Source organism: Streptomyces luteosporeus, from assembly GCF_039532865.1.
Taxonomy (GTDB): Bacteria; Actinomycetota; Actinomycetes; order Streptomycetales; family Streptomycetaceae; genus Streptomyces; species Streptomyces luteosporeus.
Genome location: NZ_BAAASL010000022.1, coordinates 56,468 through 113,684, shown reverse-complemented (window position 1 = coordinate 113,684; position 57,217 = coordinate 56,468). Strand labels below are relative to the sequence as shown.

The 57,217-nt window shown below is 73.9% G+C and carries 49 protein-coding genes and 1 pseudogene (1 of these 50 only partly in view); 32 read left to right on the top strand and 18 right to left on the bottom strand.

The genetic code is table 11. The features are described 5' to 3' along the window. Positions 1–141: 141 nt before the first annotated feature. Positions 142–1,257, bottom strand: coding sequence for a magnesium/cobalt transporter CorA (gene corA / locus ABD361_RS25275; protein WP_344438295.1), 1,116 nt, complete (start codon positions 1,255–1,257; stop codon positions 142–144). A gap of 532 nt (positions 1,258–1,789) precedes the next feature. On the opposite strand from corA, the gene ABD361_RS25270 reads away from it, so the two are divergent. The 4 genes from ABD361_RS25270 to ABD361_RS25255 all read left to right on the top strand — a co-directional run bounded on the left by ABD361_RS25270 (position 1,790) and on the right by ABD361_RS25255 (position 4,896). Then, the gene (locus tag ABD361_RS25270) at positions 1,790–2,401 is read left to right on the top strand and encodes a suppressor of fused domain protein (protein ID WP_344438293.1); all 612 of its coding nucleotides are present in this window, start codon (positions 1,790–1,792) and stop codon (positions 2,399–2,401) included. A 103-nt stretch (positions 2,402–2,504) separates the two neighbouring features. Next, a complete protein-coding gene (locus ABD361_RS25265) occupies positions 2,505–3,146 on the top strand; it encodes a DUF6758 family protein (protein ID WP_344438290.1) in 642 nt (213 codons plus the stop codon). A 112-nt stretch (positions 3,147–3,258) separates the two neighbouring features. Then, entirely contained in the window at positions 3,259–4,122 is an 864-nt protein-coding gene (locus ABD361_RS25260; protein ID WP_344438288.1) for a PHP domain-containing protein, read from the top strand. Positions 4,123–4,290: 168 nt separating this feature from the next. Beyond that, positions 4,291–4,896 (top strand): MarC family protein, encoded by a 606-nt coding sequence (locus ABD361_RS25255; RefSeq protein ID WP_344438285.1) that lies wholly within the window; start codon positions 4,291–4,293, stop codon positions 4,894–4,896. Between the two features lie 85 nt (positions 4,897–4,981). Here ABD361_RS25255 and ABD361_RS25250 read toward each other — a convergent pair whose 3' ends face one another. Then, positions 4,982–5,134 carry a hypothetical protein gene (locus ABD361_RS25250; protein WP_164737832.1) on the bottom strand — a complete coding sequence of 51 codons (153 nt, stop codon included), beginning with the start codon at positions 5,132–5,134 and terminating at the stop codon, positions 4,982–4,984. A gap of 247 nt (positions 5,135–5,381) precedes the next feature. Here ABD361_RS25250 and ABD361_RS25245 point away from each other — a divergent pair, with 247 nt between their 5' ends. After that, on the top strand, positions 5,382–6,173 hold the full coding sequence (locus ABD361_RS25245) for a VOC family protein (RefSeq protein WP_344438281.1): 792 nt from the start codon (positions 5,382–5,384) through the stop codon (positions 6,171–6,173). Positions 6,174–6,354: 181 nt separating this feature from the next. Here ABD361_RS25245 and ABD361_RS25240 read toward each other — a convergent pair whose 3' ends face one another. Beyond that, the gene (locus tag ABD361_RS25240; RefSeq protein WP_344438279.1) at positions 6,355–7,221 is read right to left on the bottom strand and encodes an alpha/beta fold hydrolase; all 867 of its coding nucleotides are present in this window, start codon (positions 7,219–7,221) and stop codon (positions 6,355–6,357) included. A gap of 85 nt (positions 7,222–7,306) precedes the next feature. Next, complete coding sequence (locus ABD361_RS25235) at positions 7,307–9,586, bottom strand: DEAD/DEAH box helicase (RefSeq protein ID WP_344438277.1); 2,280 nt, start codon at positions 9,584–9,586, stop codon at positions 7,307–7,309. 513 nt (positions 9,587–10,099) lie between these two features. On the opposite strand from ABD361_RS25235, the gene ABD361_RS25230 reads away from it, so the two are divergent. Further along, positions 10,100–10,846 (top strand): ferritin-like fold-containing protein, encoded by a 747-nt coding sequence (locus tag ABD361_RS25230; RefSeq protein ID WP_344438275.1) that lies wholly within the window; start codon positions 10,100–10,102, stop codon positions 10,844–10,846. A gap of 39 nt (positions 10,847–10,885) precedes the next feature. On the opposite strand, the gene ABD361_RS25225 is transcribed toward ABD361_RS25230, so the two are convergent. The 4 genes from ABD361_RS25225 to ABD361_RS25210 form a co-directional block, all read right to left on the bottom strand. After that, the gene (locus tag ABD361_RS25225; protein ID WP_344438273.1) at positions 10,886–11,164 is read right to left on the bottom strand and encodes a hypothetical protein; all 279 of its coding nucleotides are present in this window, start codon (positions 11,162–11,164) and stop codon (positions 10,886–10,888) included. A 213-nt stretch (positions 11,165–11,377) separates the two neighbouring features. Further along, complete coding sequence (locus ABD361_RS25220; protein ID WP_344438271.1) at positions 11,378–11,605, bottom strand: DUF3107 domain-containing protein; 228 nt, start codon at positions 11,603–11,605, stop codon at positions 11,378–11,380. Between the two features lie 172 nt (positions 11,606–11,777). Further along, the gene (locus ABD361_RS25215; RefSeq protein ID WP_344438269.1) at positions 11,778–12,416 is read right to left on the bottom strand and encodes a TetR/AcrR family transcriptional regulator; all 639 of its coding nucleotides are present in this window, start codon (positions 12,414–12,416) and stop codon (positions 11,778–11,780) included. Positions 12,417–12,611: 195 nt separating this feature from the next. After that, the gene (locus ABD361_RS25210) at positions 12,612–12,836 is read right to left on the bottom strand and encodes a hypothetical protein (protein ID WP_344438267.1); all 225 of its coding nucleotides are present in this window, start codon (positions 12,834–12,836) and stop codon (positions 12,612–12,614) included. Positions 12,837–12,990: 154 nt separating this feature from the next. Between ABD361_RS25210 and ABD361_RS25205 the strand changes: the two genes are divergently transcribed. The 12 genes from ABD361_RS25205 (at position 12,991) to moeZ (ending at position 26,981) form a co-directional block, all read left to right on the top strand. Further along, complete coding sequence (locus ABD361_RS25205) at positions 12,991–13,977, top strand: alpha/beta fold hydrolase (RefSeq protein ID WP_344438265.1); 987 nt, start codon at positions 12,991–12,993, stop codon at positions 13,975–13,977. Beyond that, positions 13,970–15,331 (top strand): DUF3152 domain-containing protein, encoded by a 1,362-nt coding sequence (locus ABD361_RS25200; RefSeq protein ID WP_344438263.1) that lies wholly within the window; start codon positions 13,970–13,972, stop codon positions 15,329–15,331. Before ABD361_RS25205 ends, ABD361_RS25200 begins: the two co-directional genes overlap by 8 nt. Before the next feature lie 98 nt (positions 15,332–15,429). Next, positions 15,430–15,525: an Ms4533A family Cys-rich leader peptide gene (locus ABD361_RS25195; RefSeq protein WP_344438261.1), complete on the top strand. Its 96-nt coding sequence runs from the start codon at positions 15,430–15,432 to the stop codon at positions 15,523–15,525. A 187-nt stretch (positions 15,526–15,712) separates the two neighbouring features. Then, entirely contained in the window at positions 15,713–17,437 is a 1,725-nt protein-coding gene (locus ABD361_RS25190; protein ID WP_344438259.1) for an ABC transporter substrate-binding protein, read from the top strand. 14 nt (positions 17,438–17,451) lie between these two features. Then, positions 17,452–18,438 (top strand): ABC transporter permease, encoded by a 987-nt coding sequence (locus ABD361_RS25185; protein ID WP_344438257.1) that lies wholly within the window; start codon positions 17,452–17,454, stop codon positions 18,436–18,438. After that, entirely contained in the window at positions 18,435–19,424 is a 990-nt protein-coding gene (locus ABD361_RS25180) for an ABC transporter permease (protein ID WP_344438255.1), read from the top strand. Before ABD361_RS25185 ends, ABD361_RS25180 begins: the two co-directional genes overlap by 4 nt. After that, a complete protein-coding gene (locus ABD361_RS25175; protein ID WP_344438253.1) occupies positions 19,421–21,007 on the top strand; it encodes a dipeptide ABC transporter ATP-binding protein in 1,587 nt (528 codons plus the stop codon). The genes ABD361_RS25180 and ABD361_RS25175 overlap by 4 nt, the downstream gene beginning before the upstream one ends. A gap of 305 nt (positions 21,008–21,312) precedes the next feature. Continuing rightward, complete coding sequence (locus ABD361_RS25170) at positions 21,313–22,848, top strand: DUF3492 domain-containing protein (RefSeq protein ID WP_344438251.1); 1,536 nt, start codon at positions 21,313–21,315, stop codon at positions 22,846–22,848. Next, positions 22,845–24,023 carry a hypothetical protein gene (locus ABD361_RS25165; protein ID WP_344438249.1) on the top strand — a complete coding sequence of 393 codons (1,179 nt, stop codon included), beginning with the start codon at positions 22,845–22,847 and terminating at the stop codon, positions 24,021–24,023. Before ABD361_RS25170 ends, ABD361_RS25165 begins: the two co-directional genes overlap by 4 nt. After that, on the top strand, positions 24,020–24,934 hold the full coding sequence (locus ABD361_RS25160; protein ID WP_344438247.1) for an NAD-dependent epimerase/dehydratase family protein: 915 nt from the start codon (positions 24,020–24,022) through the stop codon (positions 24,932–24,934). The genes ABD361_RS25165 and ABD361_RS25160 overlap by 4 nt, the downstream gene beginning before the upstream one ends. After that, entirely contained in the window at positions 24,931–25,701 is a 771-nt protein-coding gene (locus ABD361_RS25155) for a spherulation-specific family 4 protein (protein ID WP_344438319.1), read from the top strand. The genes ABD361_RS25160 and ABD361_RS25155 overlap by 4 nt, the downstream gene beginning before the upstream one ends. A gap of 101 nt (positions 25,702–25,802) precedes the next feature. Next, positions 25,803–26,981 carry an adenylyltransferase/sulfurtransferase MoeZ gene (gene moeZ / locus ABD361_RS25150; RefSeq protein WP_344438245.1) on the top strand — a complete coding sequence of 393 codons (1,179 nt, stop codon included), beginning with the start codon at positions 25,803–25,805 and terminating at the stop codon, positions 26,979–26,981. Between the two features lie 215 nt (positions 26,982–27,196). On the opposite strand, the gene ABD361_RS25145 is transcribed toward moeZ, so the two are convergent. The 7 genes and pseudogenes from ABD361_RS25145 to ABD361_RS25115 all read right to left on the bottom strand — a co-directional run bounded on the left by ABD361_RS25145 (position 27,197) and on the right by ABD361_RS25115 (position 36,408). After that, positions 27,197–28,741, bottom strand: coding sequence for an alpha/beta hydrolase (locus ABD361_RS25145; protein ID WP_344438243.1), 1,545 nt, complete (start codon positions 28,739–28,741; stop codon positions 27,197–27,199). Beyond that, complete coding sequence (locus ABD361_RS25140) at positions 28,738–29,109, bottom strand: hypothetical protein (RefSeq protein WP_344438241.1); 372 nt, start codon at positions 29,107–29,109, stop codon at positions 28,738–28,740. Before ABD361_RS25140 ends, ABD361_RS25145 begins: the two co-directional genes overlap by 4 nt. An 85-nt stretch (positions 29,110–29,194) precedes the next feature. Continuing rightward, the gene (locus ABD361_RS25135; RefSeq protein WP_344438238.1) at positions 29,195–30,772 is read right to left on the bottom strand and encodes an alpha/beta hydrolase; all 1,578 of its coding nucleotides are present in this window, start codon (positions 30,770–30,772) and stop codon (positions 29,195–29,197) included. 46 nt (positions 30,773–30,818) lie between these two features. After that, positions 30,819–32,658 (bottom strand): annotated as a pseudogene (locus ABD361_RS25130) (ABC transporter permease). Further along, complete coding sequence (gene modA, locus ABD361_RS25125) at positions 32,655–33,392, bottom strand: molybdate ABC transporter substrate-binding protein (RefSeq protein WP_344438236.1); 738 nt, start codon at positions 33,390–33,392, stop codon at positions 32,655–32,657. The pseudogene ABD361_RS25130 and the gene modA overlap by 4 nt, the downstream one beginning before the upstream one ends. A 10-nt stretch (positions 33,393–33,402) precedes the next feature. Further along, a complete protein-coding gene (locus tag ABD361_RS25120) occupies positions 33,403–33,789 on the bottom strand; it encodes a TOBE domain-containing protein (RefSeq protein ID WP_344438233.1) in 387 nt (128 codons plus the stop codon). 39 nt (positions 33,790–33,828) lie between these two features. After that, positions 33,829–36,408 (bottom strand): lysylphosphatidylglycerol synthase transmembrane domain-containing protein, encoded by a 2,580-nt coding sequence (locus ABD361_RS25115; protein WP_344438317.1) that lies wholly within the window; start codon positions 36,406–36,408, stop codon positions 33,829–33,831. Between the two features lie 254 nt (positions 36,409–36,662). Here ABD361_RS25115 and ABD361_RS25110 point away from each other — a divergent pair, with 254 nt between their 5' ends. The 5 genes from ABD361_RS25110 (at position 36,663) to nudC (ending at position 46,261) form a co-directional block, all read left to right on the top strand. Beyond that, positions 36,663–36,980, top strand: a complete 318-nt coding sequence (locus ABD361_RS25110) for an MGMT family protein (protein WP_344438231.1) — start codon at positions 36,663–36,665, stop codon at positions 36,978–36,980. A gap of 174 nt (positions 36,981–37,154) precedes the next feature. Next, positions 37,155–40,475 (top strand): ATP-dependent helicase, encoded by a 3,321-nt coding sequence (locus ABD361_RS25105; RefSeq protein WP_344438228.1) that lies wholly within the window; start codon positions 37,155–37,157, stop codon positions 40,473–40,475. Positions 40,476–40,510: 35 nt separating this feature from the next. After that, on the top strand, positions 40,511–43,732 hold the full coding sequence (locus tag ABD361_RS25100; RefSeq protein WP_344438226.1) for an ATP-dependent helicase: 3,222 nt from the start codon (positions 40,511–40,513) through the stop codon (positions 43,730–43,732). Between the two features lie 46 nt (positions 43,733–43,778). After that, positions 43,779–45,209 (top strand): dipeptidase, encoded by a 1,431-nt coding sequence (locus ABD361_RS25095; protein ID WP_344438224.1) that lies wholly within the window; start codon positions 43,779–43,781, stop codon positions 45,207–45,209. A 122-nt stretch (positions 45,210–45,331) separates the two neighbouring features. Continuing rightward, positions 45,332–46,261 carry an NAD(+) diphosphatase gene (gene nudC, locus ABD361_RS25090; RefSeq protein WP_344438221.1) on the top strand — a complete coding sequence of 310 codons (930 nt, stop codon included), beginning with the start codon at positions 45,332–45,334 and terminating at the stop codon, positions 46,259–46,261. A 20-nt stretch (positions 46,262–46,281) separates the two neighbouring features. Here the strand turns inward: nudC and ABD361_RS25085 are convergent, their stop codons facing one another. Continuing rightward, the gene (locus ABD361_RS25085) at positions 46,282–46,536 is read right to left on the bottom strand and encodes a mycoredoxin (RefSeq protein WP_344438219.1); all 255 of its coding nucleotides are present in this window, start codon (positions 46,534–46,536) and stop codon (positions 46,282–46,284) included. 197 nt (positions 46,537–46,733) lie between these two features. Between ABD361_RS25085 and ABD361_RS25080 the strand changes: the two genes are divergently transcribed. From ABD361_RS25080 to ABD361_RS25060, 5 genes are all read left to right on the top strand, one after another. Beyond that, complete coding sequence (locus ABD361_RS25080; RefSeq protein WP_344438217.1) at positions 46,734–48,950, top strand: ATP-dependent DNA helicase UvrD2; 2,217 nt, start codon at positions 46,734–46,736, stop codon at positions 48,948–48,950. Between the two features lie 141 nt (positions 48,951–49,091). Beyond that, positions 49,092–49,385, top strand: coding sequence for a hypothetical protein (locus ABD361_RS25075; RefSeq protein ID WP_344438216.1), 294 nt, complete (start codon positions 49,092–49,094; stop codon positions 49,383–49,385). A 132-nt stretch (positions 49,386–49,517) separates the two neighbouring features. Beyond that, on the top strand, positions 49,518–49,880 hold the full coding sequence (locus tag ABD361_RS25070; RefSeq protein ID WP_344438215.1) for a WhiB family transcriptional regulator: 363 nt from the start codon (positions 49,518–49,520) through the stop codon (positions 49,878–49,880). Further along, positions 49,877–50,185 (top strand): hypothetical protein, encoded by a 309-nt coding sequence (locus tag ABD361_RS25065; protein WP_344438213.1) that lies wholly within the window; start codon positions 49,877–49,879, stop codon positions 50,183–50,185. Before ABD361_RS25070 ends, ABD361_RS25065 begins: the two co-directional genes overlap by 4 nt. A gap of 102 nt (positions 50,186–50,287) precedes the next feature. Continuing rightward, on the top strand, positions 50,288–50,500 hold the full coding sequence (locus ABD361_RS25060; protein WP_344438211.1) for a hypothetical protein: 213 nt from the start codon (positions 50,288–50,290) through the stop codon (positions 50,498–50,500). 9 nt (positions 50,501–50,509) lie between these two features. Here the strand turns inward: ABD361_RS25060 and ABD361_RS25055 are convergent, their stop codons facing one another. Beyond that, positions 50,510–51,874, bottom strand: coding sequence for an ABC1 kinase family protein (locus ABD361_RS25055; RefSeq protein WP_344438209.1), 1,365 nt, complete (start codon positions 51,872–51,874; stop codon positions 50,510–50,512). Between the two features lie 42 nt (positions 51,875–51,916). Next, positions 51,917–53,068 (bottom strand): ThiF family adenylyltransferase, encoded by a 1,152-nt coding sequence (locus ABD361_RS25050; RefSeq protein ID WP_344438315.1) that lies wholly within the window; start codon positions 53,066–53,068, stop codon positions 51,917–51,919. Positions 53,069–53,352: 284 nt separating this feature from the next. Here ABD361_RS25050 and ABD361_RS25045 point away from each other — a divergent pair, with 284 nt between their 5' ends. The 4 genes from ABD361_RS25045 to ABD361_RS25030 form a co-directional block, all read left to right on the top strand. Next, a complete protein-coding gene (locus tag ABD361_RS25045; protein WP_344438207.1) occupies positions 53,353–53,952 on the top strand; it encodes a M48 metallopeptidase family protein in 600 nt (199 codons plus the stop codon). Positions 53,953–54,175: 223 nt separating this feature from the next. Continuing rightward, the gene (locus tag ABD361_RS25040; protein ID WP_344438205.1) at positions 54,176–55,882 is read left to right on the top strand and encodes a TerD family protein; all 1,707 of its coding nucleotides are present in this window, start codon (positions 54,176–54,178) and stop codon (positions 55,880–55,882) included. 11 nt (positions 55,883–55,893) lie between these two features. After that, the gene (locus ABD361_RS25035) at positions 55,894–56,577 is read left to right on the top strand and encodes an AIM24 family protein (protein WP_344438202.1); all 684 of its coding nucleotides are present in this window, start codon (positions 55,894–55,896) and stop codon (positions 56,575–56,577) included. A gap of 17 nt (positions 56,578–56,594) precedes the next feature. Continuing rightward, positions 56,595–57,217, top strand: partial view of an AIM24 family protein gene (locus ABD361_RS25030; protein WP_344438200.1) — the 5' portion only. It continues 136 nt past the right edge of the window; 623 of the gene's 759 nt are visible here — the first part of the coding sequence; it begins with the start codon at positions 56,595–56,597; its stop codon lies off the right edge, out of view.

Below are 57,217 nucleotides of genomic sequence, written 5' to 3'. Positions count from 1 at the left end.
CCCGCAGGCGGAGTGCCGTGCTTTACCGGCCCCGCCGGTAGCGCATCGGCTGCGGGCCGTCGGTGGCCGATCGCGCCCACGCGGTGCCAGCCGCAGATCGGCACCGCCCGCGCCCCTGACGGGGCGCTGTGGCGCTGACTGCTACAGCCAGCCGTTGCGCTTGAAGCCGCGGTGGATCGTCACACAGATGGCCACCGTGACGACCATGACCGCCGGATAGCCGTACTTCCAGTGCAGCTCGGGCATGTGGTCGAAGTTCATGCCGTAGATGCCGGCGATCATCGTGGGGACGGCGAAGATGGCCGCCCACGAGGTGATCTTGCGCATGTCCTCGTTCTGGGCGACGGAGGCCTGGGCGAGGTTGGCCTGGAGGATGGAGTTGAGCAGGTCGTCGAAGGAGACCACCTGCTCGTGGACGCGGGCGAGGTGGTCGGCGACGTCCCGGAAGTACTTCTGGATGTCCGGCTCGACCAGCCGCATCGGCCGCTCGCTCAGCAGCTGCATCGGCCGGATCAGCGGGGTCACGGCCCGCTTGAACTCCAGCACCTCGCGCTTGAGCTGGTAGATCCGCCCGGCGTCGCCGCCGCGCCGGCTGCCCTTGCTGGGCTCGGAGAAGACGTCGATCTCGACCTCGTCGATGTCGTCCTGCACGGCGTCGGCCACCGCTATGTAGCCGTCGACGACCTGGTCGGCGATGGCGTGCAGCACGGCCGAGGGCCCCTTGGCCAGCAGCTGGGGGTCCTCCTGGAGCCGGTGGCGCAGGGCGCGCAGCGAGCCCTGGCCGCCGTGCCGGACGGTGATGATGAAGTCCTCGCCGGTGAAGCACATCACCTCGCCGGTCTCCACGACCTCGCTGGTGGCGGTGAGTTCGGCGTGCTCGACGTAGTGGATGGTCTTGAAGACGGTGAAGAGCGTGTCGTCGTAGCGCTCCAGCTTCGGCCGCTGGTGGGCGTGGACGGCGTCCTCCACGGCCAGCGGGTGCAGGCCGAACTCCCGGGCTATGCCCGCGAACTCCTGCTCGGTGGGCTCGTGGAGGCCGATCCAGGCGAAGCCGCCCTCGCCGCGCACCCGGCGCATGGCCTCGGCCGGGGTGACGTGGTCGCTGGCGCGCTTGCCGTCGCGGTAGACGGCGCAGTCGACGACGGCGGTGCTGGCCGAGTGGTCGCGCGTGGGGTCGTAGCCGCCGCCTCCACCGGTGGTGGGCACCCGGCGCAGGGCGGGGCGGACGGCGGCACGCAGGTCACGGATCATCGACATGGGCTGGCTCCTTCACGGGCCGGCCGTCAGCGGGGGCGCAGGGCGCAACGCAGCCGGAATCGCAGGCGTGCAGTCCGGCCGGGGAGCGGCCGGGACAAGCCGGACATGGACGACGGGACGTCCGCGAATCGGGCGGCGCTTCGAGCAGTGCGTACGGGCTGACGGCGGTTCGCGGGGCACTTCGGGAGAAGGGCTCCGGCGGCGAACACGGAACAAAGCGAACGAAGGGCGCTCTTCCGTCACATGCTGCGGCGTGAAAGGACTTCCGGGCCGGCCTGCGCAGGCGCGCGGCCCCGGCTCCGAAGACTCTCAGATCACTGCGGTACGGCGCGTCCGCAGCGGACTGACGGGAGAACTGTCGGTACTGCACGGTCGACTAGGATCCATCGCAGCCCCACCTCCTCCGGCCGGTCCCCGCTGGGGGACGAACGTCAAATCCCCGGACCGCAGGCCGAGGCGAGACCAGGCTAGCAGTCGCCCGGCGCGTCAAGGCCCCCCTTTGCCTGTTCGATACGCGTTCTATGCTCACTGCATGTCAGATGTGCTCGCACTGGCCGAGGCCAGACTGCTGACCGCACTGGGCGAGCCGGACGCCCGCGCCGCGGTGACCTTCCTCGGCACGGACCGGATCGAGGTCCTGCGCTTCCGCGCCGCGGACGACGACGGCAGCGGCGCCGGGGAGATCGTGCGCTACGCCACCCTCGGCATGTCCGCCCATCCCATGACCGACCCCACCGCAGCCTTCGCCGACCCGCTGCGCGGGCCGCGCGCCGAGCTGGTCCTCACCGTGCGCGCCGGCCGCGCGGACACGGACAAGGTGCTCCGCCCGCTCGCCGTCCTCGCCGCGACCCCGCAGGTCGAGGGCCTGATCGTGGCGCCCGGCGCCTCGCTCGACACGGGCGAGCCGCTGTGGCCGGGCGCGCCCTTCACCTCCGTCCTGGTCGCCGAGTCCGGCGGCCTGGTGCCGGACCTGGAGCTGGAGCCGCCCCTGGAGCCCGTGCGCTTCCTGCCGCTGCTGCCGATGACGCCCAACGAGGCCGCCTGGAAGCGCGTGCACGGCGCGGCGGCCCTGCAGGAGCGGTGGCTGCGGGGCGGCACCGACCTGCGCGACCCGCTGCGCGCCGGCGTGCCCCTGGGGGAGTGAGCCGTACGGCGGCGCCGCGATGTCCGGAAGGGAGGTCGGGCGCCGACTCCGGACGGGTGATCGTCCTTGACGGGAGGGCGACCCGGTAGGACCGTTGGAGGCTATGAGGGGCGAACCCAGTTGCCCGAAGTGCGGTGGCCGGGTGCGTGCGCCCGGACTCTTCGCCGACTCGTGGCAGTGTGCCGTGCACGGCACCGTGCACCCTCTGCAGCCCGTCGTCCCGCCGAGCGTCGAAGCGCTGTCCGTCGTGGTCGGGCGCGCCCGGGTGCCGGTGTGGATGCCCTGGCCCCTCCCCGTGGGCTGGCTGTTCACCGGCGTGATCTGCGCCGGTGACGACCGCAGCGGCGGCCGGGCCACCGCCGTCGCCTGCTCCGGGCCCAGCCCGCTGGGCGGCCCCGGCGAGCTGCTGCTGGTCGCGGAGGAGCTCGGCGTCGGCTTGGGCGCCCGCTACGCCGGCGTCGACGGCCCCGACCCCGGCCCCCGGCTGCGCGTCGACGGCCCGCCGCACACCAAGGTGCACGCGGCCGGCCGTCCCACCCCCCTCTGGCACGTCGAGGGCACCCCCGGCGACCGGGCCGTCTTCGCGGGCGAGGCCCGCGGCCTGTGGCTGTGGGCGATCGTCTGGCCGGAGGGCTCCGGCCTGCTGATGTACGACGAGCTGGTGCTCACCGACCTGCGCGACGCGGGCGCCGAGGTCGACCTGCTGCCCTGCGGGGCGCTCTCGCCCCGCATCATCTCGCCCTGACCCCCTGCGATCTCCCCCCGGCCCCTGCGCTCGCCGCGCCGGGGCGGCCCCGGCCGACGGTTATCCTGAACCGGTCCTCGCCCGCTTTTCGTCCGCCGTTGGGAGCCGTGCCGTGCGCATCGACCTGCACACCCACTCCACGGCCTCGGACGGTACGGACACCCCCGCCGAGCTGGTCCGCAAGGCGGCCGCCGCCGGGCTGGACGTCATCGCCCTGACCGACCACGACGGGGTCGGCGGGCACGCGGAGGCCGCGGCCGCCCTGCCCGCGGGCCTGACCCTGGTGCCGGGCGCCGAGCTCTCCTGCCGCTTCACCGGCGCCGACGGCTTCAGCGTCCACATGCTGGCGTACCTCTTCGACCCGGCCGAGCCGGAGCTCGCCCGCGAGCGCGAGCTCGTCCGCGACGACCGCGAGCCGCGCGCCCGGGCCATGGTGGCCAAGCTCAACGAGCTGGGCGTGCCGGTGCGCTGGGAGCGCGTCGCCGCCCTCGCCAACGGCGGCGCCGTCGGACGGCCCCACGTCGCCTCGGCGATGGTGGAGCTCGGAGTGATCGGCAGCGTCTCCGACGCCTTCACGCCCGAGTGGCTCGCCGGCGACGGCCGCGCCTACGTCGAGAAGCACGAGCTCGACCCCTTCGACGCGATCCGCCTGGTCAAGGCGGCCGGCGGGGTCACCGTCCTCGCGCACCCGCTCGCCCTCAAGCGCGGCGCCTGCGTCTCGGAAGGGCAGATAGCCGAGCTGGCCGCGGCCGGTCTGGACGGCATCGAGGTGGACCACATGGACCACGACGCCGCCACCCGGGCCCGGCTGCGGGGCCTCGCCGCGGATCTGCGCCTGCTGCCCACCGGCTCCAGCGACTACCACGGCAGCCGCAAGAGCTGCCGCCTGGGCGAGTTCACGACCGACCCCGAGATCTACGGCGAGATCACGCGCCGCGCGACGGGCGCCTTTCCCGTCCCGGGCGCCGGCGGCTGACCTCCCCGCGCGCCGGGTCCGTACCCCGCGTCCACCCACGGTGGCCGCAGGCGTGCGCCCCTGCCCGTACCCGTCCGTGCCCGCGCCTGCCGCGTCCGTACGAGACGGGTCGCTCCCTCCACCCCCCGCACCCTCCTGCTCCAGATCGCTCTCCTGCAAGGCTCCCCTGTGTTCGACGTCGCTGTCTTCGGCTCCCTCTTCCTCACCCTGTTCGTGATCATGGACCCGCCCGGGATCACGCCGATCTTCCTCGCGCTCACGGCGGGCCGCCCCGCCAAGGTCCAGAAGCGCATGGCGTGGCAGGCGGCCACGGTCGCCTTCGGCGTGATCACCGTCTTCGGCATCTGCGGCCGCCAGATCCTGGACTACCTGCACATCACCACCCCGGCGCTGATGATCGCGGGCGGCCTCCTGCTGCTGCTCATCGCGCTCGACCTGCTGACGGGCAAGTCCGAGGAGCCCAAGCAGACCAAGGACGTCAACGTTGCCCTCGTGCCGCTCGGCATGCCGCTGCTGGCCGGCCCCGGTGCGATCGTCTCCGTCATCCTCGCGGTGCAGCGCGCCGACACCTTCGCCGCGCAGACCTCCGTGTGGTGCGCCATCGCCGCCATCCACGTCGTGCTGTGGCTGGTGATGCGCAACTCGCTCCACATCATCCGCGTGATCAAGGACGGCGGCGTGGTGCTGGTGACCCGGCTCGCCGGCATGATGCTCTCCGCCCTCGCCGTGCAGCAGATCATCAACGGCATCACCCAGGTGATCACCAAGCACTGAGGCGCTGCCGCGCGCACGCGAAACGCCCCCGTACGGTTCGTTGCCGTACGGGGGCGTCGTGCGTACTCGGAGGCGACGCGGGGCGCTACCGGACCGAGGAATCTGCTGGGCGGATGTAGATGCGCTGGCCGATGGAGGCGGCCTGCTGCACGATCCGGTTGACGGAGGCGGCGTCCACGACGGTGCTGTCCACGGCGGTGCCGTCGACGTCGTCCAGGCGCATGATCTCGAAGCGCACGGCTTCTCCCTTCGTCTGATCCTCCTGAGGAGATCTGTAGGTTTCACCCTGTCCAACGGGTTGAGGGACTCAAACATTCCCTACGCTAAAGAAATTTTTCTGCTGTCTAACGACTGCGGTCGTGGCCGCGCGCCGGAGTGCGCTCGGGGAGTGCGAGTGGAACCCTGACAGTGGGGCGGTCGCCGCATGGCCGGACGGCCTCCTCGCCACCTGTGGCATACCCGGAACAGAAGCGAGGCGATCGGCCATGTCCGCCACGGAGCGCACGGGGCTCGGCCAGCCCTGCTGGGTGAGCCTGCTGACGGCCGACCTCCCCGCCGCGCAGGACTTCTACAGCGCCGTGCTCGGCTGGACCTACCGGCCCGGCTCCCTCGGGGAGGGCTTCATGGTGGCGCTCTCCGACGGCCAGCCCGTCGCCGGCCTCAGCGACGCCGCCCGCGGCCTCGGCGTCGCCGTCAACTGGACCTGCTACTTCGCCGTCGGCGAGGCCGACCTCGTCGCCTCCCGCATCCGCGAACGCGGCGGCACCGTCGCCGTCGGACCGCTCACCGTCGGCCGCGGCCGCGTCGCCCTCGCCGCCGACCCCGCAGGCGCCGTCTTCGGCTTCTGGGAGGGCGAGAAGCTCTCCAGCTGGAGCATCGGCGCCGGCTCCGCCCCCGCCTGGCTCGAACTGCGCACCCGCGACGCCTTCGCCGCCGCCATGTTCTACGGCGAGATCTTCGAGTGGGCCGTCGAACGCCCCGACCGCTGCGAGGTCCGCTACGAGGACGACGCCGTCACCGTCGAGTCCCACGGCCGCACCGTCGCCTGCCTGCGCGGCGGAGCCGTCGAGGCCGACCCCGACCCCCGCATCCGGCCGCGCTGGCACGTGTACTTCCGCGTCGACGACGTGGAGAAGGCCGTCGAGGCCGCCCTCGCCGCGGGCGGCGCACTCGTCTCCGAACCCGCCCACTCCCGCGCCGGCCGCGCAGCGACCCTGCGCGACCCCGAAGGCGGCCTCTTCACCATCACCGACCGCGACGAGACGGGCTGCGCGTAGCGCCCCGTCAGGGGCGCGGGGAACTGCGCGATCGGCCACCTGCGGCCTGCAGCCGACGTGCCGCCCCGGGGGCCCGGGCGCAGCACGGCTCTCCGGCTGCGGGTACGTCGTGGCTTGTCGCGCCCGCGCGGCGGAGCCGCAGATCGACACTGCCCCGCGCCCCTTGCGGGGCGCTGCCGCCCTAGTGCGCCGTCCAGAAGGTGAGCAGGGCGCGCGCCGTCGCCGCCGGCTGCTCGGCGTTGGGGGAGTGGCCGGCACCCCGCACCACCGTGCGCACCGCCCCCAGCTTTTCGGCCATCGCGTCGATGTCCGGCACCGGCCAGGCGTAGTCCAGCTCGCCGGAGATCACGTGCTTGGCCAGCGGCACCCGCGCCAGCTCCGCGGTGCGGTCCGGCTCCTCGGTCAACTGCCGCCCGGTGACCAGTAGTTGCTCCGGCATCGTGCCCAGCCAGCGGCGGTGCAGGAACTCCGTCACGCCGGGCGCGGCGGCGGCAACGTCCGTGTCCTGCGGCGGGTTCGCGGTGTCCTCGCGCTGCATCTCCCGCCAGATGCTCTCCATGTCCAGCACCGGCAGCGCCTGCAGCAGACGCCGGGTACGGGCCTGCTGCGACGCGGAGATCGCCCCCGGACCGCTGCTCATGACCGTCAGCGAACGGAACGGCGCCGCGTCCTTCAGGACGGCCGCCCGCGCGATCAACCCGCCCAGCGAATGCCCGAGCAGATGCACACCGCCGCCCACCGCCTCCGCCTGGGCCAGTACGTCCAGGGCCAGCTCCTGCTGGTCGTACGCCGCCTCGTCCCGCGGCCCCGGCGTCTCGTACTGCCCCCGCCCGTCCACGGCCACGGCCCGGAAACCGGCGTCCGCCAGCGGCGCGAGCAGGGCGATGAAGTCCTCCTTGCTCCCGGTGAACCCCGGCACGAGCAGCACGGTGCCGCGCACGTCACCGCCCTCGGGGCGGGCATCGTGCACGGCGAACTCACCGCGCGCGGTACGGAGGCGGTACGCGGAGGCGCACCCGGGCAGGGCGAGGAACGGGGGCCGGCTCATGCGCCGAGGCTAGCGCGGCCCCGCAACGCACGGTGCCGGCCACCCCCGAGGGAGTGACCGGCACCGGCACGGCGTTGCGCGAACCTTACGCCTCGGCCTTCTTCGCGGCCGCCCGCGTCCGCCGCGGCTTCGGCACGGTGGCCTCGACCGCCTCGACGGGCGCCGCGGCGGCCTTCTTGGCGACGCGGGTGCGCTTGGGCTTGGCCTCGGCGGCTTCGGCGGTGTCCACGGCGGCTTCGGCGGCCTTCTTCGTGGTGCGGGTCCGCTTCGGCTTCTCCTCGGTCGCCTCGACGGGCGCCGCGGCGGCCTTCTTGGCGACGCGGGTGCGCTTCGGCTTCTCCTCGACGGCCTCGGCGGCGTCCGCCACGGCCTCGACGGCCTTCTTGGCGCGCGTGCGCTTCGGCTTCTCCTCGACCGCCTCGACGGGCGCCGCGGCGGCCTTCTTGGCGACGCGGGTGCGCTTGGGCTTCTCCTCGGTCGCCTCGACGGTCTCGGTGACCTTCTTGGCGCGGGTGCGCTTCGGCTTCTCCTCGACGATCTCGGCGGCGTCCACGACGGCCTCGACGGCCTTCTTGGCGCGCGTGCGCTTCGGCTTCTCCTCGACCGCCTCGACGACGGCCTCGGCCGTCTTCTTGGCGACGCGGGTCCGCTTGGGCTTCTCCTCGACGACCTCGACGGCCTCGACGGTGTCCACCACGGTCTCGGTGGCCTTCTTGGCGCGCGTGCGCTTCGGCTTCTCCTCGACCGTCTCCACCGCAGCAGCGGGCTCCGTCGCCTCCGGCGCCGGGCGCGTGGTGCGGGTGCGGCGGCGGCGCGGCTCGGCCGGGGTCTCCGGGGCCTCGACGGCAACGGTCCCGACAGCCTCGACGGTCTCGACGACCTCCGTCGCCGCCTCCGCCTCCGGCGCCGTGGCGAGCGGCGTGGCCGCCGCCGTACCGGCGGCCGTGCTCAGCCCGCTGCGGGTGCGGCGGCGCCGGCGCGGGCGGGCCGGGGTCTCGGGCGCGCCCGGTGCGGTCGCGGTGGTCCCGGTCTCGGCGACCGGGGCCGCCTCCGCGGCCGCGAGCGGGGCCCCGCCGCGGGTGCGGCGGCGCTGGCGGGTGCGGGTGCGGGCCGGCCGCTCCTCCGCCACGGCCTCGCGGCGGTCGCGGTCGCGGCCGCGGCGGCCGCGACCGCCGGGCTCGCCGAGGTCCTCGATCTCCTCGGCCGCGAGGCCGGCGAGGGTGCGCTCGGAGCGGGGCAGGATGCCCTTCGTGCCGGCGGGGATGCCCAGCGCCTCGTACAGGTGCGGGGACGTGGAGTACGTCTCCTCCGGCTCGTCGAAGGGCAGCTCCAGCGCCTTGTTGATGAGCTTCCAGCGCGGGATGTCGTCCCAGTCGACGAGCGTGACGGCCGTGCCCGACTTGCCCGCGCGGCCGGTGCGGCCGATGCGGTGCAGGTAGGTCTTCTCGTCCTCGGGGGACTGGTAGTTGACCACGTGGGTGACGTCGTCGACGTCGATGCCGCGCGCGGCGACGTCGGTGCAGACCAGCACGTCGACCTTGCCGTTGCGGAAGGCGCGCAGCGCCTGCTCGCGGGCGCCCTGGCCGAGGTCGCCGTGGACGGCGCCCGCGGCGAAGCCGCGCCGGGTGAGCTGCTCGGCGATGTCGGCGGCGGTCCGCTTGGTGCGGCAGAAGATCATCGCGCGGTTGCGGCCCTCGGCCTGCAGGATGCGGGCGACCATCTCCGGCTTGTCCATGTTGTGGGCGCGGAAGACGTGCTGCGCGATGTTCGCGTGGGTCTGGCCCTCGTCGTCCGGCGCGGTGGCGCGGATGTGCGTGGGCTGCGACATGTAGCGGCGGGCCAGGGAGATGACCGCGCCCGGCATGGTGGCCGAGAACAGCATGGTCTGCCGCTTGGCCGGCAGCATGGTGATGATGCGCTCGACGTCGGGCAGGAAGCCCAGGTCGAGCATCTCGTCGGCCTCGTCGAGGACGAGGGACTTGACGTGGGCCAGGCTGAGCTTCTTCTGGCCGGCCAGGTCGAGCAGACGGCCGGGGGTGCCGACGATGACGTCGACGCCCTTCTGCAGGGCCTCGATCTGCGGCTCGTAGGCGCGGCCGCCGTAGATGGCCTGGACGCGGACGTTGCGCACCTTGCCGGCGGTGAGCAGGTCGTTGGTGACCTGCTGGCACAGCTCACGGGTGGGGACGACGACGAGCGCCTGGGGGGCGTCGGTGAGGTCCTCCGGGGCCGCGCGGCCGGCCTCGACGTCGGCGGGGACGACGACGCGCTCGAGCAGGGGGAGGCCGAAGCCCAGGGTCTTGCCGGTGCCGGTCTTGGCCTGGCCGATGACGTCGGAGCCGGAGAGGGCGACCGGGAGCGTCATTTCCTGGATGGGGAACGGATGCACGATGCCGACGGCTTCGAGGGCCTCGGCGGTTTCGGACAGAATCCCGAGTTCGCGGAAAGTGGACAGAATCTTGCCTCTTCTGTGAGACGCGGCGCGAGGCGGCGAAGGGGGTCGTACGCAAGGGGCGTACGGACCGCGCCGGGGTGGCGCACCGGCCACGGGGGCCGGGGTGGCGCGGGACCACTGCCTTCGCTCGTGCACACGAGCCGCGAGCGGACCCTCCTGGTATGCGTACGTCTCGTACGCACCGCGGGGAGGGCGGTCGGTTGTGTGGAAGCCGATCGGGCCACCGACCGGGCATCCGCTGGAGCCCTGGAGACTCGCCTCCAGAAGACACAGCATGAGTTGGGCCGGCCGAATACTCGGCTGGCCTCTTAGCACTGTACCCCGGAATCGTGCATCCGTGTCGGGACGATCCCGTGTCCGGATCGGTGCGAACTGTCTGACCAGGGGCTTCGTCGTGGCGCGCGGCGGGCTATCGTTCGCTGCATGGACACGCCCGACACGCCAGAGAACGTCACCGGTGCCCCTGCCGAGGACACCGGCATCGCCGCCCAGGACTGGGCCCAGGCCTCGGCCGACCCGCAGTACCGGGCGGCCGTCGTGGACCTGCTCGGCGCGCTCGCCTACGGCGAGCTGGCCGCCTTCGAGCGGCTCGCGGAGGACGCCAAGCTGGCGCCCACGCTGGACGACAAGGCCGCCCTGGCCAAGATGGCCGCTGCCGAGTTCCAGCACTTCCAGCGGCTGCGGGACCGCCTGGAGGCCGTCGACGCGCCGCCGACCGCGGCGATGGAGCCGTTCGCGGCGGGCGTGGACGAGTTCCACCGCCAGACCGCGCCCTCGGACTGGCTGGAGGGCCTGGTCAAGGCGTATGTGGGCGACTCGATCGCCAGTGACTTCTACCGCGAGGTCGCCGTCCGCCTGGACTCCGACACCCGGGCCCTGGTGCTGGGCGTGCTGGATGACACCGGGCACGCCTCCTTCGCGGTCGAAAAGGTCCGGGCCGCCATCGAGGCGGACCCGCGCGTCGGCGGGCGGCTCGCGCTGTGGGCGCGCCGGCTGATGGGCGAGGCGCTCTCCCAGGCGCAGCGCGTAGTGGCCGACCGGGACGCCCTGTCGACGATGCTGGTGGGCGGTGTGGCCGCCGGTTTCGACCTGGCCGAGGTCGGCCGGATGTTCTCGCGGATCACCGAGGCGCACACCAAGCGCATGGCCGCGCTGGGCCTGGCGGCCTAAGGGACGGGGGCGCAGCACCGCGGGATCCGCAGCGGGCGCTCAGGCCGTCGCTGATCGGCGGGGCCGGCCGGCGGGCCGCAGCAGCAGGGACAGCAGTGCCACGGTCACTCCCAGCGACACCCCCAGGGTGCCCAGGGTGTGGCCGGGGCCCAGCACCGTGTGGCCCAGCAGGGCGCCGAAGAGGGCCGCGACCGGGCCGGTGGCCAGGGCCAGGGGCCGGGAGCGGAACTGCCCGTAGCGCGCGGGAAGCCGGCGCAGGGCCGTCCAGGAGACGGCGAGTCCGATGAGGACCGAGCCGAGCGCTTCCCAGAGGATCATGTCTTCACCCTCCTGTGAGGTGGCCGAGAAGCGGGGTGCAATTCGGTCGTAGCGGTCCTACCCCGGGGCCGCCGCGGGCAACCCTCGCGCCCCGGCCGTGCACCATGACGCGTGAACGGCGACGCGTGAACGACCGCACGTGAAGAAAGACGGCGGGGCCCGGGTGCTCGCGCACCCCGGGCCCCGCCGTCACGTCGCCGCAGCGACGTCACCTCACATCGCGCCGAAGCCGACCTTGCGGACCGTGGGCTCGCCGATCTCGACGTACGCCACGCGGTCGGCCGGGACGATGACCTTGCGGCCACGGTCGTCCTCCAGGGTCAGCACCTGCGCCTTGCCGGAGAGCGCCTCGGCAACCGTGCGCTCGACTTCCTCGGTAGCCAGTCCGCTCTCCAGAACGATCTCGCGGGGCGCGTGCTGCACGCCGATCTTGACCTCCACGGCCTGTCCCTCCGAAGGTGTGCGGTCCCCCTGGCCCTGGGCCACGGGGAGGGGTGCGCGGCCAGCCGCGCCGTACGCTGCACACATTAGCCCGCGAGGCCCCGGTGCCGGGCGCCCGCCCGCACGCTCGCAGCGAACACGGCGACGTGGCCGAAAACGCCCGTACCCGGCATCAGTGCTGCTCGGGGGCGACCTTGGGGAAGCCGGCGATGCCGCGCCAGGCGAGCGAGGTCAGCAGCTGCACCGCGGTCTCGCGCGGCACGGTGCTCTCGCTGGAGAGCCAGTAGCGGGCCACCACCTGGGAGACGCCGCCCAGGCCCACGGCCAGCAGCATGGCCTCGTCCTTCGACAGGCCGGTGTCCTCCGCGACGACCTCGCTGATCGCCTCCGCGCACTCCAGCGACACGCGCTCCACGCGCTCGCGCACGGCCGGCTCGTTGGTCAGGTCGGACTCGAAGACCAGCCGGAAGGCGCCGCCCTCGTCCTCGACGTAGGCGAAGTAGGCGTCCATGGTGGCCGCCACGCGCTGCTTGTTCTCGGTGGTGGAGGCGAGCGCCGTGCGCACGGCCTGCAGGAGGTTCTCGCAGTGCTGGTCCAGCAGGGCGAGGTAGAGGTCCAGCTTGCCGGGGAAGTGCTGGTAGAGCACGGGCTTGCTGACGCCGGCGCGCTCGGCGATGTCGTCCATCGCCGCCGCGTGGTACCCCTGCGCCACGAAGACCTCCTGGGCGGCGCCCAGGAGCTGATTGCGTCGGGCTCGGCGCGGCAGGCGCGTGCCCCGCGGGCGCGCCTCGGTCTGCTCGATGGCTGTCACGCCGCCTCCCATGAGTTCTTCTGTGCACGGTGTGCACCGCGTCCGCCATCGTACTTTTCGGTAACCGGGCCGTGCGTGGCCGGAGCGGAGAATTTCACGAACCCCCCGCTGTGGGGAGTCGACAAATCCGTGCAATCGGCACGATGCGCCCGGCGACCGGGCCCCGCGGCGAGCGGGCCGCGGGGCCCGGTGCCGTCAGCGGTAGTCGTCCTCGTCCAGCTCCACCACCCGGGCCTGCTCGGCGCGGTCCGCCTCGCTCGCGGCGGCCGGGTCGATGTGGGTCAGCGGCTCGTCCTCCTCCGGCCTGATGTCGGCGTGCTGCTCGGCGGCGTCCGCTTCGGGGGCCTCGACGTCGAATTCCATGTCCTCCGCCTCGTCCTCGTCCTCGAAGGTGTCAGGGTCCGTCGGATCGACAGGCATATCGGAATCCTTCCGGCATCCGGTGTGGGGTGCCCTCAGCACTCCTTGATACCTCTCCCTCACCGCAGCCTAGGAGACACCGCCCCGGGCCGCCAGGCGATCTGTGAGCGCCGCCACAAGGGTTCGCGCGTGACCCTCTCGTAACATTGCCCGCATGTCGTCGATCGAGCCGTCCGATGCCCGTGCCGTACCGGTGGTGCCACCCACGCGCCCCGCGCGGGTCGCGCCCGGCGAGACGCTGCGCTCCGTGGCCCTGCCCGGCGCCACGCTGACCGTGCGCTCCCGGCCGGCCGCCCGCCCGGGCCTGCCCCCGGCGCTGTTCGTGCACGGCCTGGGCGGTTCCTCGCAGAACTGGTCCCAGCTGATGGAGGCCCTCGCGGACGACGTCGACGGCGAGGCCCTGGACCTGCCGGGCTTCGGCTACGCGCCTCCGCCGGACGACGGCGACTACTCCATCACGGCCTACGCCCGCGTCGTCATCCGCCACCTCGACGCGAGCGGCCGCGGGCCGGTGCACCTGTTCGGCAACTCCATGGGCGGCGCCGTCGTCACCCGGGTCGCCGCCGTGCGGCCCGACCTGGTGCGCACCCTCACCCTCGTCTCACCCGCCCTGCCCGAGCTGCGCCCGCAGCGCTCCGCGGTGCCCACGGGGCTGATGGCCGTGCCCGGCCTGGTCTCGCTCTTCGCCCGCATGACCAGGGACTGGACCCCCGAGCGGCGCACCCGCGAGGTGCTCGCCCTGTGCTACGGCGACCCCGCCCGGGTCACGCCGGAGGGCTTCGCCCTCGCGGTCGCCGAGTACGAGCGCCGGCTGCAGCTGCCGTACTTCTGGGAGGTCATGGGCCGCTCCGCGCGCGGCATCGTCGACGCCTACACGCTCGGCGGACAGCATTCGCTGTGGCGGCAGGCGGAACGCGTCCTTGCCCCTACTCTGCTCGTGTACGGAGCGCGCGACCAGCTCGTGTCCATCCGCATGGCCCGCCGGGCGAGCAAGGCATTTCGCGACTCGCGGCTGCTGACGCTTCTCGAAGCGGGACATGTCGCCATGATGGAGGACCCGGACGCGGTGGCCCGCGCCTTCCGGGAACTGCTCGCGGACACCGCCACGACATCTGAACGGAGCGCCCCGCCCCGTGGGTAAACACAGCGCACGCGCCGACCGGTCCCCCTCCGGGTCCGCCGCTGCCGCTCCCGGTACGGGCCGCCGCCGCGCCCACGAGGGACCGGGGCAGCCGGCCCGCGGCCACGAGACGGCGCCGCCGCCCGTGCCCGGGCCGGGCCCGGGACGCCGGCGCGGCGGCGGCTGCGACGAGGAGGCCGCACGGCTCGCGGACGCCTTCGACTCCTTCGACCCGGGCCTCGCGCCGGGCATCGGGGCGGCCGTCGACTCCGGCTTCGGGCCCGACTTCGACGCCGGGTACGACGCGGGCTACGGGGCCGGCCCCGGGGCCGAGGGCGGCACCCGTCCCTCCGCCCGCACCGGCCACCCCGAGCCGCGCGAGAGTGCCGGCTGGGGCGTCATCGGCGCCCAGCGCGACGGGGCCGCGGCCCCGGCCGCCCCCGCGGGGCCCACCGACGCGACGACCGGCTTCCTGCAGGGCGTGCCCGTGCCCGTCTCCGTACCCGCCCCCGCGCCGCCCCCGCCCCCGCCCCCGGCCGCGCCGGCACCGGCGGCCGCGCCGCCGCGCCGGGTGTTCGGCGGGGTGCTGCGCACCGCGACCGGCGTGGCCGCGGCGCTGGTGACCGCCGTGCTGGCGGTCGCCGTGGCCGGGCAGGTGCAGGAGAGCACCCAGAGCAAGGCGCAGGCGCGCGCGGCGGACCCCACCGGCCAGCGCGACGACCCCGAGGCGCCCTCGCGCTCGGACTCCCGGCCCACCCCCAACGGGGGCGCCCGGCCGCCCGCCACCTACGAGGAGGCGATGGCCAGGAAGTACCCGCTCGCCCCGGATGCCCGGGGATCGGGCGACTTCGTCACCATCGACGGGCATGACCGGGCCCCCGGTAAGGGTGAAGTCAAGCGGTACCGCATTGACGTGGAGAAGGGGCTGCCGCTCGACGGCTCGCTCTTCGCCACCGCCGTCCACCGCACCCTCAACGACCCCCGCAGCTGGGGCCACGGCGGCAAGTACACCTTCGAGCGCGTCTCCTCGGGCGACGCGGACTTCGTGGTGACCCTGGCGAGCCCGCGCACCACCCACGTCTGGTGCGCCAAGTCGGGCCTCGACACCTCCGAGGACAACGTCTCCTGCGACTCCGCCGTCACCGACCGGGTGATGATCAACGGCTACCGCTGGGCGCAGGGCTCGGAGACCTACGGCGACGCCATGCACGCCTACCGCCAGATGCTGATCAACCACGAGGTCGGCCACCGGCTCGGCCACGACCACGAGTCGTGCCCCGCCAACGGCGCCCTGGCCCCGGTGATGATGCAGCAGACCAAGTTCCTCAACACCGGGGACAAGGTCTGCAGGCCCAACCCCTGGCCCTTCCCCTGACCTCCCCTCATCTCTTTTCATCTCTTCATTCGAGACATCCGGTCTTGCTTCATGAGACGCCTTTGCCGCAAGGCGAAAATTCGTTCACTCTTCTTCGCATGTCGTACCGCCACGTCCCCGCGAGCAACGCCGGCTTCGAGCTGGCGCTGATCGGCGTGGCCGCGCACTCGGTCGCCGACATCCTCTGTCGCTGAACCCCGCCTGTTCCGGCATCTTCCCCTGCGCCGTCCGCGCTGCCGCGGCGTCGCGCCCGGGGGCGGTACGGCGCCGTTCGCGCTGCAGATCTCCGCGTACTCCTCGCGTACTCCACCGCCTTCACGGGTGCCGCCGTGCCTCCCGGCACTTCCGCCACCCCTCCACCCGTGAAAGGGCTGACCCCTCATGCGTCAATTGTCCGTCGTGTCCCGCAGTGTGGCCGCGGCCGCCGTCAGTGCGGCCCTGATCGGCGGTGCCGTGGCGTGCGGCCCCGAGAAGAACGGCGCCGGTTCCGGCAGCGGCGGCGAGGGCGGTGCCCCGAAGAAGGGCGGCACCCTCACCGTCCTCAACCGCGGGCCGCAGAAGCAGTTCGACCCCGCCCGCCTGTACACCTCCGGCGGCGGCAACCTGCCCTCCCTCGTCTACCGCACGCTGACCACCCGACACCGCGCGAACGGCGCCGAGGGCACCAAGGTCGTCCCCGACCTCGCCACCGACACCGGCCGGCCCGGCGACGACGCCAAGACCTGGACGTTCACCCTCAAGGACGGCCTCACCTATGAGGACGGCACGCCCATCACCTCGGCCGACATCAAGTACGGCGTCGAGCGCTCCTTCGCCCCCGAGCTCTCCGGCGGCGCGCCCTACCTGCGCGACTGGCTGGTGGGCGGCGACACCTACCAGGGTCCGTACAAGGAGAAGAAGGGCCTCGACTCGATCGAGACGCCGGACGCGAGGACCATCGTCTTCAAGCTGCGCAAGTCCGAGGGCGACTTCCCCTACTTCGCCACCTCCACCCAGTTCGCGCCCGTGCCCAAGGCCAAGGACACCGGCGTGAAGTACGCCGAACACCCGGTCTCCTCCGGCCCGTACAAGCTCGTCAAGAACGTGGGCGACGGCCAGCAGATGCTCTTCGAGCGCAACCCGAAGTGGTCGCAGGACACCGACAAGGAGCGGCACGCCTACCCCGACCGCATCGAGGTGAAGTCCGGCCTGGACTCCGCCGTGATCAACCAGCGGCTGTCGGCCGGCCAGGGCGCCGACGCCGCCGCCGTCACCACCGACACCAACCTCGGCCCCGCCGAACTCGCCCAGGTCACCGGCGATACGAAGCTGGCCGCCCGCGTCGGCACCGGCCACTTCGCCCAGACCAGCTACCTGGCGTTCAACCCCGAGGTCAAGCCCTTCGACAACCCGAAGGTCCGCCAGGCGATCTCGTACGCGATCAACCGCACGAGCGTCGTCAACGCCGCCGGCGGCTCCTCGCTCGCCGAGCCCGCCACCACCTTCCTGCCGCCCCAGAAGCCGCTCGGCCACACGCCGTACGACCACTTCCCGGCGGGCGCCAAGGGCGATGCGAGCAAGGCCGCGCAGCTGCTGAAGGAGGCCGGTTACGAGAACAGTCTGGAGATCACCCTCACCCACTCCACCGCCCAGAACTTCGAGACCAGCCCCGAAATCGCCACCGCGATCCAGGCCGCGCTCAAGGAGGCCGGCATCAGGGTGAAGCTGGAGGGCCTGGAGGACAACGACTACGACGAGAAGATCCACAGCTTCGCCAAGCAGCCGGGCCTGTTCATCGCCCACTGGGGTGCCGACTGGCCCTCCGGCGGCCCCTTCCTCGCCCCGATCTTCGACGGCCGCCAGATCGTCAAGGACGGCGCCAACTTCAACACCGCCCGCCTGAACGACGCCTCCGTCAACGACGAGATCGACGCCATCAACAAGATCACCGACCATGACGAGGCCGCCCGCCGCTGGGGCGCCCTCGACAAGAAGATCGGCGAGCAGGCGCTGACCGTGCCGCTGTTCCACCCCGTCTACAAGCGGCTGTTCGGCAAGGACGTCAAGAACGTCGTCATCAGCGACTGGACCGGTGTCCTCGACGTCTCGCAGGTCGCCGTCAAGTGAGCACGCTCGTCACAGTGAAGGAAACGGAGGCGGGGGCCGGCACCCCCGCCTCCGGGGCCCGGCAGTTCTGGCGGCGGCTGCGCAGCCGCAAGGCCGTCCTCGCGGCCGCCGCCGTGCTCGTCCTCCTCGTCCTGATCGCCCTCTTCGCCCCGCTGCTCTCCGCCCTCGAAGGCCAGGACCCGGGCGCCTACCACGACACCCTCGTGGACTCCGCGCGCGGCGGCGTGCCCCTCGGCGACCTCGGCGGCGTCAGCGCCGAGCACTGGCTGGGCGTCGAACCCGGCACCGGCCGCGACCTGTTCGCCCGCCTGGTCCACGGCGCCCGCGTCTCGCTGCTCGTCGCCCTCGGCGCCACTCTCGTCCAGGTGCTCGTCGGCGTCGGCATCGGCCTGGGCGCAGCCCTCGGCAACCGCGTCGTCGAGTCCGTGCTCAGCCACGTCACCGACGTGATGGTGGCCATGCCGCTGCTGGTCTTCGCCATCGCCCTCATGGCCGTCGTCCCCGCCGACTTCCCCCGGCCCCTGCTGCTCGTCGTCGCCATCGGACTGCTGCAGTGGGGCGGCATGGCCCGCCTGGTGCGCGCCCAGACCCTGAGCCTGAAGAAGCTCGACTTCGTCGCGGCCGCCCGGCTCACCGGCGCCTCCACCTGGCGCGTCGCCCGCCGTGAGCTGCTGCCCTCGCTCGCCGCCCCCGTCATCACCTACGCGGCCGTGCTGCTGCCCGCCAACATCGTGCTGGAGGCGAGCATGTCCTTCCTCGGCGTCGGCGTGAAGCCGCCGACGCCCTCCTGGGGCCAGATGCTCTCCACCGCCACCACCTGGTTCCGTGCCGACCCCCTGTACGTCGTGCTGCCCGCCCTGATGCTCTTCACCACCACCCTCGCCTTCACCGTCCTCGGCGACGGGGTGCGCACCGCCCTCGACCCGCGCGAGGCGTCCCGCCTGCGCGTCGGCACCGGCCGGCGCACGGCCCGCAAGCGCGGCGCGGGAGGCCCCGCATGACCGGCTACCTGCTGCGACGCGCCCTCGGCGCGCTCGTCGTCGTGCTCGTGCTGACCGCCGTCGTGTACGCGACCTTCTACATCGCCCCCGGCGACCCCGCCCGCCTGGCGTGCGGCCCGCGCTGCAACCCCGAGCAGATCGCCCAGGTCCGCGAGCAGCTGTCCCTGAACGACCCCGTGTACGTGCAGTACTGGCACTTCCTGCAGGGCATCGTCACCGGCCACGACTACTCCACCGGCACCGGCACCCTGCACTGCGACGCGCCCTGCTTCGGCCTGTCGTACCAGAACGACCAGCAGGTCACCGACCTGCTGATCCAGCGCCTGCCCGCCACCGCCTCCCTGGCCACCGGCGCCATGGTCGTGTGGCTGGTGCTGGGCACCGGCACCGGCCTGCTCTCCGCCCTGCGCCGCGGCGGCGCCACCGAGCGCGTCCTGACCTGGCTCACCCTCGCCGGCACCGCCACGCCCGTCTTCATCAGCGGCCTCGGCCTGCTCATGCTCTTCTGCGCCTACCTGCAGTGGCTGCCCTTCCCCTCCTACGTGCCGCTGACCGACGACCCCGAGCAGTGGGCGTGGAGCATGCTCCTGCCCTGGGCCGCCCTCGGCCTGCAGGAGTCCGCCAAGTACGCCCGGCTCACCCGCAGCTCCCTGCTGGAGACCCTCGCCGAGGACCACATCCGCACCTTCCGCGCCTACGGCATCGGCGAGAAGGCCCTGGTCGGCCGGCACGCGCTGCGCGGCGCCCTGGCCCCCGTCATCGCCCTGACCGCCGCCGACTTCGGCTCGATGTTCGGCAACGCCATCCTCACCGAGATGATGTTCGGACTTCCCGGCATCGGACAGCTCATGGTGGGCGCCACCCGCACCATCGACCTGCCCGTCGTCGTCGCCGTGGTCACCGTCACCGGCACCGCCGTCGTCCTCGCCGGCATCGTCGCCGACCTCCTGTACGCCGCCGCCGACCGAAGGGTGGTCCTGCGATGACCGCGCCCGCCACCGAACCCCTGGTCGCCGTGCACGACCTGACCGTCGCCTTCCCCACCGGCGGCGAGGACGCCGTACGGGCCGTGGACGGCCTCTCCTTCGAGCTCGCCCCCGGCGGCGCCCTCGGCATCGTCGGCGAATCCGGCTCCGGCAAGTCCACCGCCGCCTACGCCCTGCTCGGCCTGCACCGCGGCACCGGCGCCCGGGTCACCGGCTCCGTACGCGTCGCCGGCCACGACGTCGAGGCCCTCGACGAGCGCGGACTGCGCCGGCTGCGCGGCGCGGCCGCCGCCATGGTCTTCCAGGACCCGCTCTCCTCCCTCGACCCCTACCAGGCCGTCGGCGACCAGATCGCCGAAGTGCTGCGCGCCCACCGCCCCGGCACCACCCGGCGGGCCGCGCACGCCCGCGCCGTCGCCGCCCTGGACCGCGTCGGCATCCCCGACGCCGCCCGCCGCGCCCGCTCGCGCCCCCACGAGTTCAGCGGCGGCATGCGCCAGCGCGCCCTGATCGCCATGGCCGTCGCCTGCGAGCCGAAGCTGCTGATCGCCGACGAACCCACCACCGCCCTCGACGTCACCGTCCAGGACCGGATCCTCGCCCTCCTGCGCCAGGTGCGCGAGGAGACCGGCGCCGGCCTGCTCCTGGTCACCCACGACCTGGGCGTGGCCGCCGGCAGCGTCGACGAACTGCTGGTGATGAAGGACGGCCGCGCCGTCGAGCACGGCCCCCTGCGCACCGTCCTCGACCGCCCCCGCGAGCCGTACACCCGCGACCTGCTGGCCGCCGTGCCCCGCATCGGCGACCGCCGCGAGCGGCCCGCCCCGCCCGCGGACGAGGCACCCGTACTGCTCGAAGCCACCGGCCTGCAGCGGCGGTTCGGCCGCGGCAGGCACGCCGTCACCGCCGTCGACGACATCTCGCTGACCGTGCGCGCGGGGGAGACCGTCGGCATCGTCGGCGAGTCCGGCAGCGGCAAGACCACCCTCGGCCGGATGCTGGTGCGCCTCCTCGAACCCACCGGCGGCACGCTGCACTACCGCGGCCGCGACATCGGCGGGCTGCAGATGGTCTTCCAGGACCCGGTCTCCTCCCTCAACCCCCGCCGCAGCATCGGCGAGTCCATAGCCGACCCCCTGCGGGCCGCCGGCACCCTCGACGACGCCGCCGTCCGCACCCGCGTGCGCGAACTGCTCGCACGCGTGGGCCTGGACCCGGACGCCTACCACCGCCACCCGCACGAGTTCAGCGGCGGCCAGCGCCAGCGCGTGGGCATCGCCCGGGCCCTCGCCCCCGAGCCCCGGCTGATCGTGTGCGACGAGCCCGTCTCCGCCCTCGACGTCACCACCCAGGCCCAGATCGTCCGGCTGCTGGGCGAGTTGCAGCGCGAGCTCGGCCTGGCGCTGGTCTTCATCGCCCACGACCTCGCCGTCGTCCGCCAGGTGAGTGACCGGCTCGTCGTGATGCGCGGCGGCCGCGTCGTCGAGGAGGGACCCGCCGACCGCGTCTACGAGGACCCCCGCCACCCCTACACCCAGGCCCTGCTGGCCGCCGTACCCCGCCTGGAGGCCTGTGCCCCGTAGGGGCGCGGGGAACTGCGCGATCAGCCACCGACGGCCCGCAGTCGAACGCCACCCGGGCCCGGGCGAAGCACGGAACTCCGTCTGCGGGCGCGTCGTGGCTTGTCGCGCAGTTCCCCGCGCCCCTGGCGGGGCCCAGGCCGCGTAGCCCAGGAAAACGCCCCACGGAGTGGGAAGTCACGCCCGTTCACCCCTTCCGGTGGCGCGACGGACAACCGTCCGCCGCGCCACCGGCGAGCCCGCATAGCGTGCTCCCGCTGCCGCAACGGCGGCTTCCGACAAGGGAGAACGGGGGTGCTTTCGTGCGTGTGGGCCTGCTTTCCGAGGGCGGCTATCCGTATGCCGCGGGCGAGGGCGGTGAGTGGTGCGACCGGCTCGTACGCGGGCTGGCCCAGCACGACTTCGAGCTCTACGCCCTGAGCCGGACGGCCCGTCAGGAGGACAGTGGTTGGCACGCGCTGCCCGGCAACGTCCGGCGCGTCCGGGCGGCCGCGCTGTGGGGCGTCCCCACCGGCGGCACCGGGCGCGGGTACGGGCCGGGCGGCCGCGACCGGCGCCGGCGCTTCGCCGCCCACTTCGGGGACCTGGCCGCGGCCATCACCCTCCCCGGCGATCAGGCGTACCGTTTCACCGACGGCCTCAACGGCCTGGCCGACCTCGCCCGGGACGAAGGCGGACTCGCCACCGCCCTGCGCTCCGAGGACGCCCTGCGGGTGCTGGAGAACGCCTGCCGGGCGCCCGGCGCCCACCCCGCCGCCTACGACATCCGCGTCCCCGACCTCCTCCTCGTCACCGGCCACCTCGAACGCGCCCTGCGCCCGCTGTCCCTCGACTGGTACGGCACCGCCGACGGCGACCGGGGGCTGGCCGCCGTCGACCTGTGCCACGCCACCTCCGCCGGACCCGCCGCCCTGCCGGGCCTGATGGCCAAACGCTTCTTCGGAACCCCCCTGCTCGTCACCGAGTACGAGGTCGGACTGCGCGCCCACCACCTCGCCTCCCTCGACTCCGCCGACGACCTCTCCCGCCCCGTCCGCACCCTGCTCGCCGCCTTCCACCGGCAGCTCGCCGCCCTCGTCTACGCCGAAGCCGCCCTCATCACCGCCGGCGACGGCCAGGGCCGGCGCTGGCAGGAGCGCTGCGGCGCCGACCGCGCCCGGCTGCGCACCGTCCACCCCGGCACCGACGCCGGCCTGTACGAGACCGCCGGCGAGACCGAGGAAGCCGAACCCACGGGCGACCCCCTCCTCGTCTGGACCGGCGGCCCCACCGAACCCCACCTGTGGGAAGCCCTCGCCGCCCTGCGCGCCGACCACCCCGGGCTGCGCCTGAGAGTCGTCGGAGCGCCCCCGGACACCACCGACGGCGCCGACCGGGTCGAATACACCCCCGCCCGCGGCCCCGAGGACTACCCCGCCGGCAGCATCGTCCTGCTCTCCGGAGCCCAGGACGGCTTCCCCACCGCCCTCACCGAGGCCATGTTCTGCGGCCGCCCCACCGTCTCGCCCGACGTCGGCGCCGTCCGCGAGGTCATCGGCGGCACCGGCCTCGTCGTCCCCGCCCGCCGGGCCGGCCCCCTGACCGAGGCCTGCCGCGCCCTGCTGGAGGACCCCGCCCGCCGCGCCCGCCTCGGCGCCGCCGCCCGCGCCCGCGCCCTCGAACTGTTCACCGTCGAGCAGAACGTCGCCGCCTTCGGCGCCCTCTACCTCGAAGTCCTCTCCCGCGCCCCCGTCACCCACACCGCCTGCGACCCCGCCGTCCCCTTCTCCCGCGCCGCCGGCGACAGCACCCCGCTCGCCGTCTCCCCCCGCTCCGCCTCACCCACCTGGGCAGGACGCCCGTGACGGCACCCACCTCCTCCCTGCACCCCACCGCCCCCGCCCCGGCCGCGATAGCACAGGTACCGGCCCCGCCGCCCGCCCCCGCCGGCCCCGTCAAGGCCCTCCTCGCCCGCCACCACGCCCTGTGCGCCCGCGCCGTCGAACCCCTGGAGATCGCCGCCGGCCTCGAAGCCCACGGCATCGACGACCGGCAGGCCGCCGAATACCGCCACCGCGACGTCTTCTCCCTCGCCGAGGAGCTCCACGCCCGCGTCGAGCGCACCGACGACGACCCCCCGCCCGCCCCGGCCCCCGCCCCGCACACCCCCGCGCGCCCGTACGCGACCTGCGCGGCCGTGCGCGGCCGGGGAACCGTCCCCGTCGCCCTGCTCTGCCTGTGGCTCGTCGCCTACGGCCTCCTCGGCGACTGGCTCGTCACCGCCCTGCTGCACGGCCGGCGCGCCCTCGGCGGCCCCACCCTGCTGTCCTCCGCCGCGCACGCCGCCGCCCCCACCGCCCTCGCCCTGGCCTGCGCCACCGTCCCCGCCGCGCTGACCGCCCACTGGTTCGCCGGCCACGCCCGCCGCGCCCTCGACGACCGCGACCTGGCCGGCTTCGCCCGCCGCGCCCGGCCCGCCCTGCTGCTGGCCGCCACCGCCTTCCTCGCCGCCCTGCTCGCCTTCTGGTGGCCCGCCCGCACCGGTCTGCCCGCCGGCCCCCCGCAGACCACCGGCCCCCTCGCCGGCGCCGCCCTCGCCGGCCTCGGCACCCTGCTCTACCTCGCCCTGCTGCTCACCGCCCACGGCCTGACCCGCCCCGCCACCACCGCCCTCCTCGCCGCCGCCCTCGCCGAGGCCCTCGCCCTCGCCTCGCTGCTCGCCGCCCGGCTCCCCGGCTGCGAGGCCCTGCGCTGGCCCGTCGCCTGGGCGGCCACCGCGCACGGCCCCGCCGCCGTACCCCTCCTGGCCTGTGTCCCCACCGCGCTGGCCCTGCTCGGCCACGCCGTCCCCGCGCTGTCCCGGGCCTCGGTGCACGGGCGCCGCCCGCACCCCCGCCACCCGGCGGCCGCCACCCCGCCCCGGGCAACCGGTGGCCGCCCGGGTGACCCCCCACCGTGTCTGAGGAGACCCACGAAGATGACACCGCAAACCGGCACCGCCGCCACCGTCAGCCGGACCGAGCGGGGGCACGACCGATGAGAGTGCTGCTCCTGGGCGCCAACGGCTACATCGGCCGCTTCGTGGCCGACCGGCTGCTCGCCGACCCCGCCGTCCAGCTCACCGCCCTCGGCCGGGGCGACGACGCCGACGTCCGCTTCGACCTCGCCAGCGGCAGCCCCGGCGCGCTCACGCGCTTCCTCAACGCCGTGCACCCCGGCGTCGTCATCAACTGCGCGGGCGCCACCCGCGGCGGCGCCCGCGACCTGACCCGGCACAACACCGTCGCCGTCGCCACCGTCTGCGAGTCCCTGCGCCGCAGCGGCTGCGGCGCCCGCCTGGTGCAGATCGGCTGTTCCTCCGAGTACGGGCCCTCCCAGCCCGGCTCCTCCACCGCCGAGGACGCCGTGCCCCGCCCCGGCGGGCCGTACGGCGTCAGCAAGCTCGCCGCCACCGAGCTCGTCCTCGGCTCCGGGCTCGACGCCATCGTCCTGCGCGTCTTCTCCCCCGTGGGCCCCGGCACCCCGGCCGGCTCCCCGCTCGGCCGGCTCGCCGAGGCCATGCGCCGCGCCATGCAGAGCGGCGACAACGAGCTCAAGCTCACCGGCCTCGGCGTCCAGCGCGACTTCGTCGACGTCCGCGACATCGCCCGCGCCGTCCACGCCGCCTCCCTCTCCGCCGCCCAGGGCGCCGTCAACATCGGCACCGGCCGGGCCGTGCGGCTGCGCGACGCCGCCACGCTCCTCGCCCGCGTCGCCGGCTTCGGCGGCGCCCTGCACGAACTCGACGACCCCCACCTCGGCGCCCCGCCCGCCTACCCCTACCCCGACGGCTGCGGCAGCTGGCAGCAGGCCGACGTGCGCACCGCCCGCGACCGGCTCGGCTGGCGGCCCCGCATCGGGCTGGAGGAGTCCCTCGCCGACATCTGGATGGAGGCCGCGTGTCGCATCTGATCCCCTCCGGCCACCGCCGCCCGCTCGCCGCCCGCCCCGCACCGCTGCGCCTGGCCGTGCCCGGCTTCGCCCACCCGCTGGTCGCCCCCGCCGAGTGGGGCGGCCTGCAACGGGCCGGCCTCCCGCTGGACTGGGTCACCCTCGGCAGCACCGCCCTGCGCGAGAGCGACGGCGTCACCGGCGGCCCCGGCGCCCGCCAGGACCCGTACTGGCTGGCCGCCGTCGTACCGCTGCGCACCGCCGGCGTCCGGGTGCTGGGCCACCTGGACCTCGCCCACGGCGCCCGGCCCTTCGGGGAGCTGCTCTCCGACGCCCAGCGCTTCCTCAACTGGTACCGCGTCGACGGCTTCCTGCTGGCCCGCTGCCCCGCCGACGCCGAGGCCCTGCCCGAGGTGCGGCGCGTCGCCGGCGCCCTGCGCACCGTCCTCGAACGGGCCCACCTCGTCCTCGCGCAGGGCACCCACCCGAGCCCCGGATACGCCGAAGTCGCCGACCAGTTGGTCACCTTCGCCGGCCCCTGGTCCGGCTACCGCTGGTCCAGGGCGGCCGAGTGGACCGCCGACCACCCGCCCGAGCGCTTCTGCCACCTCGTCCACGGGGTGCCGCGCTCCCACCTCCAGGAGGCGCTGCGCGTGGCCCGCTGGCAGGGGGCGGGCACGATCTACTTCACCGACCGCACCGATCACGGCGCGGTCGACCCCTGGGAGTCCCTGCCCGGCTACTGGGACGAAATCGTCTCGGCCATCGGACCCGGTCTCTCGGAATGAGACGGCGCGTGGCAGTGTTGCACCAAAGAACTGTTGCACCGAAGCACACCGAAAAACACTGCCTGCGTTCCCCGTCCCACGGGGATGACCCTGGAGTCGCCGTGTCGCTGCCACCCCTGGTCGAGCCAGCCGCCGAGCTCACCGTCGACGAGGTCCGTCGGTACTCCCGCCACCTGATCATCCCGGACGTCGGGATGGACGGGCAGAAGCGCCTGAAGAACGCCAAGGTGCTGTGCGTGGGCGCCGGCGGGCTCGGATCCCCCGCGCTGATGTACCTCGCGGCCGCGGGCGTGGGCACGCTCGGCATCGTGGAGTTCGACGAGGTCGACGAGTCGAACCTGCAGCGGCAGATCATCCACAGCCAGGCCGACATCGGCCGCTCCAAGGCCGCCTCCGCCCGCGACACCGTGCTCGGCATCAACCCGTACGTGAACGTCGTCCTGCACGAGGGCCGGCTCGAAGCCGACAACGTCATGGAGATCTTCTCCCAGTACGACCTCATCGTGGACGGCACCGACAACTTCGCCACCCGCTACCTGGTCAACGACGCCTGCGTGCTGCTGAACAAGCCGTACGTGTGGGGCTCGATCTACCGCTTCGACGGCCAGGCGTCGGTGTTCTGGAGCGAGCACGGGCCCTGCTACCGCTGCCTGTACCCCGAGCCCCCGCCTCCGGGCATGGTCCCCTCCTGCGCCGAGGGCGGCGTGCTCGGCGTGCTGTGCGCCTCGATCGGCTCCATCCAGGTCAACGAGGCCATCAAGCTGCTGGCCGGCATCGGCGACCCGCTGGTCGGCCGCCTGATGATCTACGACGCCCTGGAGATGACCTACCGCCAGGTCAAGGTCCGCAAGGACCCCGACTGCGCGGTCTGCGGCAAGAACCCCACCGTCACCGAGCTCATCGACTACGAGGCGTTCTGCGGCGTGGTCAGCGAGGAGGCGCAGGCCGCCGCGGCCGGCTCCACGATCACTCCGCGCCAGCTGAAGGAGTGGATCGACGGCGGCGAGAACATCGACATCATCGACGTCCGCGAGCCGAACGAGTACGAGATCGTCTCCATCCCCGGCGCCCGGCTGATCCCCAAGAACGACTTCCTCATGGGCAACGCCCTGCAGGACCTGCCCCAGGACCGCAGGATCGTCCTGCACTGCAAGACCGGTGTCCGCTCGGCGGAGGTCCTGGCGGTGCTGAAGTCCGCGGGCTTCGCGGACGCGGTCCACGTGGGCGGCGGCGTGATCGGCTGGGTCAACCAGATCGAACCGCACAAGCCGGTGTACTGACGGGTGTCCGTCGAAGGGCCTGCTCGCCGCGATGGCGCGCAGGCCCTTCGCGCGCCCGGCAGCGCCCCGTAAGGGGCGCGGGGAACTGCGCGACAAGCCACGACGCGCCCGCAGACGAAGTGCCGTGCTGCGCCCGGGCCCCGGGCTAGCGCTTCGGCTGCGGGCCGCCGGTGGCCGATCGCGCAGTTCCCCGCGCCCCTACGGGGCCGCGCCCCTTACGGGGCGCAGGTCGTCCCGTCAGCCGGGATCCTGCCGTCCAGCAGGTGGGCGTTCACCGCCCTCGTCGCGCAGGCGTTCACCCCGTACGTCCCGTGGCCCTCGCCCTGCACCGTGAGCACCACGCCCACGCCCTTGCCGAGCTGTTCCGCCATGCTGCGGGCCCCGGCCACGGGGGTCGCCGGGTCGCCGGCGTTGCCCACCACCAGGATCGGCGGCGCGCCCGCGGCCCGGACGTCCGGCGTGCGCCACTTGCCCTTCACCGGCCAGTCCGTGCACGTCAGCAGCGACCAGGCCGCGGACTCCCCGAAGACCGGTGACGCCGCCTTGAACTCCGCCATGGACCGGCGCACGTCGTCGACCGTGTAGCGCTGCTCGGCGTCCGCGCAGGAGATGGCCCGGTTGGCGGCCGTGAGATTGCTGTAGCGCCCCTCGGGCGAGCGGCCGGACATCGCGTCGAAGAGCAGCAGAAGCGTGGTGCCGGTGCGCTTGGTCATGGCCTCCTGCAGGCCCGCCGTCAGGTATTTCCAGGTGTCCTTCGAGTACAGCGCGGCCGCGATGCCGCCGGTGGCCTCGTCCTGGGTCAGCCTGCGGCCCTGGCTGGTGGGCAGGGGGTGCTCGTCCAGGTCGCGCAGCAGCGTCGTGATCTGCCCGAGGGTGGGGCAGTCGGCCGAACCGCGGCAGTCCTTGAGGTAGTCCTCCAGGGCCAGCTGGAAGCCCTTGGTCTGGGCGATGTTGCCCTGGACCGGGTCCTGGGTCGGGTCCACGACGGCGTCGAGCACCGTCCGGCCGACGTTGCGGGGGAACAAGTGGGCGTAGACGCCGCCCAGTTCGGTGCCGTACGAGATGCCGAAGTAGTTGAGCTTGGTGTCGCCCAGTGCCGCGCGGATGCGGTCCATGTCGCGGGCGGCGCTGGCGGTGTCCACCTGGGGCAGGATCTTGCCGGAGTTCTTGGCGCAGGCCTCGGTGAACGCCTTGTTCGTCGCCAGCGTGGCGCGCAGCTCGGCGTCGTCGTCCGGCGTGCCGTCCACCTGGTAGGCGGCGTCGAGCTCCTTGTCGCTCTGGCAGCGCACCCCGGCGCTCTCGCCCACCCCGCGGGGGTCGAAGGAGACGAGGTCGTAGCGGCGGTGCAGCGCGTCGTAGGTGTCGGCGAGGGAGGGCAGCGTCTGCACCCCGGAGGCGCCCGGGCCGCCGAAGTTGAACACCAGTGAGCCGATGCGGTGCGAGGCGTCCGTCGCCCTGCTGCGGATCAGTGCGAGCTCGATCTTCTCGCCGTCCGGCCGGGCGTGGTCCAGCGGCACCGGCAGCTTCGCGCACTCCCATGCCTTACCGGGCGCCTTGCCGCCGCCCTGGGCGGGCGTGGGGGCGGCGCAGCGCTGCCAGTGCAGGGCGGGGGAGGCGGCGGACGTGGCGTTCTTGCCGTCGCCGCCGTTGCCGGGGCTCCCGTCGTCGCTGCCGCACGCGGTGGCGGTGAGGGCGATCGCGAGGGCCGCGGAGGCGAGGGCCGCCGCCCTGGGCCGTGGCCGTGGCCGCTGGATACTCATTCCACCGACTCTACGGAGGAATGGGCCATTCCCAACGCACTGGCCCCCGGCGTACGGTCGCCGTCGGAGGGAGCGCAGGGGCGCACGGACGACCGCGCGGCCGGGCCGGTGGCCGGTGCGGAGGCCGTTCCGGGAACGGGTGCCGTTCCGGGGACGGGGCCGGTGGCCCAGCCGGGGGCACGGGTGGCCGGCGCCGGTAAGCCGCTGTTGCCCGAGGGCGTGCCCCGGCACTGGTCGGGCTGCTCGTCGAGCGGCCTGGACTGCGTCTGCCACAGCGCCATCAGGGCGGCCAGCAGTGCCGCTATGGCGAGGGCACCGGTGAGCATCCTGGATTTGTCGTCCGGGGTGTGCTCCGTGTCCGGCTCCACCTCGGCCCCCTCCCCGGGCGTTCGTACGACCTGTGTTACCAGTCTTATGTGTTACCAGTCTTACCCGTGTGAAGTGCTATGGGTGCTATGAGCACACCTTCCCGGGTGCCGGAACAGTACCTTCCAGCAGGTATGCGTCAACCGTGCTCTTCACGCACGCATTGCCGCTGTCGTACGCCCCGTGCCCCTCTCCCCGGTACGTCATCTCGACTCCGACGCCCTGGCCCAGCTCCTGCGCCATCTTGTGCGCTCCCTCATAAGGAGTCGCCGGGTCACCGGTGTTGCCCACGACGAGGACTGGTGCGGCGCCCTTGGCGCTGACGTCCGGCGTCCGCCACTCGCCCTTGGCGGGCCAGCCGGTGCACTGCAGCAGGCTCCAGGCCATGAAGTCGCCGAAGACGGGACTGGTCCTGCGGAACTCGGCCGTCTTCTTCCGGACGTCCGCCACGGTGTAGCGCTGGGCGAAGTCGGCGCACGTGACGGCGTTGAGCGAGGCCTGCAGGGAGCTGTACTTGCCGTCCTGGCCGCGGCCGTTCATGGTGTCGCCGAGGGCCAGCAGGATCTTCCCGTCGCCGTTCTCCGCGTCCTCCACGCCCTCGGTCAGGTAGTCCCAGAAGTCCTTCGAGTACAGCGACTGCGCGATGCCGCCGGTGGCGAGGGACTGCGTGAGGTCGCGGCCCTCGCCGCCCGGGATCGGCTTCTTCTCCAGGCGATCGAGGAGGGCGGTGATCTGCTGCTCGGTCGGGCAGTTGTCGGACGTCTTCACGCAGGCCGTCATGTAGTTGCCGAGCGCCAGCTGGAAGCCGCCGGCCTGGGCGAGGGCGCTCTGCACGGGGTCGCTCGTCGGGTCGACGACGGCGTCGAGCACGGCGCGGCCGACGTTGCGGGGGAACAAGTGGGCGTAGACGCCGCCCAGTTCGGTGCCGTACGAGATGCCGAAGTAGTGCAGCTTCGCGTCGCCCAGCACCTGGCGCATCAGGTCCATGTCGCGGGCGGCGTTCGTCGTGCCGACGTACGGGAGGATCTTGCCGGAGTGCTTGCGGCAGCCGTCCGCGTAGGCCGCGATGCGGTCCTGGAGCTCCTTCTCCTGGTCCTGGGTGGTGGGGGTGGCGTCGGCCGCGTAGTACGCGTCGAGTTCCTTGTCGGACAGGCACGTGATCCCGTTGCTGCGGCCGACGCCGCGCGGGTCGAAGGACACCAGGTCGTAGCGGGTGCGCAGGGTGCTGTAGTCGTCCGCGAACGCCGGCAGCGTCGTGACGCCGGAGCCGCCGGGGCCGCCGAAGTTGAACACCAGCGAACCGATGCGGTGGGCCTGGTCGGTGGCCCGCGCCCGGATCATCGCGATGCCGATCGTGTCCTTGTCGGGGTGGGCGTAGTCCAGTGGGGCGCGCAGCGTCGCGCACTCCCAGTCGTTTCCCGGCGGGCGGCCGGCCGCGTTGCTGTCCTCGGCGCGGCTGGGGGCCGGGCACTTCTTCCAGTCGAGCTTCTGGGTGGAGAAGGGGGTCGGGGCTGCGCCCGGGCCCGAGGACGGTGCTTGTGCGGTGGCCGCGTCGGCGGCCGGGCGTCCGGCGCCGGTGCAACCCGTCGCCGTGGCCGCGGTGAGGAGCAGGAGCGCGGCTGCGGGGAGGGCTGCCGCCCGTGCGGATCTGGACACGGGGTCCATCCTGGGCGCGGGGGTGGGGGTGCGCCCGTGGGGTGGGGCGTACGGGTTACGTGGCGATGAACCGTACTTCTGTGGCCTTGACGGTGATCCAGACGTCCTGGCCCTCCTTGAGGGCCAGATCGGCCAACGCCGCCGGGGTGACCTCGGCGATCACTTGTGTGTGCCCTTCGACGAGCACGAGGACGCGGACGCGACTGCCGTGGGGCGCCAGCTCGCGGATCGTGCCCTGCCGGACGTTGCGGGGCGAGCCCGGGGACGGATGGGTCGTGTGCACGGCCACGGCGGCCGCACCGACCAGGGCGATGCCGGTCGTCCCCGGTGGGGGCGGGTCGGCGGGGGTGAGGGTGCCGCCGTCGCGGAGGTGCAGGGTGCCGTCGGCCGCCGCCGTGGCGTGCCACGCGTTGTGCCCCAGCATGCGGGCCGTCCAGGGGGAGCGGGGGCGGCGGGTCAGCTCGGCGGGGGGTGCGTACTGCGTCGTACGGCCGTCCTCCAGGACGAGGACGTGGTCGGCGAGGGAGACGGCCTCGACGGGGTCGTGCGTGACGATCAGGCACACGCCGGGGAAGTCGGCGAGGTGCGTGCGCAGGGCGTGGCGCACGTGGGCGCGGGTCGTCTGGTCCAGGGCGGCCAACGGCTCGTCGAGCAGCAGGAGTCGGGGGCGGGCGGCGAGGGCGCGGGCGAGCGCCACGCGCTGGGCCTGGCCGCCGGAGAGGTGGGCGGGTCTGCGGTGGGCCAGCTCGCCGACGGCCAGGCGGTCCAGCCAGTCCTGGGCCTCGGCGAGGGCTTCGTGTTTCGGTACGCCCTGGGCACGCAGGCCGTACGCCGTGTTGGCGAGGGCGGTCAGGTGCGGGAAGAGGGCGCCGTCCTGGGGGACCCAGGAGATGCGGCGGCGGTGGGGCGGGGTGGTCGAGCCGTCCGTGGCGCGGGTGGTGAGGCCGAGGAGGGCGCGCAGGAGCGTCGTCTTGCCGGCGCCGTTGGGGCCGACCACGGCGATGGTCGTGCCGGCGGGGGCGTCGAGGGTGGCGTGGACGGCGCCGGTGACGGTGGTGCGCAGCGGGTGCGGGTGCGGGTGCGCGTGCGGGTGCGGGTGCGCGTGCGGGGTGGGTCGGGGGCGGGTGCAGCCAGTTGCCGCGGAGGGACAGCAGGACCGCCGTTGCCGTGGCCAGGAGGAGGAGGGAGAGGGCTGTTGCCCCTTCGGGGTCGTCCTGGAGGAGCAAGTAGACCTGGAGGGGGAGGGTTTGCGTCGTGCCCGGGAGGTTGCCCGCGAACGTGATCGTCGCGCCGAACTCGCCCAGTGCCCTGGCCCAGCACAGGGCCGCGCCCGCCAGGAGGCCCGGGGCGATGAGGGGGAGGGTGACGGTGCGGAAGGTGCGCAGCGGTGACGAGCCGAGGGTCGTGGCTGTTTCCTCGTAGCGGGGGTGCAGGGATTTCAGGGCCCCTTCGATGCTGATCACCAGGAACGGCATCGAGACGAAGGTGGAGGCCACTACTGCGGCTGGGGTTGAGAACGGGAGGGTGATGCCCAATTGCGCGAGGACGCCGCCCAGGACGCCGTTTCTGCCGTAGCCCTGGAGCAGGGCCACGCCCGCCACCGTGGGGGGCAGGACCATGGGCAGCATCACCAGGGAGCGGATCAGCGCCTTGCCGCGGAACGTTCCCCTGGCCAGCACCCATGCCAGGGGAACGCCGAGCACGAGGGAGAGTGCCAGCGCCGCGAGGGACACCTTCAGGCTCAGCGTCAGTGCCTGGGTGACCGGTTCGCTCGTCAGGCGGGACGGCAGTGTGCTCCACGGCGTACGGGCCAGGATGCCCGCCAGGGGGACGAGGAGGAACACCACCGCGACGGCGGCGGGCAGGGCGAGGGCCAGGGGAGTGCGGGCCCTCATGGTTGCTGGAAGCCTGCCTTGCGCAGGAGTTGCTGGGCCTCGTCGGACGTCAGCCACTTGACGAAGTCGTCGGCTTGCTTGGTGTGCTCTGATTTTTTGAGGGTTGCGGCCGGGTAGAGCGCCACTGCGTTCTGGGATGCGGGGATCTCGACCGTGGTGGTTTTTGTTGCTTTTGCGTCCGTCTCGTAGACGATGCCCGCGTCGGCCTCCTTCATGGAGACCTTGCTCAGGACCGCACGGACATTGGCCTCCTGCGACACCGGCTCGACCGTGATGTGCTGGCTGTCGAGGATCTTCTTGCTGTAGCGGCCCGCGGGGACCTCCGGGGCCGCCAGGACCACCTTGAGGTCCGGGCGGGCGAGGTCCGCGAGGGTGTGGATGTTCTTGGGGTTGCCCGGGGTGGTGACGATCGTCAGCTTGTTCCTGGCGATGGTGACCGGCGTGGTGGTGCTGCCCTTCAGCCCGTCCATCGTCTTGGTGTCGGCCGTCACCAGGGCGTCGGCCGGGACGCCCTGGCGTACCTGGGCGGCCAGCTCCTGGGAGCCGGCGAAGGAGAACGTGAGCTTGGTGCCGGGGTGCGACTTTTCGTAGGCGGCCTGGGCCTGCTTGAAGACGTCCGTCAGGGATGCCGCTGCCAGCACCGTGACGGTGGTTTCTTTTTCTCCCGTGCTGCTGCAGGCAGCCGTCAGCGAGACGAGCAGGGCTGCGGCCAGGGCCGTCCGGGTGCGGTTCATCAGGTCTCCGTCAGGCGCGATCGATGTGCACGTTGGTGGCCTTCACCCGGGCCACCGCTTCCATGCCCACCTCGAGCCCCAGCTCCTCGACGGCCTCGCGGGTCAGCAGCGAGACCAGGCGGTGCGGGCCCGCCTGGATCTCCACCTGCGCGGCCACGTCGCCGAGCTTGACGGCGGTGATGATGCCCGGGAAGGCGTTGCGGGCCGTGGTGTACGCCGGCTCGTCCTCCGTGGCGGTGAGGGTGACCGAGAACGCCGCCAGGTCCTTGCCGGAGATGTGGCGTTTGCCTGTTTCGTCGCGCGTGGTGGGGAGGCGGCCGGCGTCGGCCCAGCGACGGACGGTGTCGGGGCTGACGCTGAGCAGGCGGGCCGCCTGCCCGATGGTGTACGACCGCATGTGCGGCACGTTAGGTGGTGCAGGCTCGCAGGTGCAAGCCTAGATGGCCGATTTACGGGTCAGGTGCGTGAAGGAGGCCCAGCCCGGCAGGACCGGCAGCCACAGGGTCATCAGGCGGAAGAGGAGGACGGCGGGCGTTGCCTGCTCGGCCGGCAGGCCGGCGAAGGTGAGCGCACCGGTGAGGGCGAACTCGACCGCGCCGACGCCGCCGGGGGTGGGGGCCGCCGAGCCCAGGGCGTTGGCGGTCAGGAAGACCACGGCGATGCTCGCGTAGCTCAGCTCGCCGCCGAAGGCCCGGATCGAGGCGTCCAGGCACATGACGTTGGCGGCGGTCAGCAGCAGCATGCCGCCGATGCCCACGCAGAGCTTCTGCGGGCGCTGCAGGACGTCGAGCATGCGCGGGACGACGCCGGCGAACAGCGAGCGCACCCGGGTCGAGACGAACTTGCGCAGCACCGGGATCGCCGCCACGACCAGGACCAGGACGGCGGCGGTCAGCAGGCCGCCGATCACCGTGCGGGAGGGGCCGAGGGAGTCGCTGCGTTCGGTGCCGGTGATGTAGCCGAAGGACAGCAGCAGCATGATGTGGCAGGCCAGGCCGAACAGCTGGGAGGCGCCGACGCTGGCGACCGCCAGGCCCGGGCGGATGCCCGCGCGCTGCAGGAAGCGGGTGTTCAGGGCCACGCCGCCGACCGCGGCCGGGGCGACGACCTTGACGAACGAGCCGGCGACCTGGGCCAGCACGGTGCGGCCGAAGGTCACCTTCTCCGGCACGAAGCCCAGCAGGCTCATGGCGGCGGCCACGTAGGTCAGTGCCTGGAAGGCCACGGCGACCGCGACCCAGCCCCAGTTGGCCTTGTCGACCAGATCGCCGAACTTGACGTGGGTGAGCTGCGAGAGCAGGAAGTACGCGGCGATCGCGCCCGCCACGAAGCTGATCAGCGTGCGGGGCTTGATGCGCTCCAGGCGTACCGGCTCTATGGGGGCCTGGGGGCGGACGAGGAGCACCTGGCGGCGGATCTGCGCCAGCAGGTCCTCCTCGCGGGCCTCCTCCAGCGCCTCTTCGAGGGCCTTCTTCTCGGCGTGGCGCTCGGCCTTGAGGGCCTTGCGGCTCTCCGGCTCGCGGGCCTCCTTCGCCGCCTGCAGGACGCGTTCGCGCTCGCGCTCGGAGCGCTCGCGGGCCAGCTGGCGCAGCGTGGCGCGGCTGATGCGGGTGAGGGCCAGGGGCTGCAGCAGCGGCAGGCTGTCGGCGATGGCGTCGGGGCCCAGGACCGCCACTCCGGTGGCGACCGCCCGTTCGGCGCCCACGCGCAGGCCGAGGGTGACCAGGAGCTGGGCGACGTCCATGCGCAGCACGAGGTCGCCGGCGGCGATCTCGCCGGAGCGCAGGTCGGTCAGGACGACATTGCCGGAACGATCCACCAGGAGGGCGTCGCCGTCCAGCCTGCGGTGCGCGATGCGGCGCGACTGCAGGGACCGCAGCTGGCGCCAGGCGGAAGTGAGCAGCTCGTCGGTGATCTCGTCGTCCTGCACGGTGTCCAGGGGACGGCCGCCGATGTGCTCGTAGACGAGCATCACCGCGTCCGGGCCGAGCTCGGAGGTGGCGATCAGCTTGGGGGCGTTGGCGCCGGCCGCGATGGCGGCGTAGGCGAGCAGCGCCTCCTGTTCGAGGGCCTGGCGCAGGGACAGCAGGCTGCGCCGCTGGATCGTCTCGCGCAGCGCGAGGCGCTGCCAGACGCGGTAGAAGAAGCCCTGGGCCTGCTGCTCGCGGTCGACGACGGTGACGTCGAGGGGCGGGCCGTCCTCCAGGGTGACGATGTAGCGGCGGCCGCGGTCGGGGTGGGCCTCGTCCGCGGCGGTGTCCTCCGCGCGCAGGGCGCTCTCCGGCCGGAAGCCGACGCGCCGCAGCCCGGCCAGCAGGTGCCGGCCGGTGGGGCGGACGTTGGGGGAGCCGACGGCGTACAGGGTGCCGTACGCCACCGTCCAGCCGATCAGGACGGTGACGGCGATGGAGAACGGCGTGGTGTAGCCGTTGACCAGCACCGCGAAGGAGTCGAGCAGCAGGACGGCCCACATGGCCACCCGCCAGCGGGGCCGGCGGGACATGCCGACGGCGGTCATGTAGGCGATCACGGGCGCCAGGTAGCCGTGCACCGGGTCGGTCACGCCGCCGCTGGGCGCGCGCTGGGTGAGCGCGTCACGGATCGAGGCCGGGGCCGCCTCGGCCACCCACAGGGCGGTGGCCAGCGACACCCCGTGCGCGAGCACCGCGGCCAGCACGCCGTCGGCGATGCGCAGGCCGTCGCGTTTGACCAGGCGCTCAACGGCGAAGGCCACCGGGACGATGAAGACCGCGATGTTCGCCGTCAGGCCCGCGAAGTTCGCCAGCAGCTCGGGCACCGTGCCCGTGCTCTGCCGGATGTCCTGCGCCACTCCCTGGGTGGTCGAGTGGGCGAAGGCCGCGAGGGCGAGCACCAGGGCGATCCCGAGGATGCCCAGGAACAGCCGCACCAGGTCCGCGGGACGGTGGACCCGGGCCGGCAGCAGCGGCTCGTCGCCGGAGACCTTGTCGATGCGGCCCTCCCCCTCCTTGTCGCAGTCCTTCTCCCAGGACAGCACTCGACGGGCGCGCGCCCCGTCATGAGGCTGCGCGCCCTGCTCGTCGTCCGTCTCGTCTTGGTCTCGTATCACCAGTCACCGCCCGGAAGATGGTGGCACGACCCGGCCGGGCAAGGGGGTATCAGGGTGCATTTCGGGGGCGCGGACTGGAGATCGTACGCCCTGTAGTGCGACGGCGCACTCTGAGTGATCTTGCCGAGGGCCGCTTCCGGCCCCGGCCGGCACTGTCGGCGGCCTGCGGCAGTATGGACCGGATGAGCGAGCTTCCGGAGTACGCCGAGCGGGTCCTGTCGCTCGCCGAGCGCATCCCGCCCGGCAAGGTGATGACCTACGGCGACGTCGCGGAATGGCTCGGCGACGGCGGGCCCCGGCAGGTCGGCCGCGTCATGGCCCTCTACGGCGGCGCCGTGCCCTGGTGGCGCGTCGTGCGCGCGGACGGCCGGCTGCTGCCCGGCCACGAACGGCGGGCCCTGGAGCACTACCGCGCCGAGGGCACCCCGCTGCGCGAGGGCGACACCCCGCGCCTGGCCATGGCCACGGCCCGCTGGGACGGTGTGACGCACGCCACGTGACCCGGGCCACGGCCGCGGTGTTTCCCCAGTAACCCGAAGGGATGAGCCCCCGGCCGCCGGACGGCACCCCCCGGGACGCCCTGCGTCCCGGGCGGCTCCTGGCGTAGCGTCGGTGACCGCCCCGCGCACCGGGCCCCTCCCGACACACCAGACCCACCAGGACCGGCACCACACGTGAGCTCCTCCACCTCGTCGCCCCAGCCCGCCCCGGGCGCGTACCGCCTGGTGCGCACCCGGCCGGGCCCCGCGGCCCCCCTTGAGCCGGACGCGGCCCAGCGCGCGGTGGTCGACCACGAGCGGGGCCCCCTGCTGGTCCTCGCCGGACCCGGCACCGGCAAGACCACCACCCTCGTCGAGGCCGTCGCGCAGCGGGTGCGGCGCGGCACCGACCCCGAGCGGATCCTCGTCCTCACCTTCAGCCGCAAGGCCGCCGTCGATGTGCGCGACCGCATCGCCGCCCGCCTCGGCGGCACCCTCGGCCCCCAGGCCACCACCTTCCACTCCTACTGCTACGCCCTCGTGCGCGCCCACCAGGACGCCGAGGCGTTCGCCGAACCCCTGCGCCTGCTGTCCGGCCCCGAACAGGACGTCATGGTCCGCGAGCTGCTGGAGGGCGAACTCGCCCTCGGCCGCGAGGGCCGCGGCCGCGTGCGCTGGCCCGACGAACTGCGCGCCTGCCTGACCACCCGCGGCTTCGCCGACGAAATGCGCGCCGTCCTCGCCCGCACCCGCGAGCTCGGCCTCGGCCCCGGCGACCTCGGCGCCTTCGCCCACCGCAGCGGCCGCCCCGACTGGCGCGCCGCCGCCGCCTTCCTCGCCGAGTACCTCGACGTCCTCGACGCCCGCGGCGTCCTCGACTACGCCGAGCTCGTCCACCGGGCCGTCCTCCTCGCCGAACGCGACGACGTCGCCGCCGACCTCGCCCGCCGCTACGACGCCGTCTTCGTCGACGAGTACCAGGACACCGACGCCGCCCAGAACCGCCTCCTGCACGCCCTCGCCGGCGGCGGCCGCACCCTGATCGCCCTCGGCGACCCCGACCAGTCCATCTACGCCTTCCGCGGCGCCGACGTCGGCGGCATCCTCGACTTCCCGCACGCCTTCCCCACCGCCGACGGCACCCCCGCACCCGTGGCCGTCCTCACCACCTGCCGCCGCTCCGCCGCGAACCTCCTCCAGGCCACCCGGCTGCTCACCCGCCGCATGCCGCTGACCCGCCTGCCCGCCGACGCCGTACGCGCCCACCGCGACCTGACCGCCGTCCACGACGGCGGCCGCGTGGAGACGTACACCTACCCGACGGCCGGCGCCGAGACCGACAACATCGCCGACATCCTGCGCCGCGCCCACCTGGAGGAGGGCGTCCCCTGGCAGGACATGGCCGTCCTCGTCCGCGCCGGCACCCGCTCGATCCCCACCCTCCGCCGCACCCTGACCGCGGCAGGCGTCCCGGTGGAGGTCGACGGCGACGACATCCCCCTCCGCCACGAACCGGCAGTGGCCCCCCTGCTCACGGCCCTCCGCGTGGCCGCGGAAGCGGCCCTGCGGGAGGCGACGGGAGCCGCGGAGGCCTCCGCCCAGGAGGCCGCACCCGAGAACGCCCCCGCGCCGGAGGCGCCGGAGGCATTGGCGGCCGAGACGGCCATCGGGTTGCTGACGTCGCCCCTCGGGGGCATGGACGCCGCCGATCTGCGGCGGCTCGGGCGGGCCCTGCGGGAGGAGGAGCGTGCTGCGGGGGAGGTTGCCCCGCGGCCCTCGGACGAGCTCATTGCCCGGGCGCTCGCCGAGCCCGAGCGCCTCGTCGCGCACGACCCGGCGTACGCGCGCGCCGCGCAGCGCCTGGGTGGGCTCTTGCGGGAGGCGTGCGCGATCCTGGTGCGCGGCGGTACCGCCGAGGACGCCCTGTGGGCGCTGTGGGACGGCACCCCGTGGCCCTCGCGTCTGCAGCGGGCGGCGCACCGCGGCGGTCCTGCCGGCCGCAACGCCGACCGTGATCTCGACGCGGTCTGCGCCCTGTTCGAGACGGCCGCCCGCGCCGAGGAGCGCACCGGCGGTCTCGGTGCCCTCGGCTTCCTCGACGAGGTCGAGGCCCAGGACATCGCTGCCGACACCCTCACGCGCCGCCCGGTGCGCCCGGACGCCGTACGTCTGATGACCGCGCACCGCTCCAAGGGCCTGCAGTGGCGGCTGGTCGTCGTCGCCGGCGTGCAGGAGGGCCTGTGGCCGGACCTGCGCCGGCGCGGTTCCCTGCTGGAGGCCGACCGCATCGGGCGGGACGGGCTCGCCGAGCCGCTGCCCGCGGGCGCCCTGCTCGCGGAGGAGCGCCGCCTGTTCTACGTGGCGGCCACCCGTGCCCGCGAGCGGCTGGTCGTCACCGCCGTGCAGGCCGCCGCGGAGGACGGCGATCAGCCGTCGCGGTTCCTGGCCGAGCTCGGTGTGGAGCCCGTGGCCATAGCCCATCGTCCGCGCCGGCCCCTGGCCGTGGCCGCGCTGGTGGCCGAGTTGCGCGCGACGACCGTGGATCCGGCGGTCACCCCGGCGCTGCGCGCCGCCGCGGCCCGGCGGCTGGCCGCCCTGGCCGCGCTGCGGGACGAGGACGGCCAGCCCCTCGTACCCGCCGCCCACCCCTACCGCTGGTGGGGGTTGCACGAGACGACGCACAACGAGACCCCGCTGCGCGATCCCGAGCGGCCGGTGGCCCTGTCGCCGTCGGCCGTCGGCCAGCTGACCGGCACGGGCTGTTCGCTGCAGTGGTTCCTGGGCCGCGAGGTCAAGGCGGACGCCCCGGCCACGGCGGCGCAGGGCTTCGGCAACGTCGTCCACGTCCTGGCCGACGAGGTCGCCTCCGGCCGTACGCCCGCGGACCTCGCCGTGCTGATGGAGCGCCTCGACGGCGTGTGGGACGCCCTCGCCTTCGACGCGCCGTGGAAGTCGCAGCAGGAGAAGGAGACGGCCCGCGCCGCCCTGGAGCGGTTCCTGCGCTGGCACGTGATGGAACGCGGCCGGTACCCGGTCGCCACCGAGCACCCCTTCGACGTGACCCTCAAGGCCGAGCAGTACCTCGTGCGGGTGCGCGGCTCCATGGACCGCGTCGAACGCGACGACCACGGCCGCGCCTACGTCGTCGACTTCAAGACCGGCAAGAACGCGCCGACCGCCAAGGACGTCGCCGTCCACCCCCAGCTCGCCGTCTACCAGCGGGCCGTCGCCGAGGGCGCGGTGGACGACGTCTTCGGCGGCCGCCGCCCGGAGCCGGGCGGCGCCGAACTCGTCCACCTGCGCCAGGGTGCGGCCAAGAAGGAGGGCGGCGACGCCCTGCCCAAGGTGCAGGCCCAGGACGCCCCGGACGGCGAGTGGATCGGCTCCCTCCTCGCGGAGGCCGCCGGCCGCGTCCTCGAGGAACGCTTCACCCCCCGCCCCGGCCAGCACTGCACGCACTGCACCTTCCGTGCCTCGTGCAGCGCCCGGCCCGAAGGCCGCCACGTCGTTGAGTAAGAGTGATGTCAGTGGCCCCCGGTAGCGTTCCCGGCGTGACCCCGCGCCTGACCGATCCCGAGGAGCTCAAGGAGCTCCTCGGCATTCCGTTCACCCCGGAGCAGACGGCCTGCATCACCGCGCCGCTCGCCCCGCAGGTGATCGTCGCCGGCGCGGGCTCGGGCAAGACCACCGTCATGGCGGCCCGTGTCGTGTGGCTCGTGGGCACCGGGCAGGTGGCTCCCGAGCAGGTGCTCGGCCTGACCTTCACCAACAAGGCCGCGGGCGAGCTGTCGGAGCGCGTCCGCAAGGCCCTGGCCGCGGTCGGCACCGTGGCGGAGGAGGCCGACGGCGAGCCGCGCATCTCGACGTACCACGCGTTCGCGGGGCAGCTGCTGAAGGAGCACGGCCTGCGCATCGGCCTGGAACCCAGCGCCCGGCTCCTCGCGGACGCCACCCGCTTCCAGCTGGCCGCCCGCGTGCTGCGCTCCTCGCCGGGCCCCCACCCGGCCCTGACGCGTTCGTTCGCCGACCTGGTCGCCGACCTCCTCGCGCTCGACGGCGAGCTGGCGGAGCACCTGGTCGACCCGGCCCGCCTGCGCGCGTTCGACGAGGGCCTGCTGCAGGAGCTCGACGGGGTGCGGCTGACCAACGCCGACCTGCGCAAGGTCCCCGAGACCGCCCGTGCCCGCCGGGAGCTCCTCGGCCTCGTCGAGGCGTACCGCCGCGAGAAGCGCTCCCGCGATCTGCTCGACTTCGGCGACCAGATCGCGCTGGCCGCCGAGCTCGCCGGCACCCGGCCGGAGGTCGGCCGCATCCTGCGCGAGAGTTACGCCGTCGTCCTCCTCGACGAGTACCAGGACACCTCCGTCGCCCAGCGCCTGCTGCTGGCCGGCCTGTTCGGTGCCGGCAGCGGCCACGCCGTCACCGCCGTCGGCGACCCCTGCCAGGCCATCTACGGCTGGCGCGGCGCCTCCGTCGCCAACCTCGACGACTTCCCCCGCCACTTCCCGCACGCCGACGGCACCCCCGCCCGCCGCCGGGCCCTCAGCGAGAACCGGCGCAGCGGCGGCCGCCTCCTGGACCTCGCCAACGGCCTGGCCGCGCCGCTGCGCGCCCGTCACGAGGGCGTGGAGGCCCTGCGCCCGGCGCCCGGCGCCGAGCGCGACGGCGTCGTGCGCTGTGCCCTGCTGCCCACGCACGCCGAGGAGCTCGACTGGCTGGCCGACTCCCTCGCCCACCTGGTGCGCACCGGCACCCCGCCCGGGCAGATCGCCGTCCTGTGCCGCACCGCCACCGACTTCGCCGGCATCCAGGCCGCCCTTGTCGAGCGCGACGTCCCCGTCGAGGTCGTCGGCCTGTCCGGGCTGCTGCACCTGCCCGAGATCGCCGACCTGGTCGCCGTGTGCGAGGTCCTGGACGACCCCACCGCCAACGCCGCCCTCGTCCGCCTCCTGACCGGCCCCCGCTGGCGCATCGGCCCCCGCGACCTCGCCCTGCTCGGCCGCCGCGCCCGCACCCTCGTCCCGTACGCGGGCACCGGCACCGACCCCGGGCGCCGGCTGGCCGAGGCCGTCGAGGGCACCGACCCCACCGAGACCGTCTCGCTGGCCGACGCCCTCGACACCTTCCTGACCACCGCCCCCGACGACGGCCTGCCCTTCTCCAAGGAGGCCGCCGTCCGCTTCGCCCGGCTGGCGGCCGAGCTGCGCGACCTGCGCCGCAGCCTCGCCGACCCGCTCATGGACGTCCTGCACCGCGTCCTGGCGACCACCGGTCTGGAGGTCGAGCTCTCCGCCTCCCCGCACGCCCTGGCCGCCCGCCGCCGCGAGACCCTCACCCGCTTCCTGGACGTGGCCGCCGGCTTCGCCGCCCTCGACGGGGAGGCGACGCTGCCCGCCTTCCTGGGGTTCCTGCGCACCGCCGCCCAGTACGACAAGGGCCTCGACGGGTCCCTGCCCGGCGGCGAGGACACCGTCAAGATCCTCACTGCGCACAAGTCCAAGGGCCTGGAGTGGGACGTCGTCGCCGTGCCGGGCCTGGTCGCGAAGAGCTTCCCGAGCGAGCAGGGCCGCGAGGCATGGACGGCCCAGCCCAAGGTGCTGCCGCACCCCCTGCGCGGCGACGCCGCCACCCTCCCGGAGCTGACCGGCTGGGACGCCAAGGGCATGACCGCGTTCAAGGCGGCGATGAAGGAGCACCAGCACACCGAGGAGCTCCGCCTCGGGTACGTCACCTTCACCCGCCCCCGCTCCCTCCTGCTGGCCTCGGGCCACTGGTGGGGCCCCAGCCAGCGCCGGCCCCGCGGCCCGTCCGTCTTCCTGGAGGCCCTGCGCGAGCACTGCGAGGCGGGCCACGGCGAGATCGAGGCGTGGGCCCCGGCCCCGGAGGAGGGCGAGGAGAACCCCGCCCTGGCCGAGGACGAACGCGAGCACTCCTGGCCCCTGCCGCTGGACGCGGCCTCCCTCGCCCGCCGCCGCGCGGCCGCCCGCGCGGTCCTGGACCACCTCGCCGACGCCAACGCCGACGCCGCCGACGGCGACAGCGCGGCGCGAGAAGCGGAGGAGGACGAGCTGCTTCCCGAGGAGGCCCGCACCGTCGCCTCCTGGGACCGCGACCTCGACGCCCTCGTCGGCGAGCTGCGCCGCGCCCGCGCCACCGTCCGCGAGGTCGAGCTGCCGGCCGCGCTGACCGCCTCCCAGGTCGTGCGCCTGGCCGCCGACCCCGACGGTTTCGCCCGCGACCTGGCCCGCCCGATGCCCCGGCGCCCGCAGCCCGCGGCCCGCCGCGGCACCCGCTTCCACGCCTGGGTCGAGTCCCGCTTCGAGGCGCTGCCGCTGCCCCTGCTCGGCCCCGACGAGCTGCCCGGCGGCGAGGACGACGATCCCCGCATCGCCGACGAGCGCGACCTGGCCGAGCTGAAGGAGGCCTTCCGCCGCACGCCGTACGCCCACCGCACGCCCTACCGCGTGGAGGCGCCCGTCCAGATCACCCTCGCCGGCCGGGCGATCCGCGGCCGCATCGACGCCGTCTACCGCACCCCCGCCCCGGACGGCGGCCACCACTACGAGATCGTCGACTGGAAGACGAGCCGCGACGGCGACGCCGACCCCCTCCAGCTCGCCGTCTACCGCGTGGCCTGGGCCGAGCAGCACGGCATACCGCTGGAATCCGTCAGTGCCGCCTTCGTCCACGTACGCGACGGCCTGACCGTCCACCCGCCGGGCCTGCCCGACCGCGCCGGCCTGGAAAAGATCATCCTGGGGGAGGAAGTGTGAGGAAACCCGCTCCGAGCCGGTCCGCGGCTGCCGATAGGCTCGATGCATGAGCAACACCCCGGACACCGTCGTCCGCGCGTACCTCGCCGAGCACCGCGCCGCCTTCCTCCAGGACCTGGCCGAGTGGCTGCGCATTCCCTCCGTCTCGGCCGACCCGGCCCATGCCCCGGACGTACGCCGCAGCGCGCAGTGGCTCGCGGACAAGCTCACGGAGACCGGCTTCCCCGTCGCCGAGGTGTGGGAGACGGGCACGCAGGAGGCCCCCGGCGCCCCCGCCGTCTACGCGGAGTGGCCCTGCGGCGACGCCGCCGCGCCCACCGTCCTGGTCTACGGGCACCACGACGTCCAGCCCGCCGCCCGCGAGGACGGCTGGCACACCGACCCCTTCGAGCCCACCACCGTCGGCAACCGCCTCTACGCCCGCGGCGCCGCCGACGACAAGGGCCAGGTCTTCTTCCACGCCCTGGGCGTACGGGCCCACCTGGCCGCCACCGGCCGCACCGCGCCCGCCGTCAACCTCAAGCTGCTGATCGAGGGCGAGGAGGAGTCCGGCTCCCCGAACTTCCCCGCGCTCCTGCACGCCCACCGCGACCGCCTCGCCTGCGACGTGGTGATCGTCTCGGACACCGGCATGTGGTCCGAGGACACCCCGACCGTCTGCACGGGCATGCGCGGCCTGGCCGAGTGCCAGATCGACCTGTACGGCCCCGACCAGGACATCCACTCCGGCTCCTTCGGCGGCGCGGTGCCCAACCCCGCCACCGAGGCCGCGCGCCTGGCCGCCGCCCTGCACGACGAGGACCGCCGCGTCACCCTCCCGGGCTTCTACGACGGCATCGTCGAGCTCACCGACCGCGAGCGCGAGCTGATCGCCGAGCTGCCCTTCGACGAGAAGCGCTGGCTGGGCGCCGCCCACTCGCACGGCACCCTCGGCGAGAGCGGCTACAGCACCCTCGAACGCATCTGGGCCCGCCCCACCGCCGAGGTCAACGGCATCGGCGGCGGCTACCAGGGCCCCGGCGGCAAGACCATCGTCCCGTCGAGCGCCCAGCTGAAGCTGTCCTTCCGGCTCGTCGCCGGCCAGGACGCCGAGCGCATCCAGGACACCCTGCGCCAGTGGGTGGCCGACCGGCTCCCCGCGGGCATCCGGCACGAGATCACCTTCACCGGCTCCACCCGCCCGTGCCTGACGCCCCTGGACCACCCGGCCCTGACCTCGCTCGCCCGCGCCATGGGCCGCGCCTTCGGGCAGGAGATCCGCTTCACGCGCGAGGGCGGCTCCGGCCCCGCCGCCGACCTGCAGGACGTCCTGGGCGCACCGGTGCTGTTCCTCGGCATCTCGGTGCCCTCCGACGGCTGGCACGCCCCGAACGAGAAGGTCGAGCTGGACCTGCTCCTGAAGGGCGCCGAGAGCGCCGCCCACCTGTGGGCCGACCTCGCCGCCACCTACGCCGGCGGGCCGGCCGCCCGCGCCTAGCCGCGGACGCCGCCCTGCGCACCGCACACCACCGGCGCCGGCCCGGCCACCGGCCCGTACCGCGGCACCAGCCGCAGCAGCACGACCACCGTCAAGAGGGGGAGTTGGAAGCAGCCGTGACCATGACCGACTGGACCGATCTCACAAGCACCCGGCCCATCACGCTCAGCGGCGCGAGCGGCATCGACAGAGCCGCCCACCACCGGCTCGACGAGGCCTGGCTCTCCGCCGCCTGGAGCCACCCCACCACCCGGGTCTTCGTGGTCTCCGGCGGTCAGGCGCTCGTCGACGACACCCCCGACGGCCGCACCGAACTGGTCATGACGCCCGCCTTCGAGGCGCCCGTCACCGAGACCCACCGCTACTTCCTGGGCCAGGACGCCGACGGCGTCGCCTACTTCGCCGTCCAGAAGGACAGCCTGCCCGGGCGCATCGACCAGTCCGCGCGCCCCGCCGGGCTGCGCGAGGCCGGCCTGCTGCTCTCCCCCCGCGACGCAGGGCTGCTGGTGCACGCGGTGGCCCTGGAGAACTGGCAGCGCCTGCACCGCTTCTGCTCGCGCTGCGGCGAGCGCACCGTCATCGCCGCGGCCGGCCACGTCCGCCGCTGCCCGGCCTGCGGCGCCGAGCACTACCCGCGCACCGACCCCGCCGTGATCATGCTCGTGACCGACGAGAAGGACCGCGCCCTGCTCGGCCGGCAGATGCACTGGCCCGAGGGCCGCTTCTCGACCCTGGCGGGCTTCGTGGAGCCGGGGGAGTCCATCGAGCAGGCCGTGCGCCGCGAGGTGGCGGAGGAGGCCGGCGTGAGCGTCGGCGACGTCGAGTACGTCGCCAGCCAGCCCTGGCCCTTCCCCTCCAGCCTCATGCTGGGCTTCATGGCCCGCGCCACCTCCTGCGACATCCAGGTCGACGGCGAGGAGATCCACGAGGCGCGCTGGTTCTCGCGCGACGAGCTGCGGGCCGCGTTCGAGACCGGGGAGGTGCTGCCCCCCACCGGCATCTCGATCGCGGCCCGGCTGATCGAGCTCTGGTACGGCGAGCCCCTGCCGTAGACCCCTGCCGCAGAGCCTGCTCAGACCCCGCTGAGGCTGCCGATCTTGGCCTTGACCTGCGCGAGGGAGGGGTTGGTGAGCGTGGAGCCGTCGGCGAAGAGAACGGTGGGGACCGTCTGGTTCCCGCCGTTCGCCTTCTCGACGAACGCCGCCGAGTCGGCGTCGAGCTCGATGTTGACCTCGTTGTAGGCGATGCCCTCGCGCTCCATCTGGCTCTTCAGCCGGCGGCAGTAGCCGCACCAGGTGGTGCTGTACATCGTCACGGTGCTCGACATGCGACCCGCGCTCCTTCTGATCGGTGCTGCTCCGAGGGAGCAACCTGGTGTTTCCGGACGGTCAACGCCCACCGACGATGGCGCATTCCCGTCGCCCCGCCGCAGTGGCGCACAGCACGTCGTGACTTGTACGACCGCACGGCCACCCCTGTGGACAACATTCCCGCTCGCCCCGGTGGACCTGGCAGCATGGCGGGGTGACAGCAGCAACGCACTCTCCCCTCTTCTCCCAGGGCTTCCCCCAGGTGCCGGAGACGGCCGACGCGGTGCTCGACGGGCTCGACCCCGAGCAGCGCGAGGTGGCCACCGCCCTGAGCGGGCCGGTGTGCGTCCTCGCCGGTGCCGGCACCGGCAAGACCCGGGCCATCACCCACCGCATCGCCTACGGCGTGCGCTCGGGGATCCTGCAGCCCGCCAGTGTGCTCGCCGTCACCTTCACCAACCGGGCCGCCGGGGAGATGCGCGGCCGGCTGCGGCAGCTGGGCGCCGGCGGCGTCCAGGCCCGTACGTTCCACTCCGCCGCCCTGCGCCAGCTGCAGTACTTCTGGCCCAAGGCCGTCGGCGGGGAGATGCCCCGGCTGCTGGACCGCAAGGTCCAGGTGGTCGCCGAGGCCGCCGCCCGCTGCCGCATCCGCCTCGACCGCAACGAGCTGCGCGACGTCACCGCCGAGATCGAGTGGGCCAAGGTCACCCAGACCGTCCCCGAGGACTACCCGGCCGCCGCGGCCAAGGCAGGCCGCGAGGCGCCCCGCGACACCGCCGAGATCGCCCGCGTCTACGGCATGTACGAGCAGCTCAAGCGCGAGCGCGGCGTGATCGACTTCGAGGACGTGCTGCTGCTGACCGTCGGCGTCCTGCAGGACCGCCACGACATCGCCGAGACCGTGCGCCGGCAGTACCAGCACTTCGTCGTCGACGAGTACCAGGACGTCAGCCCCCTGCAGCAGCGGCTGCTGGAGCTGTGGCTGGGCGAGCGCGACACCCTGTGCGTGGTCGGCGACGCCAGCCAGACCATCTACTCCTTCACCGGCGCCACCCCCGACCACCTGCTGAACTTCCGCATCCGGCACCCCCACGCCACGGTGGTCAAGCTCGTCCGCGACTACCGCTCCACCCCCCAGGTCGTCCACCTCGCCAACGGGCTGCTCTCCCAGGCCCGCGGCCGGGCCGCCGAGCACCGCCTGGAGCTGGTCTCCCAGCGCGGCCCCGGCCCCGAGCCGGCCTACGTCGAGTACGCCGACGAGCCCGCCGAGGCCGAGGGCACCGCCCGCCGGGTGCGCGAGCTGATCGCCTCCGGCGTCCCCGCGAGCGAGATCGCCGTCCTGTACCGGATCAACGCCCAGTCCGAGGTCTACGAGCAGGCCCTGGCCGACGCCGGGGTGCCCTACCAGCTGCGCGGCGCCGAGCGGTTCTTCGAGCGGCCCGAGGTCCGCGAGGCCGGGCTGCTGCTGCGCGGCGCCGCCCGGGCCGGCGGCCACGGCGACGCCCAGCTCGCCGACGCCGAGGACCTGCCCGCGCAGGTACGGGCCGTGCTCGGCACCCGCGGCTGGACGCCCCAGGCCCCCGCCGGCTCCGGAGCCGTCCGCGACCGCTGGGAATCCCTGGCCGCCCTGGTGCGCCTCGCCGAGGACTTCGCCCGCGCCCGCCCCACCGCCACCCTCGCCGACCTGGTCGCCGAGCTGGACGAGCGGGCCGCCGCCCAGCACGCCCCCACCGTCGAGGGCGTCACCCTCGCCTCCCTGCACGCCGCCAAGGGCCTGGAGTGGGACGCCGTCTTCCTGGTGGGCCTCACCGAGGGCATGCTCCCCATCACCTACGCCAAGACGGACGAGCAGGTCGAGGAGGAGCGCCGCCTCCTCTATGTCGGCGTCACCCGCGCCCGGGTGCACCTGACCCTGTCCTGGGCACTGTCCCGGGCCCCCGGCGGGCGCCCCACCCGGCGCCCCACCCGCTTCCTGGCCGGGCTGCGGCCCGGCACCACCGCGGCCCGCGCCGGGCACGCCTGCGCACCCGCCGCCGGGCGGGGCGGCATCGAGCGCGGAGTGCGGCGCACGCGCGGTCACGCCCGCTGCCGGGTCTGCGGGCGGACGCTGACCGACGCCGGGGAGATCAAGCTGATGCGCTGCGAGGACTGCCCCTCGGAGCTGGACGAGGCGCTCTACGAGCGGCTGCGCGACTGGCGGGCCGAGCAGGCCCGGCTGCTGGGCCAGCCCGCGTTCTGCGTCTTCACCGACAAGACGCTGCTCGCGATTGCCGAGGCCGTTCCGGGAACCGAAGCGGAGCTGGCGTGCATCTCAGGTGTCGGAGGACGAAAGCTCGACCGGTTCGGGGCCGACGTCCTCGCCCTGTGCGCAGGCGCGGAGCCGCCTTCGGATGTGTCCCAGGACACCTCCGAAGAATCTCCGGAAAAATAGTTTGCGCCCGCGGAGGCAGTGCCCATAGCCTTCCGAGCAGGGAAACGACGGGTCCTTTACGGATCCGCCGGGTTCCTGCTGCACTCAACCGAAGACGACCGCTCGCAGCGGTCCCCGAGACGCCGAGAGGAGGCGGAGAAAATGATCAGCTTCAACAGCTTCGACAAAATGACCGATCGCCGTATCGGCTCCGCCATGCTCGGCTCCGGATTCGGTTCCTTCCAGGGCACCGGTGTGTCCGGTGCCGGTCGGATCGTCCTCATCGAAGAGCGACCGACCAAGGCGTCCGAGGTCATGGCAGCAGCACAGGCGCAGGCTCCGGCCTATGCCTTTGCGCCGGCGGCCAATGGCGCCGAGTCGGTCACCGTCCAGCAGCAGCACCTTCCCAAGACGTGGGCCTTCCGTGGGCTCGAACCCTGGAGAGATCCAGCCTGATCGGCGCGATCAGGTCGGCACCTTCCAGGGCCGCGGAACCCACACCGGGATCCGCGGCCCTTCGCTTTGCCCCCAAGCCGGGGGACACCACTCCGGCCACCCGCCGGAACAACAGACGAGGAATCACACACCGTGCAACTCAAGGCGCACACCCCGTCCGTAGCCACCGACTTGATCCCCCCGCCCGTCCCCACGGAGGACTCCTTGACCGCCCTGACCACCCTGACGGACCTCGACGAGGCCATCGAGAACCTCGGCGTGCCCGTCCCGTGCCGCAGCTACGACCCGGAGGTCTTCTTCGCCGAGTCGCCGGCCGACGTCGAGTACGCCAAGTCCCTGTGCCAGACCTGCCCGCTGCGCGCCGCCTGCCTCGCCGGCGCCAAGGACCGCCGCGAGCCCTGGGGCGTCTGGGGCGGCGAGCTGTTCGTCCAGGGTGTGGTCGTCGCCCGCAAGCGTCCCCGCGGCCGCCCGCGCAAGAACCCGGTCGCCGCATGATCACCGCAGGCACCATCGACCGCCCCTCGACGCACGACCCCAAGAAGCAGGACCCGACCATGCAGCGCCCGACCCCCGAGCCCTTCGTCTCCCACGAGACCGCCACCGAGCACCGCCAGAACAGGAACCACGCCATGCAACTCATCCCAGAAGCCCTGGCCAGGGCTCATGTGCACGACCGGCTGCGCGAGGCCGAGTCCCAACGCAGGGCCGTGCGCCTGGCCACCGCCCGGCGCATGCAGCGCCGTGCCGAGCGCGCCTCGCTGCGCGCCCGTCGCGCGCTGGCCATGGCCGTCATGCAGTGAGCGCCCGCGGGGCCGGTCCGAACGGACCGGCCCCGCGTCGCGTCGCGCCGCGTTGGGTGCGCCACCCGCACCCCGCCCGCTCGCGGGGCTATCGTCGGGGACGTGGCCTCCAAGACGCATGAACCCGTGCAGCTGGGCCCCGAGCCCGCCGAGCCGGTCACCTGTGCCCGCTGCGGAACGCCGGCCCCCGGTGGCACCCCGCCCCCCACCTGGACCTGCTCCGTGGAGAACGGCAGACGTCAGTACTTCTGCGACGCCTGCGCCCGGGCCAACATCCGGGCCATCGAGGGCCGCCTGGACTCCGCCTGGTGGTGAGGGCCCGGTTCAGGCGGAGGTGTCCCGGCTGTGGGCGCTCGGCGCGAAGCCGGGCACCCACGCCTCCATCTCCTCCCGGAGCCGGACCGTCGCGCCCAACTGGCAGAGCACCCCTATCGTGCTCATCGTCACCCGGTGGATCAGCAGATACGACGGGGGCAGGTTGAGCTGCCGCGCCAGCTGGTAGGCGGGGGAGCGCGGGTCGGCGATGCGGGCCGCCTGCGCGCGCAGCCAGTCACGCGTGAAGGTGAACTCGTCCACCTGGGCCGGCTCGATGATGGGCACCAGATAATCCAGCACCGCCTCCGGATCCAGCTCGATACCCGGCTTGACGAACCCCTCGGACCGCAGCAGCTCGTGCACCGCGGCGGCGTCGCCCTCCAGCGCCAGCCGCAGGGCCGTCCCGATCTCCACGGGCAGCCCGCGCGGCAGCCGGTCGACCGTGCCGAAGTCCAGCACGCCCAGCCGCCACTTCTCCGGCGGGCCGTCGGGGGAGCCCTCGGTCAGCAGCCGGAAGTTGCCCGGGTGCGGGTCCGCGTGCAGCAGGCCCGTGCGGGCCACGCCGGAGAACAGGAAGCGGGCCAGCAACTGACCGGCGCGGTCCCGCTGCTCCCGGGTGCCGTGCGCTATCACCTCGGACAGCGGCACCCCCTCCAGCCACTCGGTGACCAGCACCTGATCGCCGTGGTGCACCACATCGGGCACCGCCACGTCGGCATCGCCCGCGAACTCCCGGGCGTGCTCGCCCTGCGCCCGCGCCTCCAGCCCGTAGTCCAGCTCCTCCGAGACCCGGTCGCGCAGCTCGGTGATCAGCGGCTTGATGTCCATGCCCGGCACCAGCGGGCCCAGCAGCTTGGCGAATCTGCCCAGTTGGGTCAGGTCCGACAGCAGCGCCTCGCCCGCGCCCGGATACTGCACCTTCACCGCGACCTCGCGCCCGTCGTGCCAGACCGCCCGGTGCACCTGCCCGATGGAGGCCGCCGCGGCCGGCTTGTCCTCGAACTCCTCGAACAGATCCCGCCAGTCCTCGCCCAGCCGCTCCGCCAGGGCCGCGTGCACCGACGTCACCGGCAACGGCGGCGCCGCTTCCTGAAGCTTGGTCAGCGCGGCCCGGTAGGGCCCGGCGATCTGCTCCGGAAGGGCCGATTCGAAGACGGACAGCGCCTGACCGAGCTTCATGGCACCCCCCTTGAGCTGCCCGAGCGTCGCGAAGAGCTGCTCGGCCGTGCGCTGCTGCAGCTCCGCGGCGATCTTCTCCGCCGGCCGGCCGCCGATGCGCTTCCCCAGCCCGAGCGCCGTGCGCCCCGCGAACCCCAGCGGCAACGCGGCCAACTTGACGGTACGGGTGACCGCCTTGCGGGGTAGATCAGACATGCGCCCCTCCAACTAGCTGAACAGCCACGCCGCGGACGGCGGTTACCGGGACATTGTCCCGTGCGGGCCCGACGCGGCCCCGGCGTTCTCCGCAGGCGCGAAGTCCGCCGCTCCACACAGGCACCGCGGATGCGGCTCGACGGGCCGCGGATCCCAGGCGGGCCCCGGCAGCGCCAGCTCCAGCCGCACCCCCGCGCCCGCGACGGGCCCACCGTCGAGGAAGGCCAGCGCCCGCGCCACGGTCAGCCCCGCCACGACCGTGGCCAGTGCCATGTCGCAAGACGGTACCCCCGAGGAGCGCCCCGACCTCCACTGGGCGAGCATCCGGGGCCAGGCCGGATCCCGGTCGGCCCGGGCCAGCTCGACGCAGCCCGCGCAGGCCGACCGGCCCGGCAGCACCAGCGGCCCCACCACCCCGGTGGCCTCCAGCACCCCCGCGTACAGGTGCGGGGTGCCCAGGGCGACGAGGTCCTCCACGGCCGTAGGGTCGGGGGCGTAGGCCGCGAGCCCGTCGCGGGGGGCGATGATCACCAGGGCCGGCGCCTCCTCCGCCCCCTCCTCCGCCTCCCGGGCCCAGGAGGCCCCGCCCGCCCGCGCACGCGGCGGCGGCACCGGCACCGCCTGCTGCACCACGCGCCGGGCGGCGATGTCCCGCCGCTCGCCCGTGCGCTCGGGCCCCAGCCCGCCCGGCGCCACGTCCCACGGCTCGACCCGGCCCCCGTCCTGCACCTCGACGCGGCCCACCCCCGAGGCGGACAGCAGCGCCGCGACGGCCGCGCCCACCCTGCCCGCCCCGCGCACCCGCACCCGTCTGTCCTGGCGGGCCGCCAGCACCCGCAGCGCCGCCCCCGGCCCGGGGTGGAGCACCGACAGCGACGCCAGATCCGGGCGCAGCCGCTCCAGGCCACCGCCCCGGCTGCGCAGCGCGGCGGCCCCCGCGCCGCCGCCCCGCGGGTCGTCGATCAGCCCGGCCGCGGACAGCCGCGCCACCAGGTCGTCGGCGCGGCCCTCCGGCAGCCCCATGCCGCGGGCCTCCTCCCGCAGCAGCTCCAGCCCGCGCGTCCCGTCGAGCAGGCCCATGAAGCAGCCCGTCGCGGTGTCCACCGGCCCCACCACCACCGCGTGCGCGGGTGCCACCCCGAACTGCACCGTGTCCCGGTTGCGCCAGGCCCGGCGCAGCGCGGGCTTGAGCATTGGGTGCGGCCCGTGCGCCGCCACCTGCTGGGCCACCTGCTGGGCCGCTTGCTGGGCCACCTGCTGTGCCGGCTGTTGTGCCGCCTGCTGTTCCGCTTCGCGTTCGCGTTGCTGCATGCTCTCCCCCTCGTCCGGACCCCAGCATGCCGACGGCGGGGCCGGCCCGCCCGGAGTTGTCCACAGGGGAGGGGGATAGTCGTACAAGCCGTGCGCCCTGCGGGTGGTTCCCCGACAACCGACCCGGGGGCGGGACTTCCCGCGCCGCCAGCGGGTAACGTCGGGGCGTGCCCGTCGACCCCCTGAACAGTGCCGCGAGGCCGCCGCGCAGTGCCCCGAGCCCGCTCACGCGGGCGGCGGCACACACCGGTCCGGTCGAGGTCCGACGGAGCGCACGCCGCCGCAGGACGGTCTCCGCCTACCGCGAGGGCGACCGCACCATCGTCCTCATCCCCGCCCGCATGTCGGAGGCGGAGGAGCGGCGCTGGGTCTCGGTGATGCTGGACAAGCTCGCCGCGCAGGAGAGCCGGCGGATGCTGGGCGACGGCGAGCTGCCCGAGCGCGCCCGGCGCCTGTCCGAGCAGTACCTGGACGGGCGCGCGCGGCCGGCGAGCGTGCGCTGGGTCACCAACCAGAACACCCGCTGGGGCTCGTGCACCCCCGCCGAGGGCAGCATCCGCCTCTCGCACCGCCTGCAGGGCATGCCCGAGTACGTCGTGGACTACGTCCTGCTGCACGAGCTGGCCCACCTGCTCGTGCCCGGCCACGGCCCCGAGTTCTGGCGGCTGCTGGAGGCCTACCCCCGCACCGAGCGCGCCCGCGGCTACCTCGAAGGCGTGGTCGCCGCCGACCGGCTGCCGCACCTGCCCGCCGCCCGCAGCGAGTAGCGGCCGGGCCGCACCGGAACGGCACCCGAGCAGCACCCGAGCAGCACGGCACGCAACGGCGGGCCGCGCACCGGCGTGTAACGGTATGCGGCCGTCCCGTACCGGAATCGCCCCGGGATCACGGGCTGTCGCCGGCAGCGGTTAGCCTGGCGCAACGCGACGCGCCAGCAGGGCGTCCGCGGCAACGCCTTCGCACGGTACGGATGGGGGACGGTCGTCACGCATGTCCAGGGAATTCCAGCGCGGCCACAAGGCCAGGGTCAGTGACCTGACGGCGGGCACCGATCTGTACGTGGGAGTGCAGGTCGCCGGCCCCGGTCTGACCTTCGACATCAGCTGCTTCGGGCTCGACGCCGACGAGCGGCTCTCGGACGACCGGTACTTCGTCTTCTTCAACCAGCCCGCCTCGCCCGAGGAGGCCGTCCAGCTGCTCGGGCCGCAGGCCGGGGACACGGAGTCCTTCCGCGTCACCCTCGACCGCATCCCCTCCCACATCCGCAAGCTGACCTTCACCGCGACCATCGACGGCGACGGGCGGATGGGACAGGTCGGCCCGGGCTACCTGCGCCTGGTCGCGGGCGGCGTGGAGGTGGCCCGGTACGCGTTCACCGGCGCGGAGTTCAGCACCGAGCGCGCGGTGATGCTCGCGGACCTCTACCTGAAGGACGTGTGGCGCTTCGCCGCGGTCGGGCAGGGCTTCGACGGCGGTCTGGAGGCGCTGCTGAGGAACTTCGGCGGCGAGGTCCTGGAGGAGGAGCCCGCCCCGGCGCAGGCCCCGGCCGCGCCCGCCTTCGCGCCCCCGGCACAGGCCACCGCGCCCGCGCCGCCCGCCTTCGCGCCGCCGGCCGCCTCCCAGGACCCGGCCCACAAGCCCGCCGCAGCGGCCCCGCAGCCCGCCCCGGCCTTCGCGCCCCCGCCCGGCAGCACCCCGCCGCCGGCCGCCCCGCAGGTGCACGCGGCCCCCACGCTGGCCGCCCCCCTCGCACCGCCCGGCTACTTCTCCGTCGAGCCCGCCGCCGCCGCCGGCCGCACCCCCGCCCGCGGGACCGTGCCGCCGCCCCCCGGCCCGCCCGGGGCGCCGGGCCAGCACGCCTCGTACGGCCGCTTGGCGACCCCGGCACCGGCCTACGGCGGCCCCCAGCAGTACGCCGCCCCCGCCGCGCCGCCCGCACCCCCCGCGGCGCCGGCGCCGACCCAGCCGTACCCGGTCGGCCAGCCCCCGTACGCCCCCGGCACGCCGCCCCACGGCACCGGCGCGCCCGCCGGCGCCCCGGGCGTGCAGGCCGCCTTCGGCCCGTACCGCGAGGCGCCCACCGGTCAGCGCTGGACCCTGCAGAACGCCAAGCTCATCCGCGCCGACCTCGGCGCCGACCCGCAGCCCGTGCTCGCCCGGCAGGGCAGCATGGTGCTGTACCAGGGCAAGGTCGAGTTCGGCTACAAGGGCGCCGGCTTCATGGGCCGCATCGTCGGCAACGCCACCGGCCAGGAGATGCAGCTGATGCGCTGCACCGGCCGCGGCCAGGTCTTCCTCGCGGAGAACGCGGCCCACCTGCACCCGATCCAGCTGGAGAACGACGCGATCTGCGTCAGCGCCGACGCCGTCCTCGCCTTCGACGAGTCGCTGCACCACGAGGTGCGCCGGATCGACGGCCACGGCATCCCCGGCGGGGCGCTGTTCACCATGCAGTTCCACGGCACCGGCACCGTCGTCCTGAAGACCCGCGGCACCCCCGTGGTGCTGCCGGTCACGCCCACCACCTTCGCCGACGCCAACGCCGTCGTCGCCTGGTCGGCCGGCGCCCAGGTCGTCGTCACCAGCCAGGTGCGGCTGCGCCGCCACGCCTACCCCGGCCACAGCGGGGAGACCGTGAACCTCCAGTTCCGCGGTGCGCCCGGCAACTTCATCGTCGTCCAGCCCTACGAGGTCTGAGGGAGCCCGCCATGGACCAGTCGCTGATCTCGGGCCACGCCCCGACCCCGCCCGCCGCCCGCATGGAGAACCACGGCAGCAGCATGCTGAAGGTCGCCATGCAGAGCGGCCACGACCTGTTCGCCCGCACGGGCTCGATGGTCGCCTACGAGGGGTTCGTCCAGTACGAGCCCAATCCGCCCGCCCTGCGCCAGATGGCTTCCCAGTGGCTGACCGGCGAGGGCGTGCCGCTCATGAAGTGCAGCGGCGACGGCCTGCTCTACCTCGCCGACTACGGCGCGGACGTCGTGTGCATCCAGCTGGCGGGGGAGTCCGTCTCCGTCAACGGCACCAACCTGCTCGCCTTCGACGCCCACCTGCAGTTCGGTGTCGAACGCGTTAAGGGCATGGCCAAGTTCGCCGGACAGGGCCTGTTCAACGTCGTCGTCAGCGGCACCGGCTGGGTCGCGCTCACCTCGCGCGGCACGCCCATCGTCGTCGACTGCGGCAGCGGCGAGGACGAGACCTACGTGGACCCCGACGCGCTCGTGGCCTGGTCCACCAACCTGAGGATGAAGGGGAAGCGCAGCTTCAAGGCGTCCTCCATCATCGGCCGCGGCAGCGGCGAGGCGTACCAACTGGGCTTCTCCGGCCAGGGATTCGTGGTGGTGCAGCCCAGCGAGGACAGTACGGACCGGCTCCGGGCCCGGGGCTGAGGGGGACGGAAGAGACCATGCAGAGCCCGCTTTTCGCCTACACCGAGGCCCAGACGCAGGACCGCTACGCCCTGCAGAACGCGCACATGCTGCGCGTCAGTCTCAACGGCCACGAGGACGTCCTGGCCCGCAAGGGCGCGATGGTGGCCTACCAGGGCCTCATCGAGTTCGACGGCGAGTACATGTCGGCCCAGCAGCAGTACCGGCAGGCCTACACCGGCGAGGGCCTGGACCTGATGCGCTGCTCCGGGCAGGGCACCGTCTACCTCGCCAACCTCGCGCAGCACGTCCACGTGGTCGACGTCGACCACGACGGCCTGACCGTGGACAGCGCCTATGTCCTTGCCATGGACTCCACCCTCCACTGGGACTCCGTCGCCGTGGACAGCCAGTACGGCATCTCCGGCACCGGGTCGTACAACCTCGCCATCAGCGGACGCGGCAAGGTCGCGCTGATGACCTCCGGGAAACCGCTGATGATGCAGGTCACGCCCGACAAGTACGCCTACGCGGACGCGGACGCCGTCGTCGCCTGGTCCTCCTCGCTGCGCGTGCAGATGCAGGCGCAGACCTCCTCCTCCGGCGTCTGGCGGCGCCGCGGCGGCACGGGCGAGGGCTGGGAGCTGGCCTTCATGGGCAC

Excerpts from the sequence above, each read along its gene's own strand:
- corA (WP_344438295.1), bottom strand. The coding sequence starts at position 1,257 with ATGTCGATGATCCGTGACCTGCGTGCCGCCGTCCGCCCCGCCCTGCGC.
- ABD361_RS25270 (WP_344438293.1), top strand. The coding sequence starts at position 1,790 with ATGTCAGATGTGCTCGCACTGGCCGAGGCCAGACTGCTGACCGCACTG.
- ABD361_RS25265 (WP_344438290.1), top strand. The coding sequence starts at position 2,505 with ATGAGGGGCGAACCCAGTTGCCCGAAGTGCGGTGGCCGGGTGCGTGCG.
- ABD361_RS25245 (WP_344438281.1), top strand. The coding sequence starts at position 5,382 with ATGTCCGCCACGGAGCGCACGGGGCTCGGCCAGCCCTGCTGGGTGAGC.
- ABD361_RS25240 (WP_344438279.1), bottom strand. The coding sequence starts at position 7,221 with ATGAGCCGGCCCCCGTTCCTCGCCCTGCCCGGGTGCGCCTCCGCGTAC.
- ABD361_RS25235 (WP_344438277.1), bottom strand. The coding sequence starts at position 9,586 with ATGACGCTCCCGGTCGCCCTCTCCGGCTCCGACGTCATCGGCCAGGCC.
- ABD361_RS25230 (WP_344438275.1), top strand. The coding sequence starts at position 10,100 with ATGGACACGCCCGACACGCCAGAGAACGTCACCGGTGCCCCTGCCGAG.
- ABD361_RS25225 (WP_344438273.1), bottom strand. The coding sequence starts at position 11,164 with ATGATCCTCTGGGAAGCGCTCGGCTCGGTCCTCATCGGACTCGCCGTC.
- ABD361_RS25210 (WP_344438267.1), bottom strand. The coding sequence starts at position 12,836 with ATGCCTGTCGATCCGACGGACCCTGACACCTTCGAGGACGAGGACGAG.
- ABD361_RS25205 (WP_344438265.1), top strand. The coding sequence starts at position 12,991 with ATGTCGTCGATCGAGCCGTCCGATGCCCGTGCCGTACCGGTGGTGCCA.
- ABD361_RS25195 (WP_344438261.1), top strand. The coding sequence starts at position 15,430 with ATGTCGTACCGCCACGTCCCCGCGAGCAACGCCGGCTTCGAGCTGGCG.
- ABD361_RS25190 (WP_344438259.1), top strand. The coding sequence starts at position 15,713 with ATGCGTCAATTGTCCGTCGTGTCCCGCAGTGTGGCCGCGGCCGCCGTC.
- ABD361_RS25180 (WP_344438255.1), top strand. The coding sequence starts at position 18,435 with ATGACCGGCTACCTGCTGCGACGCGCCCTCGGCGCGCTCGTCGTCGTG.
- ABD361_RS25175 (WP_344438253.1), top strand. The coding sequence starts at position 19,421 with ATGACCGCGCCCGCCACCGAACCCCTGGTCGCCGTGCACGACCTGACC.
- ABD361_RS25160 (WP_344438247.1), top strand. The coding sequence starts at position 24,020 with ATGAGAGTGCTGCTCCTGGGCGCCAACGGCTACATCGGCCGCTTCGTG.
- ABD361_RS25145 (WP_344438243.1), bottom strand. The coding sequence starts at position 28,741 with ATGAGTATCCAGCGGCCACGGCCACGGCCCAGGGCGGCGGCCCTCGCC.
- ABD361_RS25135 (WP_344438238.1), bottom strand. The coding sequence starts at position 30,772 with ATGGACCCCGTGTCCAGATCCGCACGGGCGGCAGCCCTCCCCGCAGCC.
- modA (WP_344438236.1), bottom strand. The coding sequence starts at position 33,392 with ATGAACCGCACCCGGACGGCCCTGGCCGCAGCCCTGCTCGTCTCGCTG.
- ABD361_RS25120 (WP_344438233.1), bottom strand. The coding sequence starts at position 33,789 with ATGCGGTCGTACACCATCGGGCAGGCGGCCCGCCTGCTCAGCGTCAGC.
- ABD361_RS25110 (WP_344438231.1), top strand. The coding sequence starts at position 36,663 with ATGAGCGAGCTTCCGGAGTACGCCGAGCGGGTCCTGTCGCTCGCCGAG.
- ABD361_RS25095 (WP_344438224.1), top strand. The coding sequence starts at position 43,779 with ATGAGCAACACCCCGGACACCGTCGTCCGCGCGTACCTCGCCGAGCAC.
- nudC (WP_344438221.1), top strand. The coding sequence starts at position 45,332 with ATGACCGACTGGACCGATCTCACAAGCACCCGGCCCATCACGCTCAGC.
- ABD361_RS25085 (WP_344438219.1), bottom strand. The coding sequence starts at position 46,536 with ATGTCGAGCACCGTGACGATGTACAGCACCACCTGGTGCGGCTACTGC.
- ABD361_RS25075 (WP_344438216.1), top strand. The coding sequence starts at position 49,092 with ATGATCAGCTTCAACAGCTTCGACAAAATGACCGATCGCCGTATCGGC.
- ABD361_RS25065 (WP_344438213.1), top strand. The coding sequence starts at position 49,877 with ATGATCACCGCAGGCACCATCGACCGCCCCTCGACGCACGACCCCAAG.
- ABD361_RS25055 (WP_344438209.1), bottom strand. The coding sequence starts at position 51,874 with ATGTCTGATCTACCCCGCAAGGCGGTCACCCGTACCGTCAAGTTGGCC.
- ABD361_RS25050 (WP_344438315.1), bottom strand. The coding sequence starts at position 53,068 with ATGCTCAAGCCCGCGCTGCGCCGGGCCTGGCGCAACCGGGACACGGTG.
- ABD361_RS25040 (WP_344438205.1), top strand. The coding sequence starts at position 54,176 with ATGTCCAGGGAATTCCAGCGCGGCCACAAGGCCAGGGTCAGTGACCTG.
- ABD361_RS25035 (WP_344438202.1), top strand. The coding sequence starts at position 55,894 with ATGGACCAGTCGCTGATCTCGGGCCACGCCCCGACCCCGCCCGCCGCC.